Below are 57,452 nucleotides of genomic sequence, written 5' to 3'. Positions count from 1 at the left end.
TCGATTCAATCAAATCAGAGAGTCGTTTAGCTTGGAAAAGCTCGTGAAGTATTGAATTTTTATCGTGTAACTGTTCTTTTAACATGGTTTGAACTTGCTCCGAATAAACAGGATTATGTGTTTTTGGATATGGACTCTTTTTTCGATAGAGCACATCAATAGGAAGCAGGTCTTTGAGTGCTTTTCGTAAAATACCTTTTTCTTGGTTGCCTACCATTTTATAATCCCATGGAATATTCCATGCGTATTCCACTAGGCGATGATCTGCAAAAGGAACTCGAACTTCTAAGCTTGCTCCCATACTCATCCGGTCTTTTCGATCCAATAACGTTGTCATAAACCAGGTCATATTCAAATAAAATAGTTCTCGACGTTTAGCATCCAACGCAGTTTCTCCATCTAAGTGGGGCGTCTCTGCAACGGTTGTTTCATATGCATTTATAACGTAATCATCTATGTGTAGTTTTTTCTGCCAGCTATCATTAAGTAGTGAATTTCTCTCGTCTTTTGAACGTATCCATGGGAACCCATTTTCGGAATTAGCTACTTGATGAAACCAAGGATAGCCACCAAATATTTCATCAGCGCATTCTCCAGATAAACCGACAGTGAAATTTTGTTTTATTTCTTTGCAGAACCAAAGAAGGGAAGAGTCAATATCCGCCATCCCGGGGAGATCTCGAACGTGAACAGCTTCTGTTAAATAATCAACTAGTTGGCTCTGACTAATTATGGAATAATGATGAATACTGTTCAGTTCGTTCGAGACCTTTTGAATCCATGGCCGGTCATTACTAGGCTGAAAAAAATTGCCTTGGAAGTGCTTTTCATTATTTTCATAGTCAATAGAGTAAGTGTGGAGGGGGCCTTTAGAGTCACGAGTATAGGCTTTGGAAGCAATCGCAGTGATTGCACTAGAATCAATGCCACCTGAAAGGAATGTACACAAGGGAACGTCTGAAACCAGTTGTCTTTCTACAGCATCCGTTAGTAGATAACGTACTCTTTCAGCAGTTTCATCTAAAGAATCTGTATGTTGAGCACTTTCTACATTCCAATAACGCCAAATCCGAAGGCCATTTCGTGAAAAGGTTAGTGCATGAGCAGGACGTAATTCTTTTACTTCTTGATAGACTCCAGATCCAGGAGTTCGAGATGGGCCTAAACCGATTATTTCTGCTAAGCCTTCTCGATTAATTTTAGGTGGCACATCAGGATGAGCTAAGAGTGCTTTTAATTCTGATGCAAAAAGAAATCCTTCATTTCGCTCAGTGTAAAAAAGTGGTTTAACTCCAAGGCGATCCCGTGCAACAAATAGTTTTTGTTCATGCTCATCCCAAATAGCAAATGCAAAAATACCGTTAAAATAATCTATACATTTTTCTTTCCATTCGATATAAGAGGTTAATAAAACTTCTGTATCAGAATGACCAGAGAAAGTATGTCCAAGTTTCAGCAGTTCCTTCCGAAGTTCTTCTGTATTATACAGCTCACCGTTATATGAAAGTGTATATTGGTTTGATTGATAATTTTTCACCATTGGTTGCTTCCCACCAATTGGGTCTACTACAGTTAATCGTCTATGACCAAGTAACGTATGGGCTGCTGACCAAATATTATTATCGTCCGGGCCACGTTTTTTTAAAGTTTCCGTCATTTTTTTTACGGCTGGTAACTCGTTACGTAAATCCTTTTTAAAATGAACCCATCCAGTAATTCCACACATCTATTCGCATCCCTTCTTTCATCCACTATTCTATGCAAAAACCACCCAAAATAGTTCCTAAGTGCTAAGCATCATTACAAAAATATTACTGGTGCCAGGCACCAAAACAAACGCGAAAAATAAAACAAACGTGAAAGTTTGAACTTTCACGTTTGTTTAAATAAACATGAATGTTTTGGTGCCAGGCACCAATTAAGTTGTTACTTTTAGAACGGTTTTGATTTTTTGGATGATGCCACCTGAGCTGTATGTTAGGACGCTTCGTTTGTAGAACGACAGACTGATTAAGAACAACAGTACTACAGTGCCGATTAATATAAGCAATGATAGCATTGGGGCAAACGAAGAAATGTCGGTTGCTCCAATTCGGAGTGGCATAACCATTCCTGATGTAAATGGAATGAACGAGAATATTTTGATAAGCAATGTGTCTGGGCTGTACATTCCAGATAGTAAAACGTAAAATCCAATAATGCCAAGCATCATAGCAGGCATCATTGCTTGGCTGGATTCTTCTACTTTAGATACAAGTGAGCCAAGTAATGCACCAATGATTAAGTAAAGCACAATCGTTAACAATAAAAATACCACTGCGTATCCAATAAATCCGACTGATAATTCATTGATAGTATCTAAAACAACGTCCCATTTAGAACCGTTGTCGATAAACATAAATAATAGACCTTGGACAAGCAATAGTGTACCAATTTGAGTTAAAGCGAGTAAGAATGTTCCTGTCAACTTTGCCAGGAAGTGAGTAGATGGCTTCACACTAGCAAGTAGAACTTCTAAAACGCGTGATCCTTTTTCAGATGCAACATCCGTAGTAATCATCGATAAAAACGTCATTACAAATGAATAGATTAAAAATCCGACTAAGAAAGAAGCACCGATTCCTGCAGCTTTTTCATCTTCACTTTTACCAGTAGATGACTGTTCATTTAAATTTTTCATCGAAATAACCGTTTCAGACTGAAGAATTTTTTCTGCTTGTTCAGCTGATAAATTGAGCTGTTGTACTTCATAAAGCTTACCTGCGTACTGTAATTGAGAAGATAAGCTAAGTTGATCGTTAAACGTTAGAGGCTCATACGTAGCAATCTCAGCAGCTAACGATTTTTCTTGATCTTTTATAAAAATGGCAGCATCGTAATCACCGTCGACAACCTGTTTTTCTATTGCGGCAATTTCTTCAGTAGGGAATGTAAACTCTACATCATTGTCTGATTTAAACAAGGACTCGATATCTGCATCTGTTTCATTCACTAAAGCAACCTGTAATGGCTCATCTTTAAACAATGCTTCCTTAATATCTGACCAAAACATTACAGCACTAATGACAACAACGTAAAGAAGAATAGAAAATATAAATGATTTCGCTTTTACTTTTTGAGTATATAATTGCTTTACGAGAAGCCAAAACTTAGACATTTGTACCACCTACCTTATCTTTGAAAATTTCATCTAACGTCAAATAGTCTAAACTGAACTTCTCAATGTATTTTCCGTCGGAGACAAAGTCAAAAATAGACTGTGCATACGTTTCATCTTCTAAAGTCAGTGTGTATTGGTCTTTTCCAACTTGAATATCCTTAACACCGTCCAACTTTTCGAGTTTTTCTTTTGAAATATCAGTTCGAATCGTCAATTTTGTTTTCCCATATTGTTTTTTCAAATCTAATAAACTACCAGTAAATAAAGAGACCCCACGTTTCAACAAGCATAGATGATCACATAGCTCTTCTACATTATCCATTTGATGACTAGAAAATAAAATTGTCGTTCCTTTTTCTTTCAGCTCAAGAATAGCATTTTTCAATAAATCCTTATTCACTGGATCAAGACCACTAAAAGGTTCATCTAAAATGAGAAACTCCGGTTGATGAATAAAACTTGCGATAAGCTGAACCTTTTGCTGGTTCCCTTTAGACAATGTTTCCGCCTTTGCTTTTCGTTTATCTTCTAATTCAAAACGCTCAATCCAATAATCTACTTCTTTATGTAGATCCTTGCGTAGTTTTCCTCTTAATTCTCCAAAGAAATAAAGTTGACTTTCCACTGTCATCGCTGGGAAAATACCACGTTCTTCAGGTAGATAACCTAAAATATCTCGATTAATCGAATTAATATGTTTTTCATTCCACATAATAGTACCTTCTGTCGTTTCTTGAAGGTCTAAAATCATGCGAAACGTAGTTGTTTTACCAGCGCCGTTCTGCCCGATTAATCCAAATATTTCACCCTTTTCAATCGTAAAGGACAAATTATCAACGGCTACAAAGTCTTGATATCTTTTTGTTACTTGATTAATAGATAACGTCATATGTAGACTCCATTCTTAAATTTTTTTATATTTCCTTACAGTAATACGTTCGAATTTGGATAATGTTTCAATTTTTTTTGTAACGTTTTGTTAAGTTGGGCGTCAAATTCTATGAAAAGGAAGAAAAAGGAGCGATACGATGAAAAAACTAAGTATATTTGCAGTAGCATTACTAATGGCAGGATTTATATTCAATCAGTCATATGCAAGTGCGCAAAATGGAAAAGAAGTAAAAATGGAAGAAAAAGACACAACTAATTACGTGAAGTCTTCTGGAATTGTCAAAGATGTCGTTGTTAAAAATGATAACGTTACTTTAACAGTAGCATCAGAAGGAAAAGAACCAATTACAACTATCTTCACTATCAATGATGAAACACTTTTATGGAACAGTGGATCAACAAATACAATTCAAAAAGATTCCTTTAAAAAAGGGCAACGCATAGATGCGTACTACGATAAAAACAAACCAATGATTATGATTTATCCTGCACAAATTTCTCCAGAGTTAGTTATTGTGCATGATGAAAAGAAGCCTGCATATGTTAAAGTAAGTCAGTTTGATAACAACTTTGTTAGTTTAGACAATAAGTTAAAGCTCAACATCTCGAAGGAAACTATTATAGTGAATGAAAAGGGAGAAAAAGTTAAGCAACAAGATTTAAATGGAAAAGAATTAGTTGTTTTCTACACGTTTACGACAAGAAGTATCCCTTCTCAAACGACTCCAAGTAAAATCGTAGCAGTCGATTCCATGTCACAAGAAGACACATCAAATTACATGAAATCTTCGGGAATTATCAAAGATGTTTCTAAAAAAGATGGAAAAGTAACGTTAACAGTAGTTACAGAGGAAAAAGAGCCACAAACTACAATATTTACAATCAATAAAGACACGCTTGCATATAACAGCGGGACAGCAAAAGCTACTCAAAAAGAATCAATTAAAAAAGGGCAACGAATCGACGCGTACTATGATAAAAACAAGCCAATGATTTTGATCTACCCTGCACAAATCTCTCCGGAGCTAGTAATTTTGCATGACGAGAAAAAGTTAGGGTCTGTTAAAGTAGCTAAATTTGACGATGAATTTCTAAGTCTAGATAAAGAACTAAAGCTAAACATTGGAAAAGAAACAGTTTTAGTAAATGAAAAAGGCGAGAAAATAGAAAAAGAAGACTTACATGGAAAAGAGCTAGTTGTATTTTATACAATAACAACTATGAGTATTCCAGCACAAACTCCACCAAATAAAATTGTAGCGATTAACTACCTTTCACCAGAAATAAAAGAAGTTCAAAATATTATTGAAAAAGATCATTATATGCAAAATGGAACTAAGATGATTCCACTTAAAAAAGTGGCTGAATATCTGGGCTACGATGTAAAATCTCATCCGAAAAAAGGTAGCAATATACTAACACTAGGAAATAGCTCATTGACGATTACACTTGGTGAAAAAACTTATAGCTACAACCGAAGTCTAAGACAATTTGCAGAAAAGCCGATATTAAAAAACAATAATATATATGTTTCCGAAGATATTTTAGAATTATTGATACAACAATAAAAGAAATCCCTTCCTTCTCTTTAAAGAGAGGAAGGGATTTTAGTATAAACTTTTTACTCCAAATCGATCTAGCTCCTGCGGGAAAGCGCCCAGCAGGAGAGCGTAAGCGCGACGAGGAGACTAAATTCTTCGCCCGCAGTAAGCTTCGGAAAACAGCTGAGATGGACATATTTAAATGGTGCTTTCGCTATTCTTAATATAAAAGTCTCCATAAATAGAACGTCGCGTATGCTTCCCAGCCTTTCCAAGGTATAGATAGCTTTTGTATTTCATCTCTTAAAGGCTTTTGCTCGGAACCTGTTACATGCTTGATGGCATTATGTAGTCCTACATCATCTATTGGAAATGCGGAAGGAAATCTTAAACAGCGCATTAAAACATAATTTGCCGTCCAAGGTCCAATACCACGAATTTTTGTTAACACTTTTTCCGCTTCTTTTAAATCATTTGTATCTAATAGCATTTTTTTGTTGAGTAAGCCCATATCTATAAGACTCGCAACTTCTATTAAGTACTCACATTTTTTCACAGTCATTTTCAAGTCTACTAAATCTTCTAGTGCTAGCTTTGCAATATCACTTGGAGTTGGGAACACCCAATATTGTTGACCCTCAAACTTAACTGATCGCCCAAACTTTTCAACTAAACGTCTTTTCAAAGTATAAGCATATGCTAAATTGATTTGTTGGCCAAGTATTCCCCAAACCATTGCTTCAAACAAATCCGGAATTCCCATAATTCTTAATCCCATAAATTCTATAGTCGCTTGTTTAAGCAACGCATCATTTTTTGCAACTTCATAGAAGACTTTTAGTTCTGTTTTCAAATCAAACCATTCAATAATGTATGCTACTACTCGTTCGCGTGTTGCTTTACTTTTTGGCCTTGTATCCCCTAAAAATTCAATGATGAGTGAGTAATCATCTAGTTCCCTAATTTCAACAAGAGCTGTATATTCATCGATAGGAATTGCTTTTCTTACTTTGTTATCGTAAATATGAAACATACATTCATTCGTTGATCTCATCAAGTAACGGAGGTTCTGTGTAAAACTAAATTCTGTTGGTACATTTAATATGATTAGCTCATCTTTTTCTTCCCATAACATACTGCTACACCCCTTCATTACTACATTATAAACATAAAAAATTTCGTTATCTTGCTATTACGTCCAGAAATCAGCTATTTTTTGTTAAATAAAAGTATACTAAAGATGGAGGTGAATCCATGAAAAATGAGAAAATATCTGATGAGCAGTGGGAGGCAATCGTTCAAAATAATCCAGCTTACGATGAAGTGTTTTATTATGCTGTCAAATCAACAGGAATATTTTGTAGACCTTCTTGCAAATCACGGCCGCCGAAGAAAGAAAACGTCCGAATTTATCTAGAAGCAAAAAACGCAGTAGATGAAGGATTTAGACCGTGTAAACGATGTAAACCAAGCGGATTACGATTACCTGATGTAGAATGGGTCACCCAGATCAAAGAGTATATAGATCTTCATTATGATCAACCTTTAACGCTAGATAATCTTGCTGATATATGTCATGGAAGTCCGTACCATTTACAGAGAACCTTTAAAAAAATATTGGGCTTATCTCCCGTAGAATATATGCAACAAATAAGAATTGAAAAAGCGAAAGAATTACTGATAACTTCAAACAAATCACTTGCGGATATAGGTTCGACGATTGGAATGCACAATATCCCATATTTCATTACACTTTTTAAAAAGCTAACAGGTAAAACACCAATTCAATATAAAAAAAAGGAGGTTCCAACAGATGAATAAAGTATACTGGACACTTTTCATTCATAACGAATGGAGATTGTATATCGCTGCAACAGAAAAAGGAATATGTTATATAGGATCGCCTGATAAACCTTACGAAGAAATGGAAGTATGGTTGACAAAGCGTTTTCCGAAATATGAATTAGCAGAAGATGAAGAAACTTTAACTCCGTATATGAATGAATTGAAAGAATATCTAGATGGTCTACGAAGAGATTTCACGATGCCGGTAGATTTAAAAGGTACTGCTTTTCAACTAACTATTTGGGATGCACTAATGAAAATTTCTTATGGAGAAAAGAAATCATACTCACAAATCGCTGAACTTATTAATAACCCTACAGCTATTCGTGCTGTTGGAACAGCAATAGGTGCAAATCCTGTATTAATTACGATTCCATGTCATAGAGTTGTAGCAAAAAGCGGTGCGTTAACAGGCTACCGTGGTGGATTAGAAATGAAAGAAAAACTACTAACATTAGAAAATGGTGAAGTATAAATTGATAACGAAGATAATAAATGAAGCATATCCAATGGATTTACTATTACTAGCAGATCCTTCCGAAACACTCGTAAAGCAGTATTTAAAGTTCGGTGAATGCTACGTTGCCGAACTAAATGGAGAAACAATCGGTGTTTACGTCTTACTACCTACTAGACCTGACACAGTAGAACTCGTGAATATAGCTGTTGCGGAGCAATATCACGGAAAAGGAATTGGGAAGAAACTTGTATTGGATGCGGTTCAAAAAGCGAAGCAACAAGGATATTTAATAATGGAAGTAGGGACAGGCAATTCAAGCATTGGTCAGCTTGCCCTCTATCAAAAATGCGGATTTAGAATTACTGGTGTGGACAAAGACTTCTTCACCATTCATTATGAAGAAGAAATAATAGAAAACGGAATTGCTTGTGTGGATATGATCCGACTAGCGCAGCAATTATAACAGGAGAGACTGTCCAAAGGACAATATATCGGAAGAGTTGGACAATCAAGCAATAAAGTTGGACAATCAACCGGAAAAGTTGGACAATCACAATCAAAAAAGCCTCTCAAACACACTTGCGCACTGACCTAAAAAAATGAGACAAATAAAAACACCTTTCGTTGAAAAACGGGTATACAATACCTAAATCATCAATGCGGAGGTGTTTTTTCTATGGGGACAAGAGTTAGTTATCCAGTAGAAGTGAAAATGAAGGCAATTGAAATGCGGTTGGCTAAGGTACCAGTAAAAGAAGTAATGGAAGAATTGAATATTCGAAACTATACACAACTGAAAACATGGATGCGTTGGTATCGAAATGGGGAAATGCATCGTCTTAAACAACCAGTTGGTAAACAATATGCCTTCGGCAAAGGCCCGGAATATGAAAGCGAGACAGCCAAGCTACAGGCAGAGAATCGGTATCTGAAACAGCAGATTGACGTTTTAAAAAAGTACGAAGAATTGGAAAGGAAGTGGCGCCAAAAGTAGTAATCCAATTAGTCGAAGAATTAAAGGATGTTATGCCAATTGGCGAGATCTGTCGTCATCTAGGCGTAGGTCGTTCATCATACTATCGTTGGAGAAAGAATGCGGATCAATCCACACAAAAGGAGATTCGAGATCAGCAGATTGGCGACTTGTGCAAAGAGCATAAATTCCGATATGGTTATCGAAAGATTGCCGCTCTGTATCCAGGAGTTTGTAAGAAGACTGTGCAGCGTGTCATGCAACAATATGGTTGGCAATGTAAGGTAAAGGTGAAGAGACGAAAGCGTACCGGGCAACCAGCATACGTTGCACCAAACATATTGGCACGTGATTTTACAGCAACCAAGCCCTTAGAGAAACTGGTCACAGATATTACATACTTGCCTTTCGGCCAAACAATGATGTATCTTTCTAGTATTCTCGATGTTTACAATGGAGAAATTGTGGCACAAACTATCGGTTTCAAACAAGACACCGATTTCGTATTGGACACGCTCTATCAATTGCCTAATCTGCCAGAAGGTTGTATCCTGCATAGTGACCAAGGTTCTGTTTATACATCCTATGCTTATCAAAAAGCAGTCAAAGAAAAGGGAATTACCATGAGCATGTCCCGCAAAGGCACGCCAGCTGATAATTCCCCAATCGAAACGTTTCATTCCACGCTAAAGTCTGAAACGTTCTATCTCGACGAAATCTATCGTACAACGAATGCACGTGTGATACGAATCGTCGAAGAATACATTACTTATTATAACAATATCCGTATTCAAACGAAACTAAACAGCCAATCGCCGGTTCAATACCGTCAATTGGCTGCATAATATGGTGTTTTATTCCTGTCTCAAAAAGGGTAGTCACTGCCCTTGTTTGGGAGACTTTTTTATTGAATGTCTGTTTATTATCAGCTTAGTTTTTTAGTTTGTATGTAAAGTCTCTAATATCTTTCTTAACTCTTCTACAGGTATTTGTCCTGGAGCAGATGCTTCGATTCCGGAGCCAAAGGTTGCAGCAGAGCCAAAAAATTCGCCAGCTATTCGACTAATAACACCAGTAGAAGCCATCGACATCGTAATAATAGGTCGGTCTGCATAGAGTGACTTCATCGTGTATGTAGCATCTAGTAGGGTAAGTACATCAGTTGGAATTTTAGGCATTACCGCAATTTTAGGAATATGCGCTCCAAGTTCCTGCATCCTTCTTAGTCTCCAAATAATTTCTTCTTTCACAGGTGTGTTTTCAAAATCATGATTTGACATAATAACAAACACATCATTAGCTTTTGCAGTATCTACAATATCGGTCACATTAGGAGAAAATAGCTCCACATCTACTAAATCGATTTCCTTTGTTTGTATAACCTCTTTAAGAAGTTTTTTATAATAAGTGTCATCGATTACTTTATTTCCGCCTTCTCGATGAGTTCTAAACGTGAACAAAAGAGGGGTAGGGAATAATGTTTCTCGAATGATAGAGAGTGTCTGCTTTACGACGTTTATATTTTCAACTTCATCCAGTACATCTACTCGCCACTCAACGATATCGGGGCTTGCCTTCTTTATTGTTTTAATTTCCAAAAGAAGCTGGTCAGTATTTTTTCCCATAAGTGGAACGATAATCTTAGGAATACCTTCTCCAACATGAATATTACGAATAGAAACAATTTTCATAAAAAGACTCCCCTCCAACTATGTTTTACGTTATAGTAACATACAAAGATAAAGAGGAGGGCAATAATATGAATTTTCAACGTTATGAAAATGCAAATGATTTTGCGCTAATAGCAACACCTTTTTTAGAGAAAAACGAAGATAAATTTAGTTTGTTTTTAGGAGTACTTCAAGGAATCAAAGACGGGAAATATGAAAATCCTTTCATGGCTACAATTGAACAAGACGGTGAGTTACTAGCTCTATTCCAAATGACTCCACCGCATCCATTCAATATTATCTTTGTAAATGAAGATAAAATGGAGGCATGTATCGATTTGTCTATTTCCGAGTTAATCAAGCAATCTATTAACATCGAATCTATCATTAGTGTAAAAGAATGGGCATATTCCTTTGCAGAAAAGTGGCAGGAGAAAACGGGGCAAAGCTTTTCTATTTCGATGGATCAAGGCCTTTACCGTCTAGATCAAGTAGATGAGTCACTAAACATGAGCCCAGGTTCATGGCGTTATGCAACGGAAGAAGATACACTCCTCATTGAAAAATGGTACAGCCAATTTGAAGAGGATACAGGTCTGCCAAAAACTGCACCAATGGAAATAAAGAATAGAGTGAAAACTATAGTAGATGCAAATGAAGTTTTCCTTTGGGAGAACGAAGGGCGAATAGTATCCATGATGAAAAAAGCAAGACCAACAGCAAATGGTGTGACTGTTTCACTCGTATTCACACCAAAAGAGGAACGGAAAAAAGGATATGCTCGAACGATGGTAGCAGCAGGAAGTAAGGAACTCTTAAAGGAATTCCAATTTTGCGTGCTCTACACAGATATGCTAAACCCAACCTCAAATAAAATTTATCAAGAGATTGGTTATTACAAACTAATAGATTCTGTGCATTTGAAATTTGAAAAGTAACAGTTTCTCTATATTTCATCCCCATTTTCAAATAGATTTCCAGGTTAATAGTTTTGTGCACTTAATTTTTATATAAGAATTTGAGGTGTTCTTATGTTTGATCAATCTCCATACATTTGTCGTGTAGAATGGGGAAAACGTGGTGCAAGAGAAGCGGATGAACGAGGGGACATCATAATCATTGTGGATGTCCTGAGCTTCTCATCAACTGTTGTAACAGCATTACATTACGGAGCAATAATTTATCCATATCCACCTAATTTAGATGGGAAAGACTTTGCTGAAACGATTGGCGCTGAATATATTTTAGGACGAGCAGAGGCAGCTAAAGTAAGTATGCCAACTTTATCACCTGTTTCTTTTAACGAGGAACATGTTAATAAGAAGTATGTGTTGTCCTCCCTTAATGGTGCATTTTGTACTTGGATTGCCTCAAAGGTTCCTGCTCTTTTGATCGGCTCTTTACTAAATGCTTCATCAGTGGCGGTTGTTGCCAATAAACTAAGGTTACAAACGAATGCAAATATTACAGTCGTTCCATGCGGTGAACAATGGAGTCATGGACTGGAATTCGAAGACAATCTTCGTCCATCAATGGAAGATTATTTAGGGGCTGGTGCTATTCTGTCAAATTTAGAAGGAGACAAATCACCAGAGGCAGAAGTATGCATTGGTGCTTTCCATTACTCCAAGAACAAGATAAACGAGTTAATTTGGGATTGCGGAAGTGGTCGAGAACTACGAGAACGTGGATTTGAGACAGATGTAAAACATTGTAGTCGGTTAAATGTATATCAAACAGTCCCTTTACTCAAGAAAGATCATTTTGTTTCTGCGGACTAAAAAGGATTTTTTGGTCAAGGGTAGAATGTTACGGAGAGTAAAATAACACGGGGGGATTAACTTGCAAATGTTATTTCGTTATAACTGGATGGTAAGGGAAGAGTGGTATCGGTGGTGTGAAGAAGTTGAAGAGAAAGACCTTCTCGTGGATAGAACGGGTGGAGTAGGAGGGATTTTGCACACACTTTTTCATATAATTGATGTAGAGTGGAGCTGGATAAGGCTGCTTCAAGGAAAGTCCGATTTTCAGGAGAACTTTCAAGAATACCAAAGCTTGCAAAAAGTTAGAGAGTTGGACGCTAAATTTCGAAAAGAAGTAGAGCAGTTTGTGTCTGCGTGGGAAGAGAGTATGGATAACCAACTATTTCAAGATACTATGCCTGATGGAAGAATTGTTACCGACACATGGGGTGAGGTTATGCGACATGCTATTGCGCATGAAATTCATCATATTGGTCAACTGTCCGTTTGGGCAAGGGAACTAGGAAAAAAACCTGTTTCAGCAAATCTTATCGGAAGAAATTTAGCTTCAAAATAAAAAAGAAAATGCTGCTTAAAGTCGATTAAAAGAAGCTCTATCACTATTTTTTAGGGATAGGGCTTTTATAGTTTAATAAAAACGTAGTGCAAATAAATTTTCGTAATGTTACATTAATTTTAATTGAATAATTAGGTTTGCGAATAATTACGAAAAATAATAGAAGTAAAAGTGGGGTAAAAAAATGAAATTTGAAATTATGCGTCACCGGTTATTAGATGGGTTAAATGATGTAATGAAAGCAGTTAGTTCAAAAACAACTATTCCTATTTTGACAGGGATAAAGTTAGAACTTACAGATGAAGGTTTAAAATTGACTGGTAGTGATTCAGATATAACGATTCAAACAATTATCAAAGCAGAAGAAGATGGAGAGCAAGTTATTCGTGTAATTGAAGAAGGGTCGATTGTTGTGCAAGCGCGGATGTTTAATGAAATCATACGAAAGCTACCAACAAGTGATGTAGAAATAGAAGTGAAAGAAAATTATCATACGCATATTCGATCTGGTAAGTCAAAATTTCATTTAATCGGACAAGAAGCTTCTGAATATCCATTGCTTCCTGAAGTTCTAGACGATCGACAGTTTGTTATTCCAGCTGATTTAGTGAAATCAATTGTTCGAGAAACAGTGTTTGCCGTGGCAACATCTGAAAGTCGACCTGTACTAACAGGAGTTCTTTGGCAAGTAAAGGATGGGGAGCTCACTTGTGTAGCAACAGATAGTCATCGTCTTGCTCGTCGCAAAATAAGTTTGGAACAAGCTCTAGAAGGGGAATATAACGTAGTTATTCCTGGAAAGAGCTTAAATGAATTAAGCAAAATCATTGGGGAATCATCACAACCTGTTAATATAGCGATAACGAACCAACAAGTATTATTTAAAACGGAAGATGTTTCGCTTTACTCTCGTTTGTTAGAAGGGAATTATCCAGACACCTCTCGGTTAATACCAACTGAATATAAAACGATTGTTACAATGAACGGAAAAGCGTTGTTTCAAGCAATTGACCGTGCCTCTTTACTAGCACGTGAAGAACGTAATAATATTGTTCGATTATCTTCCCTAGAAGGAAATACTGTGGAAATCTCATCAAGCTCACCAGAAATAGGAGAAGTGGAAGAAGAAATTCAATCGACGTCAATAGAAGGGGAAGAGATAAAAATCTCGTTTAGTGCGAAATACATGATGGAAGCATTAAGAGCTTTGGATGGACATGACGTAATAGTTCAGTTTACAGGTGCCATGCGACCATTCATTTTAAATTCTGTTCATGATGACACGGTTTTACAACTAATCGTACCTGTTCGCACGTATTAACGTATAGTCTTCTAGCCTTCACATTATGGAATCGACAAACAGATACAGAAGTGACAATTACAGCTCACCTTACTGGTTTGAAAGTTGGAAGCAAAGACAATCCTGTGCGAGGAGGCGGCATATTTATTAGTGGGGCTGGAAATGTTGGCGGTGTGCTTGAGGTTGATCTGTTGGAAACAGGTGAAATTCACTCTAATGGGAAGATTAAACAGGGTACACCAGATGTTATTACAGGTGGAGTTTTTGTTGTTCATGGCGCTTATGTGGAGAAGGTAGTGAATAAAGGTCCTGTCACGACGTATGGTGTGAATGACATGGTGTTAGATAATTGGGGAATTGTGAGCGAATGGATTGCAGAGGATAAAATTACCTCACATGGTCCTAGTGGTATTGGTTTTGTAAATTTTAATGAAATTGAGACCATTCGAATACTCAGTAATATTGAGACGAATGGAGTGGGAGCTAGAGGATTCAATGTATATGCAGGAAGTGCAAAGCATGCGGAGTTTCAACGTATTGTCACACATGCAAATGCTTCTGTTGGTATTCAAGTTAGTAGACCTGTAGGAATCTTAATCATCCATGAAGATATTGAAACTTACGGAGGTGAAGGAGAATCTTTAGTAAAGGGAGTGATAACACAACTGTCTGCTGACGGACTAAGTGTCAAAGAAGGTGGTACGATCGACAAAGTTGAAATTGGAGGGAAGATTGTTACGAATGGGCCTAACGTTAATAGCCTTCACGTACAAGGGGAAATTAAAGCCATAAGCGTAAAGGGGGGGATATATTCGAAAGGATTTGGATCAAAGGCTGTATTAATCGAGAATGGTGGCGTTTCATTAAACGGTATTGAGATATATGAACAATCAACAAATTAAGTAACATAATACTGTTCGAAAGTCGTAATCTCATCGGCTTCGTAACAGTATTTTTTATTTTTTACTAGAGATCTATTTTGAAGAAGTAGACGAATTCACCTTTTTTGAGAATGAGCTTTTTGTTAATGGATGGTTTACACCCTTTTACGTAACTTTCATATATTAAATTACGTAGAAGGGGGGATATGACTTTGTATTTTAACCAGTATGATCAAAGTGGTGAAAGCTTTGACCAATTTGGCTTTCCAGGATGGCCACAACAGGATTACTTTGAACCACCGCCATTTGGACCACCACCAGCAGCAGGACCAGGATTTCCACCGCCTGGCTTTTCACCACCAATACCAGCTTGGCAATCAGGTTCAAGAGGAATTCGTTCTTGCTTATTTTCAAACACATATATATGGTTAATTAATGGGAACAGTTTTTGGTTCTATCCAATGAATGTTGGAAGACAATTCATTTTCGGTTTTCGTTGGAGGAGAAGAACTGGTTGGACTCGGCATGTTATAAATAGAAATGAAATCCGATCCTACCAATGCTTTTAATAGATCAGAAACGTACTTTTGCCGTAGCGCAAAGCTTCATGTAGTGAAATTTTTCTTGTTTTGTTCATAGTGTAGATTATATAAATCCAAATAAAACTGCCCTTTGCAAATGCAAAAGGCGGTTTTTTACTACGTTTTCAGTCAATATTTTTCTTTGTAACTGTTATTTTTCCATTATCAGAGGAAAGACGAATTGTATTGGACCCACTTCCAAAAACTGTACGGGAGTTATTTTCACCAAACACATTAATCCTACCGTGGTCAACTTTGGCATGAATTGATACGTCTGTCGGTTCATTTTCTGTTTCAACAAGAATGCTACCGTTATCTGTTTCTAATTGAATCGATCGATCGAGACTTGTTGTTAAAAGCGATATTCTGCCGTTATCAGTTTTAGCAATGATATCACCATTCACATATTCCATCATAATTCGTCCGTTATCTGTCTCCGATATAATTTGTTCAGCATCGATGTTGCGTATTTCAATTCGCCCATTATCTGTCTGAGTTGAAAGCTTATCGACTTGTACTTTATCAATTTCAATACGACCGTTATCTGTTTCTACCTCTAAAATAGTGGCTGCAAATTCTTTTAAGCCGATGCTGCCGTTATCAGAATTCACTTTGATAGCTTTGCCAAGTAACTTTTCTGCACGAATGCGACCATTATCGGTTTTCATAATAATTGAAGTATATAGTTTTTTAGGTAGGGCTACATTTACTCTTAGCTCTTTAATAAGAAATAAGAAACTGAACAACTTGAACTTCTTTGTTTTTAACTGAATGGAAAGAGTGTCATTAACAACATCAGTAGTAAGCTCAAGTTTATCGTTCTCTCCTATTAATTCCACCGTTGTTTCATCTGTTTCAGATGGGTAAACGTATAGTGCACCGTAATCGATATTCATGACTACGTTGGAAAAGCTTGAGTTAGGTATTTTAATCACTTTATTGTCGGTTTGGATTCTCTCCGGCACATGATTTTCTAGTAATTCCTGTGCAATTTCTTTAGGAGAGCCAAGAGAAGCAGCAATGTCACTATCTGTTTTTCCATCTTCACGGCCAATAGTGAAATACTCTTTTATATCTTGAATTATATCGTTACGTTCATCTGCAGGAAGTACAGTTAAAGCAAGTTCAAGCTCATTTAAGAATTGTTGTTCAGTCATTTTTTACACCCTCTTCTATTAGATTATTCACTCCATTTGTGAAGCTTTTCCATTCATTCAACTGCTCATGTAAATATGTCCTTCCAAGCTCAGTGAGCTTGTAATATTTACGAGGAGGTCCTTCCGTTGACTCTTGTAAATATGTCGTGAAGTATCCTTCTTTCGTTAAGCGTCTTAACAATGGATAAACAGAACCTTCGGAAATTGAAATCTGGTCGGATATTTTTTGTACAAGCTCATAGCCATATCGATCTTGCTTATCCAATAAGACAAGTACACATAGATTCAAAACGCCTTTCTTAAATTGAATATTCATTTCTTTTACACTCCTTTCACTACTATTCATTAAACAGTACCTTTGATAGTAACATATCATATGGTATTATTCTATGCAAGGTACTGATTAAAATATTCTAAATCAGTTATAATCAAATTAATGAAAGGATGACATGAATGAACCCTTTTACAGAAATAGTTATTCAAATAATAAAGTCAATTCCTGCAGGAAAAGTCATGACATATGGGCAAATTGCAAAAGTTGCAGGGAGTCCAAGAGGGGCAAGGCAAGTCGTACGAATACTTCACACAATGAGTTCAAAACATAAATTACCATGGCATCGAATAGTGAATATCAAGGGGGAAATAGCTATTTCGGACGAAGAATCTGCCTATTCTCAAAGAACAATGCTAGAAGCAGAAGGAGTATTCTTTCGTTCTAATGGGCTTGTTGACTTAGAAAAATCTCGGTATGTACCTGAAATTAGTGATGTAGATATAATCTAATAAAAGAAGTTAGGGGAGTAAACATGTTTAAATGGCAAGGTGCAGCAGGCATTTGTATGAATGAAAAAAAAGAGGTACTGATGGTTCTTCAGGCAGCTCCAGGAGAAGAAAAGAAATGGACCGTCCCATCAGGAACAATGGAAGATGGAGAAACGTTTGAACAATGCTGCATAAGAGAGTTTTATGAAGAAACAGGATTTACAGTTCGTATTGTAGATAAAGTACAAAATAAGAATGGCGTCATTAGTGAATACGGAATTTCTTATTATGTAGAATACTTTCTAGTAGAAATAGAGAGTGGGGAGATAAAAATTCAAGATCCAGATGAATTTATTCATGAAATAGCTTGGAAGCCAATAGAGGAGCTATCGGAGTTATCACTTGCATATCCTGAGGATGTAGAAATAATCCAAACAGTCTTTTCGTCAAAATAAGATTTTTACAAAGTTAATTTATTTTCTTTTGGTCACTGCTATATACTTTAACTTCTAAAGAAGATTCTTTGATCCTCATCAAGGATTGAGCTTCTTTAGATTTTACGATTTGAAGAACTTTTTGTTCAATGTCCTTTGCAATAATTTTAGCACTCTCGTCCGAACTCAAAATGCTTGCCTTTATGTTTACAATAATTCTTTCGGAGCGATGAGCAACGCTGATATCATCTATATTATTAAAATCAGCTCTTAAATTTACAAGAAGTAAATGGAATATATCGTTTAACGTACTAGGGAATTGATTTCCTATTGGTAATGACTCCATTTTTAGTACCTCAACTGAGTAGTCCTTATACATGGTTTCTTTTGATAGTTCAGAAACAATAAACTCTATTTTTTCTCGCTCATTATTAATGCTTTGTTCTGAATCATTAATCGTTATTAAAATGGATTTACTTAGAGCGTTAAGACCAAGAGCACCAACCTTGTAATTTTCTTTCTTTAATGCTTGTAGTACTTCTTCTGAATAGATTGTATTATTCTTAAATATCAATTCGTTTGTTTTTTGAGCTTCAAAAGAAAACTTTGTGTTTATGAAATAGCCACCACCAACTATTACAAACGCCGTTAATAGTCCGCTTAATAAAACACTTCTTTTTTTCAGCACAAGCCCTCCTAAAAATACGTTTTTCTTAATGTATATGTATATTTAGATGAAGTATACAAATTAACATAACTTCATTTTGACTAAATAAACAGAAAAAACCTTTGGAATAACTTTACTAAAAAGCAATTACTCCAAAGATTATTATAGTCGAGATAAACTTTTTTAGTTTTTTGTATAAATCTGAACCGCATCTCTTAAAAATTCCGCAGCACCTGGTTGGATTTTGTCGTAGTAAGCAGTAAATCGTTCATCATCCACATACATTTGTGCGACACCTGCATGAGCTTCTTTTGTATACTGATCCCAATAATAGCTTAGCCATTGGCGATGTAGGTCTGCTGTTTTTTGTGCAAGTTCACCAGCTGGATCGCCAGCTGCCATCGCTGCTTTTAAACTCTCTGCAATTCTCTCTGCTAGGTTTGTCACTTCTTCGTGTTGTGCTTGAGTCATACCTTTTACTTTGGTATTGGACTTATTTACAGCATCTTCTCCATATTTTTCTCGAATTTCTTTCCCGTACTTTTTCTCATTTTCGTCCACAAGCTTTTGTTTAAAACCTTCAAATTTCTCTTTGTCGGTCATTGTAATTCTCCTCTCTGTTATTTGAATGGATTTATCAACATTTTCGATTAATAAATCCAATTGCGCTCTTTTTTCAAGCAATTTTTCTCGATGTTCTCTTAATGCAGTTGCTCCGTCAAATGACTCCGATGTCATAATTTCCTTAATACTATCTAAATTCACACCAAGTTCCCTATAAAACAAAATTTGTTGCAGTCGATCTACTTCCGATGAACCATAAATACGATAGCCAGATGAATTGATTCGCGCAGGTTTTAGCAAACCGATTTCATCATAATATCGAAGCGTCCGTGTACTGATTCCGGCCAGTTGACTAAGCTTTTGCACCGTATATTCCACACCATCACCTCCTAATAACTTCAGTCTAAACCTTTACGCAACGTCAAGGTCAAGTGGGAAAATAAATTTTTCATTTTTATTTTATTTCTTTATAATGGAAGAACATGAATGGGGATTTCATGTCAATAGGAAAATCATACAACAGTTACGTTCGCTCTCGATGAAATGCTGGTGTAGTGAATAATAACAAAATGTAAGGGGGATAATCATATGACAACAATAGGCTTTGTAAGACATGGTGTGACTGCTTGGAATAAAGAAGGAAGAGCTCAAGGAAATACAGATGTTCCACTCGATGACGAGGGCATCCAAATGGCAGAGCGAGTTGCTAATAGAATAGAAAAAGAAGAATGGGATGTTATTTATACAAGCCCATTAATTCGTGCAAAAAGAACTGCAGAAATAATTGCTGAAAAACAACAAGGCATCGATTTTCTTGTAGATAAGAGGCTAGGAGAAATCGGCGGGGGAATTATTGAAGGTACTACAGAGGAAGAACGTGTAGCTAAATGGGGAACTGCTTGGAGAGATTTGGAATTAGGATTTGAACCAGAAGAAGCTATTATTTCTAGAGGAATGTCTTTTATGGAAGAGATTAAAAATGCCCACCCTGGAAAAAGAGTATTAGTAGTCAGTCATGGAGGATTTATTGGAAGACTAATCAATGCACTTATTCCACAAGAAGAATTTTCAAGAGATATTGGAAACACGTCTGTTACAATAATCGAACTGCAAGATGAAAAAAAAATATGTCATCTTTTCAACTGTACAAAGCATTTAGAATAGGAGACTAGAAGATGGAAAGGGACGCAAGCTATTACATAAATCATTTGGGGTTAGAACCCCATCCAGAGGGCGGCTATTTTAAAAGCACTCACACTTCACAAGAATCGATAGATGCTTTTGGAACTACTAGAAAACTATTTACAAGTATTTACTTTTTACTTGGTGAAAATGATGTATCACATTTTCATCGATTAAAATCAGATGAACTTTGGTATTTCCACGGTGGCAGTCCACTAATAATTCATGTTATTGATGAAAAAGGTGAGTACTATGAGCATAAGCTAGGTCTGAACATTGAAAAAGGAGAATCCCCTCAAGTTATCGTTCCCAAAAATTCAATTTTTGGATCGTCCGTTGTTCACAATGGTGCATTTTCGCTCGTTGGTTGTATGGTTTCTCCAGGATTTGATTTTGATGACTTTGAACTTTTCACTCAAAGTGAATTACTAGAGAAATACCCAGAACACAAACAAGTAATTACTAAAATGGCGTACGAAATATTACCGGAATAAAAAAAGCCCTCAAGCAATTGCTACTTGAAGGCATTGCAGCTTGTCGACAAATGCATTTTTATGAATCAAAATGTATTAGAACATAGTAATTATTGTGCTTTTCCTGTAGCAATCGCTCCAGGCGGGCGCTTTCCGCAGGCTCGCGCCAAGCCTCGGGCCAACAGGATGTTGGTCATGAAGGCGTTGCCGCAGGACGCGGCGATCTTAGCCTTCCTACTACTTATAGCCTGTGGGGTCTTGGACTGTCTCGCTGTCCCGCAGGAGTCGTCGCCTTCCGCTTATTTTTAACTTCAATAAACAGAAAAGTGGACAATTAAAGCTTTTTCACTTTCAACTTTTGAAAAATAGGCAGGGCCCGCCACGGAGACTCCTGTGGGAAAAGCTTGAGCTGAAGACCCCGCAGCAAAGACACTGGCCGAACTTTATTTGGCCAGTGTCTTTGCAGTGACGAGGAGGTTGAAGCCAAGATCACGGGCGAAGTGGCGGGCCCCGCTGATTCACTTATACATCTCTATTCATTGTAAAACGAATTTGTCTACAGTCTGAAAAGCCCTCAAGCAACTGCTACTTGAGGGCTTTGTGCATTATTTATTCATTTTAATATATTTCTCTCCAAGGATTTCTTCTACTACATAGCTCCCTGTAGTTAATTCTTTCTCAACAAAGGCTACCACATCTTTTTGTTCCAAATTATATAATTCTTCGATTTCACGAGAGAATAACAGCCCATCTTTTTGAAGAACAGTTTTTAATGTTGGAGCATTTTTAGCTTGAATGTTTTCTTCAGGAAGCATCTGTTTTAGTGCTTCAATATAGTTTTCCAATGGACGAGCACCAACAACTTTTATACCTTTTTGTTCTTCGTTTAAGAAAACAATTGTTGGAAACCCTCGAACTCCTAGTCTGCCAGCCATTTGAAAATCTTCTTGTAGACTTTCTTGAGCAGCTGGAAGATGCGATTCTTTCACGATTTCTTCTCCATTGAGGCCAATTTCATTGATAATTTTGATTAGTATTTGATCGCTCCCAATGTTTTGATTGAAAGGGAATACTGCTTCTCTTGCTCTACGTAAGAACACAGGTGCTAAACTGTCGTCTTTTTGTTGAATTACTTTGTAAACGCGGGATGGAATATAAGACGATGTAACTGGATCTTCAAACCAAAAGGAACCATCGATTGGCATACGGGAGTGTTCTCCTACTTCTCTCCAATGTCCTGCAACATCTGCAGGGTCGGAAATTCCGTTGGAAACATCAGTGAAGCCATCCCATTTTTCAAGCAACCCACCCATTAAAGTATGCATGTTGAAATATTGGCCGTATTCTTCCATAAATTTACGCAATGTAGGCTCTAATGCCCAGCAATGAGAACAAATTGGATCGGTTACGTAGTATATATCGATTTTTTTGCTTGGTGCTGTTAAATCGATTAATTGTATTCCTGTATTTCCTTCCCCAACTGGACCGCAAATGCCCGTTTCTAAATCACACATCATTGGATTTTTGTTTGTCATATTTTTTCCCCTTTTCTTTAATTTTCTAAAGTAATATGTTGTTTAGCCCAGGCGTGTACAGGCTTAAGTGCTTCAGCAAGTTCCTGTCCAGCGGTAGTTAGGTGATACGAAATATTTACTGAGGATTCTACCGTCATTTTTTTCTCTACTAAACCATGCTCTGCAAGTTCTGTCAGTTTGAGAGATAAAGCACGAGAAGTAATATCGGTTAAATCTTTTTTCATATCTGAAAAGTGAGCTGTATAATCAGGACAGCTAAATAAGTAATGAACGATTAAACCGTTCCAACGTCTTCCTAGTATTTGAAATGATGATTCTAAATATGGACAAATTTTCATCTTATTCATCCCTCGTTTCTAATTTCATTATAATTAGATATAAAAAATATATCAAGTATAAAAAATATATTATAAATAAAATAGAGGAATAAAGGCTAAGATTATGGAAATAGAAAATAGGGTATACCACTAGTTGGGAGGTTTATGTGTGATTAAAAAAATATTGCTGATTCTCGTATTGTTTTTAGTAATCGCGGTTGTTGTGATGGTTATAGAAAATAATAAAGAGAAGAAGGGAGTTATCCATAGTGAGGATTCTATGATGGACCTAGAAAAACCTTCAGAAGTGGAATCCCTTGTCATGCTCATATTTGAACTAGCAAAAAAAGGGCAAACATTGGATGTTCCATTCATTGTAGGAGAAACGAATATTCAGGAAGTACATGAATTATGGGGAACTCCAGACAAAAGTAGTGAACTTACAATGGCTACATACGAGGACTATGTATCTAAATCCACGGCAATTGGTTATCGAACCAATTCTGTTTTTGATATTCGATCTAACGGAGTGTCTGTCCAGCAAATTTACTTAAATGATATTAAAACGATTAAAGGAAAAGCTGATGAGATACGCAGCTATCAAGATGACGAAGTAAATCAAATAATTCTTGTCTACAATGTTACCTCTACATATCAACTTAAGTGGGTTTTACCGAAACCTACAGAAAATAATCCGAACCCATCCGTCGATCATATATCTGTTGTCACGGATGTAAAAACGGGTATTGTACAAGAAAATCCAGCAATATCTAAGATGAGTCTAGAGGAGAAAATTGGACAAATGATATTTGCTGGTATTCAAGGAACGGATTTATCTGAAGAGACGAAGCGTTTAATTTCAACAGATAAAGTAGGGGGAATCATTTTTTTTAAAGACAATTTGAAAGAAGCTAATCAAACAGTTGCTTTATTGAATGTGATTAAATCAGAAAGTAATAAAGAAAAATTTCCACTATTTTTAGGTGTCGATCAGGAGGGGGGGAGAATTACTCGATTACCGGGACTAAGTAGGCTTCCTACAAACGAAGAAATAGGCAAGCAAAATGATCCTTCGTATTCTTATAGCATAGGTGCTCATTTAGGAGAACAACTGAATGCATTTGGTTTCAATATTGATTTTGCACCGGTACTGGATGTGAATAGTAATCCTAAAAATCCGGTTATTGGGGATCGTTCTTTTGGAAATAATCCTAACATAGTTAGTGAACTAGGCATACAGACGATGCAAGGGATTCAGAGTCAAAACGTAATTTCTGTGGTGAAGCATTTTCCAGGACATGGAGATACGGCAGAAGATTCTCATAAAGAGCTTCCAGTAATTAGAAAAAGTTTAGAGGAATTAAATAAACTAGAATTAATTCCTTTTAAAAATGCTTTGGAAGATGGAGCGGATGTCGTCATGGTTGCTCATATCCTACTTCCCAAGATTGACCCGAACTTTCCATCTTCTATGTCCCATGAAATTATTACAGGTATATTGAGAGAACAGATGCAGTTTGATGGGGTAATAATGACAGACGATATGACGATGAATGCAATATTAGGCAATTATAAAATCGACCAAGCAGCTGTTGAGGCAGTGAAGGCAGGAAACGATATTGTTTTAATAGCTCATGACTATACAAACGTGAAAAAAACAATCGAAGCTATTGTAAGAGCAGTAAAAGATGGTGAAATTTCAGAGGAAAGTATTAACGAAAGTGTGAATCGTATTCTCTCGTTGAAAGAAAAATACAATCTAGCGAACGAAAAAGTAGATGAAGTAGATTTACAGCAGCTGAATAAAGATATTGAAAAGTTATTGCGTAAATAAGGAGATGGAAGAAATGCACTTACAAATCAACGAATCAAAGGTAACATACAGAGACGAAGGAGAAGGGGAGGCAATTTTACTGATTCATGGATTTTGTGGTAGTTCAGAGTATTGGAACAACATTATCCCTGAATTGAAAAATATGTTTCGTGTCCTCGCAATAGATTTACCAGGACATGGAGGATCTGCGGCTCAAGGTAATGTCAATACAATCGAACAGTATGCCACTTTTATTAAAGATTTTTTAGATTCGTTAAATATAGAGAAAGTAACAATGTATGGTCATTCTTTAGGAGGATATATTACATTAGCATTTGCAGAAGCATATCATGAACGGTTAAGCGCTTTTTCACTAATCCATTCCACAGGATTTCCAGATTCGGAAGAGGCTAAAAAAGGAAGGATTACTTCTACACAAAAAATTGACAGTGAAGGAATCGAAGCTTTTATAGAAGGACTAGTGCCAAAGTTGTTTTCACCTGATAATTTAGAAAGCCAGCAAGAGAACATGAAGGAAGTGAAAAAAATAGGATATGAAACTTCTTCAGAGGGAGCTAAAAATGCTCTAAATGCAATGAAAGAAAGAAAAGATCGTCGAGATATTTTAGATAATACAACGTTACCTGTGCTTTTATTAGCTGGAGATGCTGATCAATTAATTCCAAATGAAAATACTTTTTCTGCAAATGGAGAGAATATAACAAAAGTGCTTTTACCAGGTGTCGGGCATATGAGTATGTACGAAGCACCAAAGTCACTTGTCAATGCTATGAAGGCATTCTAAATTTAATGAAAAAGGACTTCCCGAAATAGGAAGTCCTTTCAGACTGTCGACAAATGCCTTTTTATGAGTCAAAAAGTATTAAGAACATAGTGATTATCGTGCTTTTACTGTAGCACTTGCTCCAGGGGGACGCTTTCCGCGGGCTCGCGCCAAGTCTCGGGCCAACAGGATGTTGGTCATGATGGCGTTGCCGCAAAAGTTCTTTTGCGATGAGCTTTGCGCAGGAGCAGGACGCGGCGATCTTAGCCTTCCTACTTATTGCCTGCGGGGTCTTGGACTGTCTCGCTGTTTCACAGGAGTCGCCACCTTCCGCTATTTTTATCATCAATATACTGAAAAGTGGACAATAGCCTTTTTACTTGATGAAATAGGATAGTCAAACCGGAATTTTTTCAGATATTCCAAGAAACATTGACTGATAACAGGATATACACATTTCCACTTTCAATTTTTGAAAAATAGGCAGGGCCTGCCACGGAAAGCGAAGTGGCCGGCCCTGCTGATTCTTATACATTTCTATTCTCATTGTAAAACGAATTTGTCTATAACCTGAAAGGACTTCCCAAATGAAGGAAGTCCTTTTATATCCCGTTTTTTCTTAGGCTAATATATAAAGATCCATTTGTTTGGAGTTGTGCATAGAAGACATCTTCAACGGATTCTATTCCTTTTTTACGCAGTTTTCGCATTACCCATTCTTCAGTTAAATCTAACTCGAGTAAATTTTTTTGTACAATTTTACCGTCTGAAATAATTTCAGATGGCATAAAAGTTGGAAGTGTAGTTGTTGCTTTTACATCAAGCTTCGTGGCTTCTTGTTGTTCCACCTTTTTGAAAACACTTAACTCGCCATTTGTTTCAAGCACTGCGTAATGAACATCTTGAATAGAAAAAATAGACTGTTCTCTGAGCATCATTAATAAATCATCCATATGTAAACGAGCGGATTTTAATGATTTTACAGATAGCTCTCCATCTTTAATGACAATAGTAGGTTCATCGTCGATAAGAACACGTGCTTTTGCTGATTTCAATGCAATGAAGCTTAATAGCCATGTAAGGAAAGTCCACCAAATTAGCGAAATAAGCCCATCGATAAAAGGAGTTTCCTTTTGCGACGCAAGATCAGCGGCGATAGATCCAATAGTAATCCCTGTAATGTAGTGGAAGAATGTAAGTTGACTGAGCTGTTTTTTTCCTAAAATGCGTGCTAAGATCAGTAATGCTACAAAAGAAACGGTTGTTCTTATGATCATTTCCCAAAAGTTTATGTCGAAAAACTTATCCATTCATATTCAAACTCCTTTTTAAAAATGGCTTCCGTATAGTGTTTCCTAAAGATTAGTACCTATTCCCTTTTTTCGCCGATAATTATTTCACTTGAATTGTCGAAATTTACGTTATAATAAATTTATTGCATAAATTATTCGAGTATAGAAAGAATGTGTCGAAAAATATGTCTACTGGAAATGCCACACATAAATTAGGAAATCCGGTTTATCCCATCATGTTTGCAATCGGGCTTTGTCATTTATTTAATGATTCTCTTCAAGCAGTTATCCCAGCAATGTTCCCTGTACTAGAAAGGGACATGGGTCTAACATTTACACAATTAGGTTTAATTTCTTTTGTATTAAATATAGTGGCTTCTGTTTTACAACCAGTCGTTGGTTTTATAAGTGATAAAAAGCCGATGCCTTATGCTCTTCCACTAGGTATGGTGAGCTCTTTTGTTGGTATGGCAGGACTTGCGCTTGCACCACAGTATTGGATGATTCTTCTATCAGTTATCTTTTTAGGGTTTGGTTCAGCTATTTTTCATCCAGAAGGATCACGAGTTTCGTTTATGGCTGCAGGTTCTAAAAGAGGGCTTTCGCAGTCTATCTATCAAGTTGGGGGAAATTCAGGACAAGCTCTTGCACCGCTAATCAGTGCATTTATTTTATTACCTCTCGGTCAAATAGGAGCAGCCCTTTTTTTAATCGTAGCTGGGGTAGGGATCTTCTTATTAACGAAAATCTCTATTTGGTATAAGAAACAACTAGAACAAGAAAGCTTAGCTAAAAAGAAAAAAACGATTCTTTCTTCTTTGCCAGAACTTACTAAAAAACAAGTGGGAGTTGCCTTAACTTTACTACTTATAATCATTTTCGCAAGGTCCTTTTATGTAACGAATATGACAAGTTTTTATATATTTCATTTAAAGGAGCATTATAATTTTCCAACCGAAAAAGGACAGCTATTTATTTTTATCTTCCTTGCGCTTGGTGCAGTCGGAACATTTTTTGGAGGACCAATGGCAGATCGATTAGGTAGAAAAAATGTGATCTTACTATCCATTATTGTACCAATTCCATTTTGCTTGATTTTACCCTATGTTCCATTATTCGCAGTTGTCGTATCACTTATTCTCATCGGATTTTTTATCATGCTTAGTTTTTCCGTAACTGTTGTTTATGCACAGGAACTTGTACCAAGTAAAATCGGCACAATGGCAGGTTTGACTGTTGGGCTTGCGTTTGGAATGGGAGCAATCGGGGCAGTAGTAATAGGTATTTTAATGGATCATGTTGGCGTATACGACACGATGATTATTGTGTCAACGTTACCACTTATAGGATTAGTAGCGCTTTGGTTGCCTAAAGATAGAAAAATCACAGTTCAGAGACCATAACATCCAAGGACAATATACAAAATCCACGGACCAATTGTAAATTGTTCTGTAAAAAAAAGGAGACTCTTAGAGTCTTCTTTTTTAGAACTTTAATGTGCTTTTACACTACATCCGTCGGGAACTTGTGTTGAATCTGTTACTAGGTTCTCGTGAATATGAACTTGATGCATCTTATTGTTATGCATAAATTTAAATATTCCATTATCAAAATCAGTACCAATTTCTTTAAAGAAGATTCCTTCTTGACACATATTCTTAGCGCAAGTGAAGGATACTTTATACGTATCACCTTCTGCAACTAAATATGCACGAACCCCTTTTTCAAAAATGCCATCTTCCTCATCTTTGACAGAGCGTTCCACAGACACAACGTGGAAGTCTACAAAAGGAATTTCTCTTAATAAAACATTCATAAAAGAGCCTTTCGTAATTTCTTCCCATCTGCTCTGAGCAGTTTGTCCAATTACAATTTGGGTAATATTAAGTTGGTGAGCAACTTCTTTAATAACCTTACTGGAAGGACGTCTTTCATTATCGCGGATAATAAATTCCTCTACCTCTAATTCCTCCGCGAGATTTCTCCATTGTTCAATATAACCTGATTTTTCAGCGTCGAATGCATCGTATGGAAGTGGATCTACGGTTAATATATAGAGTGGGCAATCTAACATAGAAGCCATTTTATGTCCTCGTCTAATCAGACGTTCACCGTTTGGTCCATAATATACGCAGACTAGTAAACTCTCGTCCATTCGACCTTTAGCATGCTTCATGGTAGTCTACACCTCTTTTTTATTAGTATTCTGTATTTATTTTTAAGTTTATAATTGTTGAATTGTTTAATGATAAAACACTTCAAGTGCAAGTAAGGCTTTTTTAGTGTATAATTTTTAGTGTATATTCATACACATTCACTCGATAAAAGTACCAACAGTATAGATGATAACGTCATTTCACTCGATAGTGAAAAGCATTTTTCATACTTTTCAATTACTCATGCAATGTTAAACACCTCAAATTCCCCTGAAGTACATAAGGACTCCATATGGATTCCTATTATGCAACTAGATTCTAGTATAGTCAAGCATCTCATAAAAAAGAAATCAATCTTATTTAACTCGGAATTCCCACATATTATTTTGAAGTAGGAGGCTATCATTTGTTTTCAGTTAATTTTGCAATCATTTTTCCATTTATAATAGCTGCACTAGTACCTTTTTTGTATAGGCGTATCAAATTTGTCCATATCGGTTGGTTTGTTATGCTAGTACCTATCACTTTGTTTATTCTTCTTGCTAGGCTAATTCCCTCGGTAGCAAGTGGAAAAACATTCTTCCATACATATAATTGGATTCCCTCATTAGATATTAACTTCACTACTTATTTAGATGGTCTAAGTATGATATTTGGATTACTTATAACTGGTGTAGGTAGTTTAGTCATTCTATACTCTATTTTCTATCTTTCTACAAAAGAATCTCTTCAACATTTTTATAGTTACTTATTATTATTTATGGGTGCCATGCTTGGGGTTGTTTTTTCAGACAACTTAATGGTTTTATATGTATTTTGGGAACTAACAAGTGTTTCTTCTTTCTTATTAATTGCCTTCTGGAATCATCGTAAAGCCTCAAGACAAGGAGCTCAAAAAGCAATGCTCATCACTGTAAGTGGTGGAGTAGCTATGCTAGTAGGATTTATAATGCTACATACGATGACAGGTACATTTAGTGTTCGAGAGATTGTATTAAGTATTAGAGATTTCACAGATCATACGTTGTTTCTTCCAACGATGATATTAGTATTATTAGGTGCTTTTACAAAATCAGCGCAATTCCCATTTCATATTTGGCTTCCAGATGCAATGGAAGCTCCAACTCCCGTTAGTGCTTATTTGCATTCTGCAACGATGGTAAAGGCGGGGATATACTTAGTCGCTCGTTTTACTCCTGTTTTTGGAGGGGACCAAGTTTGGTTTTGGTCGGTAAGTGTCATTGGGATGATGACGATGTTTTGGGGTTCCTTTAACGCAGTTCGTCAACCTGATTTGAAAGCTTTACTAGCCTACTCTACAATTAGTCAGCTTGGCTTAATAATGAGTCTACTTGGTTTAGGATCGATCGCACTAAATATTGGTTATTCAGCCGATTCTATTATTTACACACAAGCAACATTCGCTGCACTGTTTCATTTGATTAACCATTCCACTTTTAAAGGAGCGCTATTTATGGTCGTTGGAATTGTCGATCATGAGCTCGGGACACGTGATATTAGAAGACTTGGTGGATTATTTACGTTAATGCCTTTTACATTTACTATTGCGGTGATCGGTGGCTTGTCGATGGCGGGACTTCCACCGTTCAATGGCTTCTTAAGTAAAGAGATGTTTTTTGCAGCTACGGTACAAATTAGTAATGCGGATGTTTTTTCATTGCAAACCTTTGGTGTTATTTTCCCTATTGTTGCATGGATAGCGAGTATTTTTACGTTTGTTTATTGTTTAATTTTCATTATTAAAACCTTTTTAGGTCCAGCACAACCAGAAAAATTAGACAAGCCTATTCATGAAGCACCAGTTGGTATGCTTATTTCCCCTTTGATATTGTGTGCTTTTGTAGTAGGAATTTTCTTTTTCCCAGACTTATTAGGTAAATATATACTTCAGCCATCGATGGCAAGTGTTTATCCTACTTTTGGAGATCCAAAAGAGCTAACACCTTCTATTTACGCATGGCATGGGTTTAATGCGGAACTTATGATGACAATTGGTGTGATTGTAATTGGGGCTCTATTATATAACCAACTTAAGAAATGGAAGCCTGTGTATGGATTATTTTCGCAAAAGTATACGTTTAATATGTTATACAATAGCATGCTATCATCCACAGAAAAAGGTTCTACTATTGTTACTAAAGGGTATATGACTGGTTTTTTACGTGACTATTTAGTTTATATATTTGTGTTTTTTATTGTAACAGTTGGAGGCTTTTTGTTTTATTCAGGAGCGTTTTCTATTGATATATCTACGGATGCTTCGATAAGAGTGTACGAGGCGATACTAGTTGGGGTTATGGCAGTTGCTGCTGTAGCGATGCTTTTTGCAAAGTCAAGGATTACAGCAACGTTGCTAAACGGTGTATTAGGATATTCTATTGCAATCTTTTTCGTTATCTTCCGGGCACCTGATTTAGCTTTAACGCAGCTTGTAGTGGAATCGGTAACGACTGCATTATTTCTTTTATGCTTTTACTTTTTACCAGAGTGGAAGAGAGAAACCTCATCTTCCAAAACAAAACTTACAAATGCAATTGTTTCAATTGGTGTCGGGGTAGTTGTCATGCTTGTTGCATTTTCGGTATTGAACTACGAGAAGTTTGAAACAATTTCTCGATACTTTGAAAATGCATATGAATTAGCAGGTGGAGCTAATATTGTAAATGCAATATTAGGAGACTTTCGAGGATTTGATACGATGCTAGAGGTAGTCGTTCTCTTTATAGCTGGCTTAGGTATTTTCACTATGATTAAGCTCCGAGCGAAAAAGGAGGATGCAGATATTGAGAATTAATGATGTCATATTACGGACAGTGACTAAAATAGTTGTATTTATCATATTGACCTTTGGAGTGTATTTATTCTTGTCAGGTCATAATACGCCTGGTGGCGGATTTATCGGAGGACTAGTATTAGCTTCGGCATTTGTGCTTTTGTATTTATCGAGTGATATAGAATCTGTTCAAAAGAGTCTTCCTCTCGATTTTAAAATGGTTGCTGCATTCGGAGTATTGCTTGCGACTTCCACAGGATTTGGTTCACTGCTACTAGGAGTACCATTTCTCTCACAAACATTTGCCTATTTTGATTTGCCTATTTTCGGCAAAACAGAGCTAACAACTGTAACCATTTTTGAAGCGGGTGTAGCGTTAGCTGTTGTAGGAGTAGTTGTTACGATTATTTTAAGTATAAGTGAGGATGAATAGCGTATGGAAACGTTGATAATTATTTTAATAGGAATTTTAACTGCAGTTGCAACGTATTTAATCCTCTCAAGAAATATTATACGGGTAATTCTAGGAACTGCTGTATTTTCTCATGCAGTCCATTTACTAATCTTAACAATGGGTGGTTTGAAAAAAGGAAGTGTTCCTTTATTGAAAGAAGCGGATGCACCTTATACGGATGCACTTCCACAAGCATTGATATTAACTGCAATTGTTATTAGCTTTGCAGTAACTGCTTTTATCCTTGTGTTAGCGTATCGGGCATATCAGGACCTTGGTTCAGATGATCTTCATGCATTGAGAGGAACAAACGATGAATAATATTATTGTTTTACCATTAATCCTCCCTATTATGGTAGGGGTTTTACTCGTATTTCTTCGTCCGTATATTCGTTTACAGCGAATAATTAGTTTGCTGACGATGATTGGAGTTGCTTGTATTAGTGTATATATTTTAAACAGAATTCAAACAGAAGGTATTATGCGATTAGATTTTGGTGGCTGGAAGCCGCCTTTTGGAATTCTATTTGTGGCAGATTCTTTTTCTGCATTACTAGTGCTAACTGCTAGTGTTGTGACGGCTATCTGCTTAATATATGCATTTTCTTCTATCGGAGAAAGACATGAAAGAATGTTTTTCTACCCATTTATTTTGTTTTTAGTAGCTGGAGTTAATGGATCCTTTTTAACAGGTGATTTATTTAACTTATTTGTTTGTTTTGAGGTGATGTTATTAGCGTCCTATGTTTTAGTGACGTTGGGTGGTGAAAAGGCACAATTAAGAGAATCCATTAAATACGTAGTGATCAATATACTTTCTTCTTGGTTCTTCTTAGTAGCACTTGCTTATCTTTATGGTACAGTGGGAACTTTGAACATGGCTCATATTTCCGAAAGAGTTGCAGAAGCAGGTCAAGGACCACTTTTGACAACCGTTAGTATTCTCTTTTTAATCGTTTTTAGTTTAAAAGCTGGATTGCTATTATTTTTCTGGCTACCAGGATCCTATAGTGCCCCTCCAACAGTGATAGCTGCATTATTCGGTGCACTTTTAACAAAAGTAGGGATATATGCATTATTCCGCACATTTACATTGATTTTCTACCATGAACCTTCGATTACACATAACTTAATAGGGATTATGGCTGGAATCACTTTAATAGTCGGATGTATGGGTGCAGTTGCGTATAAAGATGTCAGGCAAATAGCTTCATATAATGTTGTTATAGCGGTTGGTTTTATGTTGATTGGATTGGCTGTTGGAACACAAACATCGTTGGAAGGTTCCATTTACTATATTATTCATGACATGATTGCCAAAGCGATGTTATTTTTACTTGTTGGTACAATGATTGTTCTTACTGGAGTAACAAAGTTTGACCAAATGAGTGGACTTATTCGAAATTATCCGTTGTTTAGTTGGATGTTTTTTGTTGTGACATGTTCCCTTGCAGGAATTCCTCCTCTAAGTGGATTTGTTGGAAAAGTACTAGTGGGACAAGGGGCTATTGAAAACGGCTCATACGTTTTAGTAGCTCTCGCATTTATTTCTAGTGTCGTTGTATTATATTCGCTACTTCGTATTTTCTTAAATTCTATCTTTGGTGAAACGATTATTAGCCCGGAAGATGAATTGCCATTGAAGAAAGGATTACTTATTCCAATTGTACTGCTTGGTATCGGAACGATTTCCCTTGGACTTGAGGCTGAAGTGTTGTCTAGTTATGTGAGTGATGCAGCAAACACATTATTCAATCCTTCTATTTATATTGATGCAGTTTTAAGTGGAAACAAGTAATGGAAGAGGTGACGCTAAATGCCAGCACAATTTTTACTTAATTTATTTATTGCTTTTCTTTGGATGGTGTTACAGGATGAGGATGAACTTAAGATTACAACGTTTTTCTCAGGGTTTCTTGTTGGAATCGGGATAATCTTTTTAATGCATCGTTTTTTTGGAACACAATTTTATTTAAGAAGATTGATTTCTATTATCAAGTTGTTTTTTATATTCATATCTGAGTTAGCTGCCTCGAGTGTATTAATCAGTAAACAAATATTAAGCCCTAAGTTAAAAATAAAACCTGGTATTTTTACATATAAAACTAAACTCCGCGGGGATTGGGAAATAACTACTTTAGCGATGCTATTAACCCTAACTCCAGGATCGGTTGTAATGGAAGTGAACCCAGAAGGAGATATGTTTTACATTCATGCGATGGATTTAGAAAAATCAAAAGCTGATGTACTAAGGTCGATAGGGAAATTTGAAAAAGCAATTATGGAGGTGACTCGCTAATGGTGGAAAAGATACTTTTAACTGCACTTGCATTATTTGCTTTCTCTATTGCAATCGCTCTATATAGAATTATTAAAGGACCGTCGATGCCCGATCGAACAGTTGCTTTAGATATGATTGGTGTAAATTTAATTTCATCAATTGCAGTTATCTCTATTGTGCTAAAAACAAAGGCATTTCTAGAAGCGATTCTTATTTTAGGAATACTTGCTTTCATAAGTACAATCGCTATTTCAAAATATGTGGAAAGGGGGGTTATTGTTGAACACAAGTCAGATAATTGAACTAGGAGCTGCATTGCTCATACTTCTCGGAAGTATAATGAGTGTAATAAGTGCGTTTGGAATTATTCGTCTACCCGATGTATATACTCGATCTCATGCAGCGACGAAAAGTTCAACTTTAGCAGTGTTATTATCCCTTTCCGGAGCATTTGTATACTTTTGGGTGCACGAAGGTTTTATTAGTGTTAGATTGCTACTAGGAATTGTATTTGTGTTTTTGACAGCTCCAGTTGCAGGTCATCTAATTACAAGAGCAGCGTATCGTTCTAAAGTAAAGCTGACGGACAACTCCTCGGATGATGCATTGAAAGAAGTGCTTTTTCCTGAAGACAAATAAGGCAGTGCCATTTTACACGAGATAGTTGCATTAGAATTGTACCTAATGTTTTATCACGTTGTATATTACTGAATTTTATGGATACAAGGGGCGTGACATTGTCATGCCCCTTGTATTTTTTCGAAGAATTAGGAAGTATAAAAACTAGGTATGTCATGAATCAGTAATCATGGACTTTGGTTCAAGGATTCCGTTACAAGCGGAAATCTACGGTTATTCTTCTTAGAAGGACCAGGATTACCGCTAATGTTTAGAGGGAAGTGACTCGGTCACTTTCCTCCAACTGGAGTTCATACTTCATTTACATTCGAATAGTACCTACTTTGAGAAGGTTTAACACTAAATACTAATAATAGGATTGTAATAGCTAGCATTAGTAATGATCCTATAATTACTACTGGCTGAATAGAGATGAGTTGTGCTGTAACCCCAATAATAATAGTAGTCATAATTACTAAACATGCTTCAAATAGTCCGTATATACTTCCGATTCTTCCCATTACATCTACTGGAATATTGTTTTGGTAAAACGTTTGAAACCCAGTATTGGCAAAAGCAAGTGAGAAGGCAAGGATAAAAAATCCTACAGCAGCAATCGAGAAAGAACTAGAAAAAGCGTAAACATTATAGCCTATGGAGACAAACAATGAGCCGCATCCAATTAGGAAGGATGTTTTTAGCTTATTTATACAAACCGTGTTTACAATTGCACCTACAATAATACCAGCTCCAGCAATACTTACTAGAAAACCATATTCACTGTCAGATAGATAAAGTACTGATTTAGCAAATGCAGCTTCCTGAGAGTCTAAAGCTGTTGCCATTACCATTATGCAACTAAACAAAAAATAAATGAACATAATGTAAGCGTAACGATAACTGAAATTCAGAACAATGCGCCAATCCTTTTTGATAACATCGAAAGATAAATTAGTATCCGATTGGTTAATGGAAGTATCCTTTTCTAGATTAGGCATAAATAGTGTAATGATGCCTGAGAAAAATAGAGCGATTGCATTCATATAAATTGCTACTACTGGTGTGTCTAATAGGAAAAGAATACCGGCTATAGCTGGGCCGATTAAAAAAGCCCCAGAGTCTATTAAACCGCGTAAAGAATTAAAACGTTTTCTTTGCTCTATTGGTATTAATTTTGTTATATAGGTCATGGATGTTGGTTCGAACATAGAACTGCCCATATTAATAACAAAGGCGATTGCATATATGATCCAAAGATTAGAAACTAAAGGTAGAACTGCTATGAGTAACGCTCGAAAAAGGTCAAGAACTACCATTAGATTGCGTTTATTTATGCGGTCAATTACGCTTCCAGCCCATATATTTGTAAACAGTGTAGCAAGAGGTTTAACAATATAAAGGCCTGCTACTGCAAGTGGTGAGTTGGTCATGTCTAAAATGATCAAATTAAGTGCAATTAAATAAATCCATGCACCAAAATTAGATATTCCTATTCCTAACAATAATATGGAAGGGTACTTCCAGTCTAATAACAATTTCTTAAACATTGGGTTGTTCTCCTTTCTTTTGAAAAAATGCAAATAAAAAAACCTCACCCCCAAGACTGTTGTCTTGGGGACGAGATTTAGAAAGTCGTGGTACCACCCCAGTTTATTAATATGTCGCCATATTAATCTCATTCGGTACGGCGAATACAAGATTTGCGTATACCTAAGCTCTATAACGGGAGCTCCCGTCACACCATCCCCATATCTGGTTCCAATGTACTGCTCAGAGGCTTGTTTCAATAAAAAATTCTTACTCCTTTTCAGCAACCGGAGCTCTCTGCAAAAGAATTTCTTTATTTACTCTTCTCTTCACTGCATTTAAATTTTACCAATAGTAACATAATCCACGTAAATATGTAAATGCTAAATGTAAAAGTATATTGTTATAATAAAATAAATGTTCTATTAATTTCGTCTAATATATTGCATTCTACTGAAATCCATAGTATCATCAGTTCTGATATATTGCATACTGATTAAATGGTAGAAATCATTTGTATAGTATTCATCTAAGAGAAATTACGGCATAAAAGAAAAAATGATTTTGGTATCATTTACAGGAGGCAGAATAAATGAGTAAGAAATTATCATTTTCCAATTATCTTGTTATTGGAGTAATGCTATTTGCTTTATTTTTTGGAGCTGGTAACTTAATCTTTCCAGCGAGTTTAGGACAGAACGCAGGAACAAATGTGTGGTGGGCGGTTTTAGGATTTTTAGCAACTGGGATAGGGCTACCTTTCTTAGGTACACTTGCAATGGGTTTTTCAGGTAGTAAAAACTTACAAGACTTATCAAGTAGAGTGCATCCTGTATTTGCTGTTATATTTACATCTTTATTGTACTTAACTATTGGACCATTTTTTGCATTACCAAGAACTGGTGCTGTATCGTACGAAGTAGGAGTTTTGCCTTTCATTAATCCAGACTATGGCCAAATAGGTTTATTAATATTTACAATAATATTCTTTGGAGTGACGTTATTATTTTCACTGAATCCATCTAAAATTGTAGATAATGTAGGAAAGTATCTATCTCCAGGAATTATTATTGGGTTATTTGTTTTACTATTGTTTGTTGTCATCAAACCAATGGGTGGATTTGAGTCACCACATGGAAGTTATGTGGACAACGCATTCATGACAGGCTTTTTAGAAGGATACAATACGATGGATGCATTAGCTTCATTAGTATTTGGTATTATCGTAATTACTGCAATACGTGAGATGGGGGTAACATCAACAAAAGGAATTATCGTTGCAACCGCAAAGTCTGGCGGGATTGCCATTTTCTTTTTAGGAGTTATTTATACCGGTATTGCATATTTGGGAGCGACAAGTACAGAGCTTTTCGGTTTATTTGAAAATGGAGGTCCAGTATTAAGTAGTGCATCTGGCCATTATTTCGGATCTTTTGGAGCAGTTCTTTTATCTGTTGTTATTTTCTTGGCTTGTTTAACTACAAGTATTGGATTAACTACAGCATGTGGAGAGTACTTCCACACATTAATGCCGAAAATTAGTTATAAGACATTCGTAATTTTCTTCAGTGTGTTTACTTGTATTATTGCTAACTTTGGATTATCGAACATTATTACTTATTCTATTCCAGTGTTGATGTTGTTGTATCCTTTAGCAATTGTGCTAATCTTGTTAACGTTTCTTTCACCTTTATTTAACCATGCAAGACTTGTGTATGTAAGTGTTATGTTCATAACGTTTTTAATTAGTGTTATCGATGGTTTTAAAGCATTATGTAGTTCTCTGGACATCGAATATTATGAATGGATGAAACCAATTGTAGCACTTTACGAAAATTATTTGCCTTTTTACGACGTAGGTTTAGGCTGGCTAATTCCAGTTTTAGTTGTTACAGTTATTACTGGCATAATCTCGAAGATTCAAAAAGTACAAACGAAAACAGTATAAAAGAAAAGGGGCCACTTCATAGTGGGCCCTTTTTTAGATATTTTCATTATCCAAACCAAATGCACTATTCCCATTTCTGATTCAAGAAGGTGATGGACAAACATCCTTCATAATATAACTAAAAATAGAGGAGCTGGAAGTGACGAAATCACTTCCAGCTCCTCTAAAACAGACGGTAAGTATATGTGAGGTCAAAGCACCCGGGAAATGCACTTAAAGGGCGCTTGCGTCTTTCTTAAAATTCTTCAATTGTGTAAATCCAATTTGCACGCATTGTTTCTGCTAATCTTTGAGCATCTTTTTCTCGAAGTAGACGGATAATCTCAGCATGTTGCTCGATGGAATGCTCTCTTAATATTATCTTTTCGTAATAGAATAACCTACGTACATGTGCTTGTAGCATCTCTATCATAGAGAGTATGTATGGATTATTAGCGCTATCTACAATAATTTGATGGAATTCTTCGTCCACCTTTAAAGCAGTAGTGAATTCTTTTGCATAGAGTGCATCTGCAAATTGCTTGTTTTTTTCTTCCAACAGTTGTAGAGTATCATTATCCATATTTGTAATGGCAAGCTCTGCTGAAAGCGCTTGCAATACAGCTAATGGAGGTAACAGATTATTGATATCCTCTGTTTGTACAGCTGTAACTTGAGTTGCTTTTCCAGGCTGCATCGTTACAAAACCTTGAGATTCTAAAAGTTGCAATGATTCTCTTATAGGAGTTCTACTGACCCCTAATGCTTGTGCAAGCTCTATATCGTTTAGTTTCTCTTCGGGCTGAAGTGTACCATCGATGATCCACTGCTGTAATTGATTGAAAGCGTGGAGCTTAGCGGTCGTGCGGACAGGTTTAGCATGATTAACTGGTATAGGCATATTATAACCCTCCCTCAATTATCTTAATAGTTCAATAATATTATACACTATATTATACAATATATCGTATTTTTCCCTCAAATTATTTTATTCTACAAGAATTTTCAATGTAATAGATTTAACATCAATAACAGATTCCTCTGCCATTATATCTTGGAGCATGACTTCTTTAAAATAAGAAACACTTTTAGGTAGTTGTATTTGAAGAATTTTTCTCAAAGCAGTTTCATACATTTTTAAAAATTCCGCATCTGTATTTCCACGTTGCAACTCTGCAAAAGCTTCATATACTTGGTCCAGCTTGTCTGCTAGTTCTAGTAATCTTCCTTCAACAGTTGCATCTTTACCTTCTTTCATTCGTTCAAAAAAGACTGGTTGAAACTCTTTTGGGATTTCATTTAATATAAATTTTTCCATCATTTTTTCTTCCACATGAGTAAGCATTTGTTTCAGTTCTGGTGAAGCATGTTTTACAGGAGTTTTAATATCACCTATAAAAATTTCTGCAAAGTCATGGTTAATAGTTTTTTCGTATAATGATTTCCAGTTAATAATTATACCATTATTTTCTTCAATAGTAGCAAAGAACATTGCATACTGAGAAACCTTCCAAGAATGCGCAGCCACATTATGCTCTTCAAATTTAAATCGTCCAGGACAGCGTATAATCCTTTCTAAATCGTTCATGCTCATAAAAAATTTATGAATTCCCATTACAACCACTCCTTATATTTATAATATTTCTATTTCAAAAAATAATGTAATGAAAAGGTATATGAAAGCTACATAAAGTAATGTACTATTATGAAAACTGGCGAAGGAAAGGAAAGTAAAAATGATTAAAGAAACAATAGCGCAACTACAATTTGTTGCGAATACAATTGAGAGTTTACTGGATCACATAGATGAAAACTTCCTGCATAATCGTCCAATTCCAGATAAAATGAGTGTTTGGGAAGTTTGTGTACACCTTTCACAAATTCCACAGGGAGATTTGCATATTCTAAAAGGTTATTCGGAACAGCAAATGACTTTATACTATGATTCGACTTTGCCAAAAGATATAAAGAATGTAAAAGTTCAATTTACTACAGGTATACGTGAACTGATTCAGCATATTGAAACATTGACAGAAGAACAATTAACAAATAAATTTACAACATATTGGGGAAGTGAGTACAACTCTGCAGAGTGGTTTATCCAAATTGTGAACCATTTAGTTCATCATCGTGCACAGTTATACCAATATTTATTATTCCTAAATCGTGATGTACAAATAGTTTTATTTCGATGAAATATGGGAATCCTTATATTAATGAAGGAGGAATCTCAATGTCGAAATACGATGATATAAAAGATACATTAGAAAAGCGTTTAGACGAGCTTGAACATAGTATGGAAAACGATGAGGAATTTGAAACAACCGAATTATCTAATTACGATAATCATCCTGCTGATAATGCAACGGACTTAACAGACAAACATACGCGTTTAGCATTAAGAAAACACTCAGAAGATGAGATAAACGATATAAAAGAAGCTTTAACGGCAATTAAGGAAGGTACGTACGGAGTATGTTCAGTATGTTCGAAGGAAATTCCAATGGAAAGATTGGAGGCGGTTCCCACTGCAACAACTTGTGTAGAACATGCGCAACAAGAGGTCGATGAGTCGATTCGTCCAGTAGAAGAATCTATTTTAAATTCATCCACCGATCAGCCAGTGGATGATGAAGATCCTAGAATTCGTGATTATGAGAACAGCTTTGATGATTTAGAAGAAGTCGGTTCTTCTGACACACCGTCCGATAAACAGTGAATATGTGGGATGTCTCCTAAGTCCATGCGGCTTTTGAGACATCTTTTTTATGATTTTTTATTATCATACCGTAAAAAGTTGTTGAATCTACCAAACAGGTTAACTAAGCAAAACAATATGCACTATAGTAAACTAAAGAAAAGGAGGAATTCATATGACTGCTATTGTCTTATTCGATGGGGAATGTAACTTTTGCGATTCCAGTGTTCAATTCATTATTGCAAGAGATCCAAATGGATACTTTCGTTTTGCAGCTTTGCAAAGTGATATTGGGATAGAACTTAAAAAGAAATATCGAATACCAGAAAAACTGGATGGCGTAATAGTAATTGAAAATAATAAAGTATATGATTCCTCCGATGCTGCGCTTGTAATATGTAAAAATTTAAAGGGAATGTGGAAGGTATTTTATCCATTCATAGTAATTCCTAAGTACATAAGTGATATTATGTACAAACTAGTCGCTAAAAATAGATACAAATGGTTTGGGAAAAAGGACAGCTGTACAATTCCATCTCCAGAAATACGAAACCGATTTCTGTAAGGTATGTTCAATATATGATACGGTATTGTTGAGAATTATTTACATTTTCTTATTAGCAGTGGGGTGAAAACAAGTATGGACGATAATTTATATGATGTAATCATTATTGGCGGTGGTCCAACAGGGTTGTTTGCTTCTTTTTACGCTGGACTACGTGATTTAAAAGTGAAAATAATAGATAGCTTACCTCAGCTTGGTGGTCAGCTAATGGAGCTTTACCCAGATAAATATATTTATGATATAGGTGGCATCCCGAAGATCTTAGCTAAAGATTTAGTAGCGAATTTGGAAGAGCAAGCTGCATACAGTAACCCGACCGTTTGCCTAGAAGAATCCGTTATTTCGTTTGAAAAATTATCTGATCATTTTGTATTAACGACGGATAAAACAGTGCATTATTCAAAAACTATTTTGCTTACTTCTGGAATAGGTTCTTTCCAACCTCGTAAGTTAAACGTACCGGGAGCAGCAGAGTATGAAGGGAAAAACCTTCATTACAAAGTCCAAGATATAAATCATTTCAATGGCTCAAATGTACTTGTTTTAGGTGGAGGAGACTCTGCACTGGATTGGTCCTTAATGTTAGAGAATGTTGCTTCGAATGTAACCATTTGTCATCGAAAAGAGCAATTTACAGCTCATGAAATGACGGTTCAACAGCTACAACAATCGAAAGTACAAGTAAAAACACCATATGGAATAAAAGAAGTAATCGGTGATGGTCAGAATGTTCAAGAAGTTATTATAGTTGGGAAAGATAAATCAGAACAACGAATTCCAGTCGATCATGTCATTGTTAACTACGGTAATGTCGCCTCGCTTGGTCCTCTAAAAGATTGGGGACTTAATATGGAAAAAAACTCCATAGTAGTAAATGAAAAAATGGAGACGAATATAGAGGGGATATATGCTGCAGGAGATGTATGCACGCATGGTGGGAAAGTAAAACTAATTGCGGTTGGTTTTGGCGAGGTGCCGAATGCAATCAGTCATATTAAAACATTTATTGATCCGAAATCACGTGTTCAACCAAAGCACAGTACAAGTATTTTTGAAAAAGGGGAATAGAATTGCCAAACAATCTATGAATACTGAAACTGGAAATGATTTTCTGCGACGAGCTTTGCGCAGGACGAAAATTTCTATAAAATAAGAAATTCCCATGACACCTAGTAGTGACATGGGAATTATTGTTACTTGTAGAATACTTTTTCGATATTGTATTTTGCTTTTAGTGTATTGATTGCATACGTTTCGTAGATTTCACGATCCATTGGTTCTTCAACAACACATACACTTATTTTGTATACTTCTTCACGATGTTTAATCATCGGTGAAACATTATCCTCGAAGTGTTTTTTGATGCGTTGTCTAATTTTACGTGCTTTTCCTACGAATAAAAGCTCATCATTTTTGTTATAAAACATAAAAATTCCGCCTTTATCACGAGGGATTTGGTGGAAGTCGATGAATCCATAAATCGATGGAATTTCTAGTTCGCCTTCTTTCAGCACTTGTTCACGTTGAGTAATAGTAATAGTTGGTTTTGGTAATTCGATTTTAATCAATTCGCTCACGTCCTCTTATTGTCTGTCCTTTAGTCTACCATAACCGAGCAGTAATATCTATTCGGAAAGAAAGTGGTTGAAAGCAGGATTCTACTTATTCTGTATCGAAATATACTTTATAAACTTAAATTGGAGGGTGTTATATGATTAGAAAACTAGATGATTTTTTAACGAATTGGCAACATGAAAGTGATTCGACGCTGAAGATTTTAAATACATTAACGGATGAGTCTTTACATCAAAAAGTATATGAGGAAGGTCGATCTTTAGGTCGACTTGCTTGGCATATAGTTGTTACAATCCATGAAATGATTGGACAAACAGGTTTACAATTTACAGCTACATCACATGATGCACCGCTTCCAGAACATGCAAAAACGATTGCTGATGAGTATAAAAAATCAAGTGATGCTATGGTTCAAGCGATAAAAGAGCAATGGACTGATGAAAGTCTTCAAGAGAAAAAGGACATGTACGGAGAAACATGGTCAGTTGCAACGATTTTACAAATATTAGTTTCACATCAAATACACCACAGAGGACAAATGACTGTTCTTATGCGCCAAGCGGGTCTAGTTGTTCCAGGAATGTATGGACCATCAAAAGAAGAATGGCTTGGATTTGCAGGCGAAGCTCCTGAATAATTATCCATTGACTGTTATAAGTTATACAGTTATTTTAATTAGTAACGATGAACACAATGGAGGAAGAAGTAAATGAGTAAAATTCGAATTGGTATTGTTGGGTACGGTAATTTAGGACGTGGAGTTGAACTAGCTGTTATGCAAAATCCAGATATGGAGCTAGTGGCGGTTTTTACGAGACGTAACCCTTCAACAATTCAAGTTAGTAACGATTCGGTTGGCGTATATTTAGTAGAGGATATTAAAGATTTTCAAGATAAAATAGATGTAATGATTTTATGTGGAGGATCTGCTAAAGATTTGCCAGAACAAACGCCTGAAATTTCTCAATGGTTCCATACAATTGATAGTTTTGACACGCATGCGTTGATTCCTGAATTTTTTGAGAAAGTGGACAAAACTGCCAAAATGTCTGATAAAGTAAGCATTATTTCGGTTGGATGGGATCCAGGTTTATTTTCATTAAATAGATTATTGGGTGAAGTTGTGCTGCCTGTAGGAAATACGTACACATTTTGGGGAGATGGCTTAAGCCAAGGGCATTCAGATGCTGTACGCCGAATTGTTGGTGTAAAAAATGCAGTACAATATACACTTCCTGTGCAGGAAGCGGTAGACAGAGTAAGAAACGGGGAACAGCCTGAACTTTCAACGCGAGAAAAACATAAGAGAGAATGTTTTGTTGTGTTAGAGGAAGGTGCAAGTCGAAAAGAAGTTGAGCAACAAATCATTACTATGCCGAACTATTTTGCAGATTATGATACTACGGTGCATTTTATTTCGGAAGAAGAACTTGAAAAAAATCATAGTGGTATGCCTCATGGAGGGTTCGTTATTAGAAGTGGGGTAAGTGGTAATCAAGACCGACAACTGATGGAGTTTTCATTAAAATTAGAAAGTAATCCTAATTTTACTTCAAGTGTATTAGTTGCTTTTGCACGAGCTGCTTATCGATTGGGACAATTGGGCCAAAGTGGAGCGAAAACAGTTTATGATATTCCATTTGGACTTTTATCGCCAAAGTCGGCAGCACAACTTCGAGCAGAATTATTATAAAAATTTAACCGGTATCTCTTTGAATAGAGTGCCGGTTTTTTTAGGAGGAAAAGCAAATGAAAGTATACGATTTACATTGTGATGTACTATATAAATTAGCAAAAGCTGACACGCCACTCTCTTTCGAAGATTCTTCCTTGCTTCAAGCAAATAAAAAGCTATTAGAAGCAGGAGAAATAGCTTTGCAGTTATTTGCAGTGTTTGTTTCGGAAGGTTTTCCAAAAGAAAAGCGTTTTATGGAAGCCATTCGTCAAATTGAATTTTTCCATACAGAGATTGTAGGGAAGCATGAGAATGTAGTTGCAATTTATCAATGGGATCAGCTCGAAACGCTGAAAGAAGGACAAATTGGGGCAGTATTATCTTTAGAAGGCTTGGATATGATTGAAGGAGACATATTAAAACTAAAGCTTTTATTGTCTCATGGCGTTCGATTAGTAGGGCTTACGTGGAATGGTGCAAATGAAGTTGCGGATGGTGCATCTGAAAATTCAGGAACAGGGTTAACTACGTTTGGTGAAGAAGTAGTAACTTTACTAAACGAACAAAATATTATTATAGATGTATCTCACTTAAGTGAAAAATCGTTTTGGGATGTGTTACCAAAAGCAAAGTGGCTAATGGCAAGTCACTCAAATGCTAGGACAATATGTGATTCGCCAAGAAATTTAACGGATGATCAAATAAAAGCATTAATCGAAAGAGATTCACCAATTCACGTGGTGTACTATCCACAGTTTATCAACAATTCTAAACAACCTTTAGAGATACAAGACTTAGTGAAGCATATAGATCATATTGTTTCTCTTGGTGGGAAACATCTGGTAGGATTGGGTTCAGACTTTGATGGAATCGGAGAATTTGTCTTAGGACTTGAAGATGCATCCAAAACACAAAATTTAGTGGAACAGCTATTAAAAAGCTACTCTACAGAAGAAGTAGAAGGAATTACATCGAGTAACTTCCATCGGTTTGTACAAAAGATTAGCAAGGAGGAATAATACAATTGAGTAGTCTACCAGATTGGTTTTTTGCGGTTGCAATTGCTGTAGTCATTTGTTTCATCCTCGTTGCAGAATGGTGGACGCGAAGAGGGTAAATATTATGTTATACTAGACAAATGAAAAACGAAAAGAAAGAGGAATCACATGCTTACATTTGAAGAAAAAGAAGCAATTATTCAAGAATTTCCGGAGTTAACTCGAAAAGAAGTATCAATGAAACGAGTTAATTACCATTATGAAGATAGCTTATATGAAAAAACAACTGTTGTATATCACCTCCATCCAAATGGAAACGGGTTTGTATATGTAGGAGATCTTTCGCAGTATGACGCAAAAGAAAAAGGTCTTGTTAATATTCGTGAAGCTTCGGCAGATGAATTAAGGCAAATGATTAAAGATTCTATTGCTTATTTAGCTACAGAGGAAGAAGAACTTTTTGATGAAGAAGTAGAAGAAGAGTGGAAGAACAAAGAAAACTCAAAGTTAACATTGTTACAAGAAGATACGCTTTGGAATATTTATCATGGATACAACTTAGAGGAAAGCTTTGGTTCTTATGAAGAAGCTAAATCTTATCTTTTAGAAGAAGGCTTTCGTAAAGTTGGGACAAGATAAGGAGGATTTCATTTGAAAGGGAAATCTACAGTTGCACTTATTTTGGCGGTCCTATTCATTGCTATTGGAGCCACCTTTTATTTTATTATGCAATTTTTCGAAGATAATCCAACTCAACCTCAACCGACCGGCTATATGACAGGTATTATTGTAGATATTAATGAAGATGGTAATATTTTGGTTGTAAGTGATTTATCGGTAGACGAAGTGAAAAATCTTTCTGTCCAAGAAGCAATAGACACTGGAAAAGATGCCACTTGGTTTTCATTAACGATGGATCAACGAAATAAATTAAAATTATATGATGAAGTAAAAGTAGGATATGAAACACTAGCAGAATCATATCCTATGCAAGGATCTGCTAAAACAATTGAAAAACTAAATGAATAAAGTTATATCAAAACTTCGCTATCTGGATTCCAAGTTACTTGGTTTCAGATAGTTTTTTATTTCAGAGTGGATAAGGTTTAATGTTCTACATTGAAATTCTTGTTTTGAAAGGAAAAGCATGGTACTCTTTTGCAAGAAAGTAGGTGTAATATGTCTAAAGATCAAAGAAAAAAACTATTTGTTTTAATGATAAATATGTTTATTGCGGTTGCAAGTTTTGGGATTATTATTCCTATCTTACCTGCCTATTTAAAGTCTATCGGACAAGGCGGAACCGCAGCTGGATTAATGATAGCGATTTTTGCAGGAGCACAGCTTGTAATGTCTCCGATTGCTGGGAAATGGGCAGATCAATATGGAAGAAGAATAATGATCATTGCAGGTTTAAGTGGCTTAGCATTATCTATGTTTGTATTTTATTTTTCTGATTCTGTAAGTATTTTGTATGTTTCACGAGTAATTGGCGGTGTTGGTGCAGCGTTATTAATACCTGCAATCTTTGCATATGTAGCAGATATTACGACAATGGATCAACGTGCAAAGGGAAATAGTTTTATTTCCGCATCTATGTCCCTTGGTATTGTTATTGGCCCCGGAATTGGCGGATTTTTAGCAGATTTCGGTTTGAAAATGCCACTCTTAATTTCTGCGATTGTTGGAGTTGCAGCCGTTATTTTCTCCATGTTTGTATTAAAGGAAAGTAAATTGGAGGAAAGTAACATTCCTGATCAAAAACCTGATCCTATGATGAAGCAACTAGTCCAATCATTTAAGAAACCATATTTTATACCACTAGTTATTACGCTTGTAATGAGCTTTGGGTTGATGGCATATGAATCTGTTTTGGGACTTTTTGTAGATAATGAATTCGGGGCATCACCACAAGATATTGCTTGGATGGTAACAGCGACTGGAATCGTCAGTGTAATTGTTCAGTTATTTGCCGTTGACTGGGTTGTCCGTCGTTTTGGGGAAGCGAATGTGTTAAAGATATTTTTAGGTATAGCCTCTTTAGGATTTTTCCTCTCGATTGTAGCATCGAGTTATGCATTTTTCTTCGTAATTACAATGATTATTTTCCTTTCCACTTCTATATTGCGTCCAGTACTTACGACATTAATATCGAAGTTAGCTGGGCAAGAGCAAGGCTTTGCGATGGGGATGAATAATGCATATATGAGCATTGGAAATGTATTAGGTCCACTCCTAGCAGGATTATTATATGATGTGCATATTATTTATCCGTTTGTTTTAGGATTGATCGTACTGCTTATTACAATGATCGGATCGATTTTGTGGAAGGGTACAAAAAGAGTAGTATAAAAAGAGCTGTTCCATAAGTTATTTTATGGGGCAGCTTTTTTTAGTTGGAATTATGGCACGTTTAGTTGGAATTTAGAAATACAGTTGTGTATATGTATAGGTAATAAGTAAAGCGTCCATATGATGAAATAGGAGGGATGAATTAGTGTTTACTTCAAAAAAGTTTCTAACTATATCCATGATCGTGTTATTACTTGGATCATGTAGTTCTAGAAATCCTATCATTATAGAAGAGTTAAAAAGTATGTCGATTCAATGTTTGGACTCCGAAAGACGGATTGAAATAACAGATGAAAAAATGCTGACAAAAGTGTTAGAAGAAATTAATAATAGTCGTAGGGAAGGTGCACATGAAATGGAGTTCCCAGAAGGACATAGTGTAAATATTGAAACAGTGACAGGAGAAACGTACTCACTCGTTCTGTTTGAGGGAGGTAAGTCCTTAATGGACGGAGATTACATACACTCAAATTTACCTGATTTCTGTGGAAGTGAATGAAATCTAAAGAAGAATTTGTTTTTGGAAATGAATTCTTTTAGCTAGTAAATATTTTGTGAAGTCATAAAATTGTACCTTTTTTTGGGAGGTTTTTATGCTGTTTTTATCAACAGGAAAGATATAATAAAAGAAAAGGAGGGATATATATGGTTTATCGCAAAACCCGAAAGGCTAATTTAGCATTGGCATTTCTTCTTCTAGTACTTACTTCGAATTTTCTTCTTTATCAATCTGAAGTTCCAGATTTTTTATCTCTTCCGCTAACTAGCGGAGTAGCGATAGGATCTCTAATTGATTTTGCGATTGTTGCACCTTTTTTAGTTTATTTGGCATTTAAGATTTCTATAAAACAAACACTTGGATTAATGGTGTTTGGTCTTGTGTTAGCAAAATTTCTTATCCCAGCGAATCTGTATGCACCTTATAGGGAAATACTGTACACAGGTCTTGCATTGGAAGCATTGTTAGTGTTAGCAGAAATAGCGCTAATTTTTATCGTAATACGTAAAGCTTCGGCAATTCGAAATGAAATGAAAGAAATGAACGAGGATATAATTTATAGCCTACTTCCATCAGTTGAAAAAATAGCAACAAAAAATGTTTTCATTCGTATAATAATGTCCGAATTTTTAATGTTTTATTATGCTTTGTTTACATGGAAGAAGAAAGCACCTAGTCACGAGGGTGTAGTTACCATGCATGAGAAAACGAGTGCAGTTGCGATGAATATTATGCTTATACATGCCATTGTGATTGAAACAATCGGAATACATTGGTGGCTACATGAAAAATCACTCGTTCTGTCGATTATTTTACTCGTCCTGAACGTATACTCGGTCTTTTTTATAATAGCTGACATTCAAATCACAAGACTTCATCCAATGGAAATTAAGAATGGGAAACTATATATTACACAAGGGATGGCTTCCCGAATTATTGTTTCTTTATCTAACATTAAGGAAGTGGAGTGGGGGGCAGCTTTACCGAATAAGAATACTTTGCAATTTGTATATAAGGATTTTGAAAAAATAGAACCGCAAGCAATCATTCGTTTACATGAACCAGTAGAAGCAACGATGTTTATGGGAATAAAAAAGAAAGCAACTGAATTTGCAATTCGTGTGGATGAGCCTCAAAAACTAAAAGACCTTTTAAAGGGGTTGTCCGATAGGTAAGAAAATCGTTGAAACGGCTCCCTTGAGGTGGACGTTTCCTCAGCCTCCTCGGTAGCTAGAGGGGTCTTCGGCTAATTCCATTCCGCAGGAGTGTCGCCTTTTTCAATGGTTTTCTAGAAATTAAAAAGGTAGAGTGTGGGAATTTCAATTGGATCTTCCCACGTGCATTATACTCCCAAAATGTATGGGAAATTGTTACCTAATGATAATAAGCACCGTTGGCAAAAATATATGCAGCCATTGCTTTGTCATAATCTGCACTAAACAAAACAATAGTAGTACTTTTCTTTTCAGACACGTTTTTCCTCCATTTTTTTATTACCTATAGGGGTATACTTTTATTTAAAAGAGTAGACTGGTATTATAAATACCAATCTTATCTACTTTTTACTAGCAAGTTTACAGCTTCTTTGACTAATACATCTGCATCTTGGCCTTGTTCGTTTGCATTTCTAACGCAATCAACAAGATTTGAACTAACAATAACACCTATTGTACGGTCGACAGCAGACCTAGTAGCTGATAGCTGTGTGATTACATCTTTGCAATCTTTTTCTTCCTCCATCATTTTCAAGATACCTCTCAATTGGCCTTCGATACGTTTCACTCTATTCTTCATTTGATCATTGAACTCCATTATCTTCTTCTCTCCTTACAGGTCTCTCGGGAATATATATATTATACCTATGGGGGTTATCAATGCAAATGTTTTGTTACATTATTTGACCAAACAAATTAATCAAGTTATAATTATCTTGAATTCGAGATAAATAGGAGGGAGCATGAACATGAAACATGTTTTTTATAAAGGTGAAGATTCAGCTCGTCCCACATTATTGCTTTTACACGGAACAGGTGGGAATGAACATGATCTAGTTCCATTAGGGAAAGAAGTAGACGGGAAAGCAAATATATTAAGTGTCCGTGGAAACATACTAGAAAACGGAATGCCACGTTTTTTTAAACGATTAGCAGAAGGTGTGTTTGATGAAGAGGATTTAATTTTCCGAACAGAGGAATTGAAAAACTTCATCGATGAAGCAGCAGAGAACTATGAATTCGACAGAGGTAATGTAGTGGCAATTGGTTACTCGAATGGAGCAAATATTGCGGGAAATCTTTTATTTCAATATGAAAACGTATTGAAAGGGGCTATTTTGCACCATCCTATGGTACCAAGACGTGGCATCGAAGTACCGAAACTTTCTCACACTCCAGTATTTATAGGAGCAGGGAAAAACGATTTTATGTGTCCAGCAGCTGAATCAGAGGAACTGCGCTCTATCTTAACTGATGCAGGAGGAAAGGTAGAGCTATACTGGCATATGTATGGCCACCAGTTGACACAAGACGAAGTACAAGCAGCGAAAGAATGGTATAAAAATAATTTCTAAGTAATAATTAAAAACTGCCAAGCGAAATGTACTTTTCGCTTGGCAGTTTTTTTAGTGCCAATTATTTGGTTTATATGGTCCTTTGCTAAAGGGCATCCACCAATTCCACTTTCCAAATAATTTCATCAAACTTGGAACAAGTAATAGTCGAATGATCGATGCATCAATTGCGACCGCAATCGCAATACCTACACCAATTTGCTTGACTGGCATTACATCTGTAAACGCAAAAGCACCAGTTATAACAATCATTATAAGGGCTGCTGACGTAATAATTTTACTCGTAGAAGTAAGTCCATCTATCGTAGCTACCGTATTATCTAGATGTTTTGAATACTCTTCTTGGATACGAGAAATTAAAAACACTTCGTAGTCCATACTTAATCCGAATACTAAACTAAATACAATAACGGGTATGATTAGTGCTATTGTTGTTTCCTCTATGCCCAAATGTCCGTATTGGAAAATATAGACGAGTATACCGAAAGTAGATGAGAGGCCAATAACATTCATAATAATGGCCTTTAAAGGAATTAATATCGAACGGAACGCAACCATTAATATAATAAAAGTGGAGCTTAAAATAATTGCTAGTAATACTCCTACTTTATCAAATATTTCATCGAAAATTTCTTGATTGAATTTTGGGTGGCCCCCAAGCATAATATCGACATCTAACTCTTTTTCAGACCAATCGCGTGCCCAATTCTGTGCTTCTTCTGAAGAGCCATTTAAGTTAAGGGTTACCGGAACTAATAACTTTTCACCTTGTACGAACGTTTCGAACAGCGGCTTCAATTGACTTTGGACTTCAGGAACCTGCATATTCTGTTCCCATTGCTCTACTGTAGAAACTTGAATTGCTGAAAATATAGAATTGACACTATCTACATTTTTGTCATCTAGTAATTGGTCTTCTAATTTTTTCATTGCATTTAAGCCGTCTGTATTGTCCCAGCCATCTTTTCGTTCTGCGATTATATAGATGGTCGATTTTTCACCTAATCCAAATTCTTTGTCCATCAATTCATATGCTTGGCGAGAGTCATAAGAGAGAGGCAATGAATCCACTTGTGGAATAGCTAACTTCATATCTTTTACAGGAATAATTCCAATACCTAAAATAATTAGGGCTACAAAAACTAATAGAACTGGTCGTTTCATAACAAAGGCAGCAAAATTACGCCATCTAGTAGAAGCACCAGGTTTTACTTTTAAAATAGTCCATTTATTTATCCGATCTTTGATTAATAATAAAAGTGAAGGTAGTAACGTTATAGAAGCCAACACAGCCATCGATACAACCAACATTCCACCTAGAGCAAGGTTTTGGAATATCTCCACTTCCATTACAAGCATTGCGCCTAGTCCTATAAATACACAAACCGCGGAGAAAATGATAGAACGCCCAGCTGTTTGGATTGCTATTTGAACTGCTTCTTGTACCGATTTTTTCATCCGCTCTTCTTTATATCGATTAATGAGCAATAAAGCAAAATCAATACTTAATGCAAGCCCGAGCATGGGGATGATATTCATGATAAATATTGATAAATCCATCGTATTACTGAACAATGTCATTACTCCAAAGGTAGAAACAACCGTAATAACTCCAACAACCAATGGGATAAAAGCTGCAACTACACTTCCAAAGGCTAGTAGTAAAACAATTATTGCAATTGGTAGTCCGATTGCTTCAGCACTTGCCAAGTCCTTTTGGCTTGCAGTATTAATATCTTTATTTATGGCAGCTCCACCTGTTAACGTTACACCTTTTTCACCATCAATGGCTTCTCTGATTGAGTCTACTACCGCAGATAAATCGGTTGTATCGCTATTAAAATGAAGCAAAGCGTAGGCAATATGATCTTTGTAAAGTGCATTATCTTCTAGTGGCGATTGAATGGATTCAGCTAAACCAAGTTGTTCAATATCGTCCAATGTCCTTTTTATCGTGTCATCGGTTCTATTATCAAAAACAACAAACAACGTTTCTGCTGGAAGATTAAATGTACTCGTTAGTTCTTCCATAACCTGTTGATGCTCTCCATCTGTTTTAAAACCGTCCCCCTCTAATAAACTAGGCAAACGTACAGCAAAAATAGCTAAAACAATAAATAACATCAACCAAATAATCAGTATAGCTTTATAGTAACGTGTCACTATATTGGATAACTTTTGCAAAAAAAATTCCCCCTTACTTCATACCTTTCTTTATTGTACTGGAAAGATGTAAGGACATACTAATATAATGTTAAAATAATAGAAATGAAAAAGAGAGGAATATTAGCCGTGAAAATAACCCCGCCAAAGTTACCAAACTCTTTAACTGAAATAGATGTAAATCATGCACTACTTGAAGATTATTACGTTTCTGAAGGAATTGTAACGTCCTTAGAACTAGAAGAGGAACAAGAAGAGAAAATTATTTTTGATCAAATACATTTTCAAAATATTTCAATGGAAGGTATTCGATTTCGCCAAGTAGAATTTATAGATTGTTTATTTGAGAAATGTGACTTATCCAATGTAGATTTTGGGGACGCTGTATTTCACCGAGTGGAAATTCGAAGCTCAAAATTACTCGGTACGAATATTTCTCAAAGTAGATTAACTGAGGTGAGAATAGAGGAATCGGTTGCAAATTACGCAAGTATGAGCTTTTCAAAATTAAAGAAAGTAGCATTTAAACATGTTACGCTAAATAGTGCTGATTTTATTGATACTTCTTTTGATAAAGTGAATTTTGAAAAATGTGAGTTAAACGGTGTCAATTTTACGGAGACGTCTCTAAAAGGCATCGATTTAAGTACAAATACATACGAACAATTAACTGTGTCTATGGAAAACCTTACTGACTGTACTGTATCTACTGAACAAGCTATTAGATTTGCAAAGAGCCTTGGATTAATAATAAAAGAATAATGTATACAAAAAGAACCTCGTCATTTCTGACGAGGTTCTTATTAGAAAAATAAGTCAAGTATTTGGAAGATAACTCCTGCTAATATTGCAGAAATCGGTAATGTAATAATCCATGTTATAACGATCTTTTTAGCAACCCCCCACTTAACACCTTTCACACGTTGTGCAGATCCAACCCCCATAATCGCGGAAGAAATTACATGTGTTGTGGAAACTGGTAAATGAATAGTTGTCGCACCAAAAATGATAAGAGCTGATGATAAGTCTGCTGCTGCTCCGTTAATTGGACGAATTTTCATTATTTTACCGCCAACCGTTTTGATAATTTTGTAACCGCCTATAGAAGTACCAAGCCCCATTGCGGTTGCAGCTGCAATTCGTACCCATAACTGTATATCGTCGGTTGATTGCCACTCAGCAGCAATTAAAGCCATTGTGATAATCCCCATTGCTTTTTGCGCGTCATTTGTACCATGTGTAAATGACTGAAGTGCAGCAGTTCCTATCTGGAACGTGCGAAATCCTTTGTTTGTCCCATATAGGCTTGTGTTTTTAAAGAGTACTTTGAACAAAGACATCATTAAAAATCCAACTGCAAAAGCAAGGAATGGAGAAATGAGCAAAGCTTGAATTATTTTAATGAATCCTTCCCAGTTTAATATGGCAAATCCAGCTGCTGACACGGCAGCACCAGCGATAGAGCCAATTAATGTATGAGAAGAACTGGATGGAATTCCGTAATACCAAGTTACTAAATTCCATATAATAGCAGAACATAAAGCAGCTAGAATAATAAGAGAACCATTTTGTAACGTGAATGGGTCAACAATATCTTTAGTAATTGTTTTAGCTACTCCAGTAAAAGTAAGAGCCCCAACAAAGTTCATAATTGCGGCCATTAATACAGCTACTCTAGGTTTTAAAGCTCTTGTAGAAACAGAAGTTGCAATAGCATTTGCTGTGTCATGAAATCCATTGATGAAATCAAAAGCTAGAGCAAAAATTACTACAAGAATCGTAAGAATGAGAATAGAGTCCATATGTACGCACTCCTACGCATTTCGCATGATAATTGTCTCAAGCGTATTCGCTACATTCTGACAATAATCTGCGATCTCTTCTAATTGTTCGTATATGTCCTTAAACTGAATGATGCGGATTGGGTCTTTTTCGTTTAAGAATAATTTTTTAATAGACGAGCGTAATACTTCGTCACATTTGCGTTCGTAGTCTTTAATCAGGATAGAATGTTCGTGCATTTTAAGAAGTTTTTTCTGAGCAAGAAGTTCCATTGCTTTTACAATTTCGTCCGTACTTTTTACGATATACCCTAAAAATGTACGCATAGATTCATCAATCTCAATAAGAGAGAACATTTCTAAATGAGCTGTGAAATTATCAATTCCATCTAAAATATCATCCATTGAATTTGCTAATTGAAGGATATCTTCGCGCTCAATTGGTGTCATGAATGATTTATTCAACATTACGATTAAATCATGAATTAAGGAATCTCCTGCGGTTTCATAATTTTTAAGATGAACACTAATTTCCTTCAAATCTGGAATAGTTTCAATACGAAAATCATCAGCGTAATGTGCAGCCTCTTGTACGTTCTCAGCGATTTTTAATAGCGATGAAAAAAATGGGTCTGTTTTCTTTGAACTAATCATAAAAGCCTCCTGGACTTTGAAATTTTATTTGTACTATTTAACCTAAAATATCATAACAAAAAAATTACAAAATCTACACAGTTTTTACTTCTGACGAGCGAAATTTACAATGCTGTAACATTACTCCCTAAAATAAGGGTGAAAATTAGTAAATGTAAGCGCTTATAATTTCAATTTTACAATTAATGAAGTTAAATGTCGAAAAATAAGAAGATAATATTTTATTCGAAGATTTTTTGTAAAAAAGTAAAAATATGAAACTTTCTGAAATAATTTCCGTATATATAAGCAGATATACATTAAGAAGCAAAGGGGTGATAAAAATCGAACAACTTTTTTTATACGGTTTAATCATTGTTGGGCTTGTGACAATTTTATACGTATTATTCGCGGATGCTATAGATGGCATGGATGCAGGGATTCTTAACCCGACTGTCATTCTATCATTTATATTATTTGTATGTGCAACCGGATTTATACTGTTAAAACTTACGGAGTGGAGTAATACGGTAATCATTGTAACTGCATTAATTGTTTCAAGTATTTTATCATTTTTATTGTATTACTTCATTCTTATACCTCTCTCATCAGCAGAAGTTTCTACTGCTTATACAGATGAATCATTACAAGGGCAAGTAGGGAAAGTCATTGTTCCTATACCAACTGATGGGTTCGGTGAAATTGTCATTGAAACAGTAAATGGAGTGATTTCGAAACGAGCAGTTGGATATGACAATGAGGAAGTCGAATATGGGAAACAAGTTCTAGTTATTGATGTAGAAGGAGGCACATTTTTTGTAAAAGAATATGAGCCGCTTAAATAATGAATAGGGGGAAAAAGCATGAATATAGATATGGGGCTATTAACGGTAATCGGAATTGTTGTGTTTGTAATAATCATAATGCTTGCGGTGTACATTACTAAGTACCGAACAGTTGGTCCAGATGAAGCTTTAATCGTAACAGGAAGTTATCTAGGGTCAAAAAATGTACATAAAGATGACTCAGGTAACCGAATAAAAATAATTCGCGGTGGTGGTACTTTTGTATTTCCCGTATTTCAACAAGGGCAACCACTCAGTTTACTATCGAGTAAATTAGAAGTTACAACTCCTGAAGTGTACACGGAGCAGGGTGTTCCTGTTATGGCGGATGGAACAGCAATTATTAAAATTGGTGGTTCCATTTCTGAAATTGCAACTGCGGCTGAGCAATTTCTAGGAAAATCAAAAGAAGATCGTGAAAACGAAGCGAAGGAAGTATTAGAAGGTCATTTACGTTCGATATTAGGATCAATGACAGTGGAAGAAATTTATAAAAACCGTGACAAGTTTTCTCAAGAAGTTCAGCGTGTAGCTTCTCAAGATTTAGCTAAGATGGGATTAGTTATCGTTTCATTTACTATAAAAGATGTTAGAGATAAAAATGGATATCTAGATTCACTTGGGAAACCGAGAATTGCACAAGTGAAAAGAGATGCAGATATAGCAACGGCAGAAGCAGAAAAAGAAACTCGTATTAAACGAGCAGAAGCCTCAAAAGATGCGCAAAGAGCTGAGTTAGAG

Annotated in this window: 63 protein-coding genes, 1 pseudogene and 1 other annotated feature (2 of these 65 cut by a window edge); of the genes and pseudogenes, 42 read left to right on the top strand and 22 right to left on the bottom strand. The window is 35.9% G+C overall.

Translation table 11 applies throughout. The features are described 5' to 3' along the window. The 3 genes from asnB to FG384_RS01215 all read right to left on the bottom strand — a co-directional run. Positions 1-1,726 carry the 5' portion of an asparagine synthase (glutamine-hydrolyzing) gene (gene asnB / locus FG384_RS01225; protein ID WP_142640732.1) on the bottom strand. 119 nt of this gene lie to the left of the window's left edge, so only the first 1,726 of its 1,845 coding nucleotides appear in the window; its start codon is at positions 1,724-1,726; the stop codon falls past the left edge of the window. A gap of 192 nt (positions 1,727-1,918) precedes the next feature. Beyond that, complete coding sequence (locus tag FG384_RS01220; RefSeq protein ID WP_142640731.1) at positions 1,919-3,157, bottom strand: ABC transporter permease; 1,239 nt, start codon at positions 3,155-3,157, stop codon at positions 1,919-1,921. After that, positions 3,150-4,049, bottom strand: a complete 900-nt coding sequence (locus FG384_RS01215; protein ID WP_142640730.1) for an ABC transporter ATP-binding protein — start codon at positions 4,047-4,049, stop codon at positions 3,150-3,152. The genes FG384_RS01220 and FG384_RS01215 overlap by 8 nt, the downstream gene beginning before the upstream one ends. A 139-nt stretch (positions 4,050-4,188) precedes the next feature. Between FG384_RS01215 and FG384_RS01210 the strand changes: the two genes are divergently transcribed. After that, complete coding sequence (locus FG384_RS01210; RefSeq protein ID WP_142640729.1) at positions 4,189-5,619, top strand: stalk domain-containing protein; 1,431 nt, start codon at positions 4,189-4,191, stop codon at positions 5,617-5,619. A gap of 193 nt (positions 5,620-5,812) precedes the next feature. Here FG384_RS01210 and FG384_RS01205 read toward each other — a convergent pair whose 3' ends face one another. After that, positions 5,813-6,727: a DNA-3-methyladenine glycosylase family protein gene (locus tag FG384_RS01205; RefSeq protein ID WP_142640728.1), complete on the bottom strand. Its 915-nt coding sequence runs from the start codon at positions 6,725-6,727 to the stop codon at positions 5,813-5,815. 119 nt (positions 6,728-6,846) lie between these two features. Between FG384_RS01205 and FG384_RS01200 the strand changes: the two genes are divergently transcribed. From FG384_RS01200 to FG384_RS01185, 4 genes are all read left to right on the top strand, one after another. Continuing rightward, complete coding sequence (locus FG384_RS01200; protein WP_142640727.1) at positions 6,847-7,413, top strand: bifunctional transcriptional activator/DNA repair enzyme AdaA; 567 nt, start codon at positions 6,847-6,849, stop codon at positions 7,411-7,413. Continuing rightward, the gene (locus tag FG384_RS01195; RefSeq protein WP_142640726.1) at positions 7,406-7,912 is read left to right on the top strand and encodes a methylated-DNA--[protein]-cysteine S-methyltransferase; all 507 of its coding nucleotides are present in this window, start codon (positions 7,406-7,408) and stop codon (positions 7,910-7,912) included. The genes FG384_RS01200 and FG384_RS01195 overlap by 8 nt, the downstream gene beginning before the upstream one ends. Then, entirely contained in the window at positions 7,899-8,360 is a 462-nt protein-coding gene (locus FG384_RS01190) for a GNAT family N-acetyltransferase (RefSeq protein WP_142640725.1), read from the top strand. The genes FG384_RS01195 and FG384_RS01190 overlap by 14 nt, the downstream gene beginning before the upstream one ends. A gap of 213 nt (positions 8,361-8,573) precedes the next feature. Beyond that, positions 8,574-9,715, top strand: a protein-coding gene (locus FG384_RS01185; RefSeq protein ID WP_420849933.1) for an IS3 family transposase whose coding sequence is annotated in 2 segments (ribosomal slippage) — positions 8,574-8,862 and positions 8,862-9,715 — 1,143 coding nt in all. Because the reading frame shifts where the segments join, the coding sequence is not laid out codon by codon here. Between the two features lie 93 nt (positions 9,716-9,808). Here the strand turns inward: FG384_RS01185 and aroD are convergent. Continuing rightward, positions 9,809-10,561 (bottom strand): type I 3-dehydroquinate dehydratase, encoded by a 753-nt coding sequence (aroD, locus tag FG384_RS01180; protein WP_142640724.1) that lies wholly within the window; start codon positions 10,559-10,561, stop codon positions 9,809-9,811. A 68-nt stretch (positions 10,562-10,629) separates the two neighbouring features. Here aroD and FG384_RS01175 point away from each other — a divergent pair, with 68 nt between their 5' ends. The 6 genes from FG384_RS01175 to FG384_RS01150 all read left to right on the top strand — a co-directional run bounded on the left by FG384_RS01175 (position 10,630) and on the right by FG384_RS01150 (position 15,609). Next, positions 10,630-11,478 carry a GNAT family N-acetyltransferase gene (locus tag FG384_RS01175; protein WP_142640723.1) on the top strand — a complete coding sequence of 283 codons (849 nt, stop codon included), beginning with the start codon at positions 10,630-10,632 and terminating at the stop codon, positions 11,476-11,478. Between the two features lie 93 nt (positions 11,479-11,571). Then, entirely contained in the window at positions 11,572-12,321 is a 750-nt protein-coding gene (locus tag FG384_RS01170) for a 2-phosphosulfolactate phosphatase (RefSeq protein ID WP_142640722.1), read from the top strand. Between the two features lie 61 nt (positions 12,322-12,382). Beyond that, positions 12,383-12,859 carry a DinB family protein gene (locus FG384_RS01165; RefSeq protein WP_142640721.1) on the top strand — a complete coding sequence of 159 codons (477 nt, stop codon included), beginning with the start codon at positions 12,383-12,385 and terminating at the stop codon, positions 12,857-12,859. A 184-nt stretch (positions 12,860-13,043) separates the two neighbouring features. Next, positions 13,044-14,180: a DNA polymerase III subunit beta gene (gene dnaN, locus FG384_RS01160; RefSeq protein ID WP_142640720.1), complete on the top strand. Its 1,137-nt coding sequence runs from the start codon at positions 13,044-13,046 to the stop codon at positions 14,178-14,180. Between the two features lie 50 nt (positions 14,181-14,230). Then, a complete protein-coding gene (locus FG384_RS01155) occupies positions 14,231-15,061 on the top strand; it encodes a hypothetical protein (protein WP_142640719.1) in 831 nt (276 codons plus the stop codon). A 185-nt stretch (positions 15,062-15,246) separates the two neighbouring features. Beyond that, complete coding sequence (locus FG384_RS01150) at positions 15,247-15,609, top strand: hypothetical protein (protein ID WP_142640718.1); 363 nt, start codon at positions 15,247-15,249, stop codon at positions 15,607-15,609. Between the two features lie 137 nt (positions 15,610-15,746). On the opposite strand, the gene FG384_RS01145 is transcribed toward FG384_RS01150, so the two are convergent. Both FG384_RS01145 and FG384_RS01140 read right to left on the bottom strand, forming a co-directional pair. After that, positions 15,747-16,778 (bottom strand): DUF4097 family beta strand repeat-containing protein, encoded by a 1,032-nt coding sequence (locus FG384_RS01145; protein ID WP_142640717.1) that lies wholly within the window; start codon positions 16,776-16,778, stop codon positions 15,747-15,749. After that, a complete protein-coding gene (locus tag FG384_RS01140; protein WP_093272325.1) occupies positions 16,771-17,094 on the bottom strand; it encodes a PadR family transcriptional regulator in 324 nt (107 codons plus the stop codon). The genes FG384_RS01145 and FG384_RS01140 overlap by 8 nt, the downstream gene beginning before the upstream one ends. A gap of 137 nt (positions 17,095-17,231) precedes the next feature. On the opposite strand from FG384_RS01140, the gene FG384_RS01135 reads away from it, so the two are divergent. Both FG384_RS01135 and FG384_RS01130 read left to right on the top strand, forming a co-directional pair. Then, complete coding sequence (locus FG384_RS01135; RefSeq protein ID WP_142640716.1) at positions 17,232-17,561, top strand: MGMT family protein; 330 nt, start codon at positions 17,232-17,234, stop codon at positions 17,559-17,561. 23 nt (positions 17,562-17,584) lie between these two features. Continuing rightward, positions 17,585-17,995, top strand: coding sequence for an NUDIX hydrolase (locus tag FG384_RS01130; RefSeq protein WP_142640715.1), 411 nt, complete (start codon positions 17,585-17,587; stop codon positions 17,993-17,995). A 13-nt stretch (positions 17,996-18,008) separates the two neighbouring features. On the opposite strand, the gene FG384_RS01125 is transcribed toward FG384_RS01130, so the two are convergent. Further along, positions 18,009-18,662 (bottom strand): hypothetical protein, encoded by a 654-nt coding sequence (locus FG384_RS01125; RefSeq protein ID WP_142640714.1) that lies wholly within the window; start codon positions 18,660-18,662, stop codon positions 18,009-18,011. A gap of 162 nt (positions 18,663-18,824) precedes the next feature. Beyond that, positions 18,825-19,583, bottom strand: a complete 759-nt coding sequence (locus tag FG384_RS01120) for a MerR family transcriptional regulator (RefSeq protein ID WP_205961723.1) — start codon at positions 19,581-19,583, stop codon at positions 18,825-18,827. A 210-nt stretch (positions 19,584-19,793) separates the two neighbouring features. Between FG384_RS01120 and FG384_RS01115 the strand changes: the two genes are divergently transcribed. Further along, a complete protein-coding gene (locus FG384_RS01115; RefSeq protein ID WP_142640712.1) occupies positions 19,794-20,369 on the top strand; it encodes a histidine phosphatase family protein in 576 nt (191 codons plus the stop codon). Between the two features lie 11 nt (positions 20,370-20,380). After that, a complete protein-coding gene (locus FG384_RS01110) occupies positions 20,381-20,881 on the top strand; it encodes a cupin domain-containing protein (protein WP_142640711.1) in 501 nt (166 codons plus the stop codon). Positions 20,882-21,465: 584 nt separating this feature from the next. On the opposite strand, the gene FG384_RS01105 is transcribed toward FG384_RS01110, so the two are convergent. Then, a complete protein-coding gene (locus tag FG384_RS01105; RefSeq protein ID WP_240793308.1) occupies positions 21,466-22,395 on the bottom strand; it encodes a DsbA family protein in 930 nt (309 codons plus the stop codon). Between the two features lie 17 nt (positions 22,396-22,412). Then, entirely contained in the window at positions 22,413-22,733 is a 321-nt protein-coding gene (locus FG384_RS01100; RefSeq protein WP_142640710.1) for a winged helix-turn-helix transcriptional regulator, read from the bottom strand. Positions 22,734-22,881: 148 nt separating this feature from the next. Here FG384_RS01100 and nagZ point away from each other — a divergent pair, with 148 nt between their 5' ends. Both nagZ and FG384_RS01090 read left to right on the top strand, forming a co-directional pair. Further along, on the top strand, positions 22,882-24,546 hold the full coding sequence (gene nagZ / locus FG384_RS01095) for a beta-N-acetylhexosaminidase (protein ID WP_240793307.1): 1,665 nt from the start codon (positions 22,882-22,884) through the stop codon (positions 24,544-24,546). Positions 24,547-24,559: 13 nt separating this feature from the next. Next, positions 24,560-25,330, top strand: a complete 771-nt coding sequence (locus tag FG384_RS01090; RefSeq protein WP_338101307.1) for an alpha/beta fold hydrolase — start codon at positions 24,560-24,562, stop codon at positions 25,328-25,330. Positions 25,331-25,911: 581 nt separating this feature from the next. On the opposite strand, the gene FG384_RS01085 is transcribed toward FG384_RS01090, so the two are convergent. After that, positions 25,912-26,619 carry a YetF domain-containing protein gene (locus FG384_RS01085; protein ID WP_142640709.1) on the bottom strand — a complete coding sequence of 236 codons (708 nt, stop codon included), beginning with the start codon at positions 26,617-26,619 and terminating at the stop codon, positions 25,912-25,914. A 167-nt stretch (positions 26,620-26,786) separates the two neighbouring features. Here FG384_RS01085 and FG384_RS01080 point away from each other — a divergent pair, with 167 nt between their 5' ends. Then, the gene (locus tag FG384_RS01080; RefSeq protein WP_142640708.1) at positions 26,787-28,004 is read left to right on the top strand and encodes an MFS transporter; all 1,218 of its coding nucleotides are present in this window, start codon (positions 26,787-26,789) and stop codon (positions 28,002-28,004) included. Positions 28,005-28,093: 89 nt separating this feature from the next. On the opposite strand, the gene FG384_RS01075 is transcribed toward FG384_RS01080, so the two are convergent. Then, positions 28,094-28,777 (bottom strand): universal stress protein, encoded by a 684-nt coding sequence (locus FG384_RS01075; RefSeq protein ID WP_142640707.1) that lies wholly within the window; start codon positions 28,775-28,777, stop codon positions 28,094-28,096. Positions 28,778-29,163: 386 nt separating this feature from the next. Between FG384_RS01075 and FG384_RS01070 the strand changes: the two genes are divergently transcribed. From FG384_RS01070 to FG384_RS01040, 7 genes are read left to right on the top strand one after another with little or no spacing between them, the layout of a single operon-like run. Continuing rightward, on the top strand, positions 29,164-31,572 hold the full coding sequence (locus FG384_RS01070; RefSeq protein WP_142640706.1) for a Na+/H+ antiporter subunit A: 2,409 nt from the start codon (positions 29,164-29,166) through the stop codon (positions 31,570-31,572). Next, positions 31,562-31,984 (top strand): Na(+)/H(+) antiporter subunit B, encoded by a 423-nt coding sequence (locus tag FG384_RS01065; RefSeq protein ID WP_142640705.1) that lies wholly within the window; start codon positions 31,562-31,564, stop codon positions 31,982-31,984. The genes FG384_RS01070 and FG384_RS01065 overlap by 11 nt, the downstream gene beginning before the upstream one ends. Before the next feature lie 3 nt (positions 31,985-31,987). Next, the gene (locus FG384_RS01060) at positions 31,988-32,326 is read left to right on the top strand and encodes a Na(+)/H(+) antiporter subunit C (protein WP_142640704.1); all 339 of its coding nucleotides are present in this window, start codon (positions 31,988-31,990) and stop codon (positions 32,324-32,326) included. After that, a complete protein-coding gene (locus tag FG384_RS01055; protein WP_142640703.1) occupies positions 32,319-33,803 on the top strand; it encodes a Na+/H+ antiporter subunit D in 1,485 nt (494 codons plus the stop codon). Before FG384_RS01060 ends, FG384_RS01055 begins: the two co-directional genes overlap by 8 nt. Positions 33,804-33,821: 18 nt before the next feature. Next, on the top strand, positions 33,822-34,304 hold the full coding sequence (locus FG384_RS01050) for a Na+/H+ antiporter subunit E (RefSeq protein WP_142640702.1): 483 nt from the start codon (positions 33,822-33,824) through the stop codon (positions 34,302-34,304). Continuing rightward, positions 34,304-34,588, top strand: coding sequence for a Na(+)/H(+) antiporter subunit F1 (locus tag FG384_RS01045; RefSeq protein ID WP_142640701.1), 285 nt, complete (start codon positions 34,304-34,306; stop codon positions 34,586-34,588). Before FG384_RS01050 ends, FG384_RS01045 begins: the two co-directional genes overlap by 1 nt. Continuing rightward, positions 34,545-34,925 carry a Na+/H+ antiporter subunit G gene (locus tag FG384_RS01040; RefSeq protein WP_142640700.1) on the top strand — a complete coding sequence of 127 codons (381 nt, stop codon included), beginning with the start codon at positions 34,545-34,547 and terminating at the stop codon, positions 34,923-34,925. The genes FG384_RS01045 and FG384_RS01040 overlap by 44 nt, the downstream gene beginning before the upstream one ends. 290 nt (positions 34,926-35,215) lie before the next feature. Here FG384_RS01040 and FG384_RS01035 read toward each other — a convergent pair whose 3' ends face one another. Then, entirely contained in the window at positions 35,216-36,451 is a 1,236-nt protein-coding gene (locus FG384_RS01035; RefSeq protein ID WP_142640699.1) for an MFS transporter, read from the bottom strand. Positions 36,452-36,514: 63 nt separating this feature from the next. Then, positions 36,515-36,773 (bottom strand) — a binding site (T-box leader). Between the two features lie 250 nt (positions 36,774-37,023). Between FG384_RS01035 and brnQ the strand changes: the two genes are divergently transcribed. Beyond that, entirely contained in the window at positions 37,024-38,379 is a 1,356-nt protein-coding gene (brnQ, locus tag FG384_RS01030; protein WP_142640698.1) for a branched-chain amino acid transport system II carrier protein, read from the top strand. Positions 38,380-38,614: 235 nt separating this feature from the next. Here the strand turns inward: brnQ and FG384_RS01025 are convergent, their stop codons facing one another. Together FG384_RS01025 and FG384_RS01020 are read right to left on the bottom strand one after the other, a co-directional pair. Next, on the bottom strand, positions 38,615-39,259 hold the full coding sequence (locus FG384_RS01025) for a GntR family transcriptional regulator (protein WP_142640697.1): 645 nt from the start codon (positions 39,257-39,259) through the stop codon (positions 38,615-38,617). 87 nt (positions 39,260-39,346) lie between these two features. Continuing rightward, positions 39,347-39,973 (bottom strand): YfbR-like 5'-deoxynucleotidase, encoded by a 627-nt coding sequence (locus tag FG384_RS01020; protein ID WP_142640696.1) that lies wholly within the window; start codon positions 39,971-39,973, stop codon positions 39,347-39,349. Between the two features lie 121 nt (positions 39,974-40,094). Here FG384_RS01020 and FG384_RS01015 point away from each other — a divergent pair, with 121 nt between their 5' ends. The 4 genes from FG384_RS01015 (at position 40,095) to FG384_RS01000 (ending at position 42,689) form a co-directional block, all read left to right on the top strand. Further along, entirely contained in the window at positions 40,095-40,553 is a 459-nt protein-coding gene (locus FG384_RS01015) for a DinB family protein (RefSeq protein WP_142640695.1), read from the top strand. Between the two features lie 38 nt (positions 40,554-40,591). Then, the gene (locus FG384_RS01010) at positions 40,592-41,077 is read left to right on the top strand and encodes a TraR/DksA C4-type zinc finger protein (protein ID WP_142640694.1); all 486 of its coding nucleotides are present in this window, start codon (positions 40,592-40,594) and stop codon (positions 41,075-41,077) included. Positions 41,078-41,231: 154 nt separating this feature from the next. After that, entirely contained in the window at positions 41,232-41,621 is a 390-nt protein-coding gene (locus FG384_RS01005) for a thiol-disulfide oxidoreductase DCC family protein (protein ID WP_142640693.1), read from the top strand. A gap of 75 nt (positions 41,622-41,696) precedes the next feature. After that, positions 41,697-42,689 carry an NAD(P)/FAD-dependent oxidoreductase gene (locus FG384_RS01000; protein WP_142640692.1) on the top strand — a complete coding sequence of 331 codons (993 nt, stop codon included), beginning with the start codon at positions 41,697-41,699 and terminating at the stop codon, positions 42,687-42,689. Positions 42,690-42,814: 125 nt separating this feature from the next. Here the strand turns inward: FG384_RS01000 and FG384_RS00995 are convergent, their stop codons facing one another. Beyond that, positions 42,815-43,189 (bottom strand): nucleotide excision repair endonuclease, encoded by a 375-nt coding sequence (locus FG384_RS00995; protein WP_142640691.1) that lies wholly within the window; start codon positions 43,187-43,189, stop codon positions 42,815-42,817. A 143-nt stretch (positions 43,190-43,332) separates the two neighbouring features. Between FG384_RS00995 and FG384_RS00990 the strand changes: the two genes are divergently transcribed. The 8 genes from FG384_RS00990 (at position 43,333) to FG384_RS00955 (ending at position 49,895) form a co-directional block, all read left to right on the top strand. After that, positions 43,333-43,833, top strand: a complete 501-nt coding sequence (locus FG384_RS00990; RefSeq protein WP_142640690.1) for a DinB family protein — start codon at positions 43,333-43,335, stop codon at positions 43,831-43,833. A 72-nt stretch (positions 43,834-43,905) separates the two neighbouring features. Next, positions 43,906-44,889: a diaminopimelate dehydrogenase gene (locus FG384_RS00985; protein ID WP_142640689.1), complete on the top strand. Its 984-nt coding sequence runs from the start codon at positions 43,906-43,908 to the stop codon at positions 44,887-44,889. Positions 44,890-44,945: 56 nt separating this feature from the next. After that, entirely contained in the window at positions 44,946-45,890 is a 945-nt protein-coding gene (locus FG384_RS00980) for a dipeptidase (protein ID WP_142640688.1), read from the top strand. A gap of 147 nt (positions 45,891-46,037) precedes the next feature. Then, positions 46,038-46,508, top strand: a complete 471-nt coding sequence (locus tag FG384_RS00975) for a hypothetical protein (protein WP_142640687.1) — start codon at positions 46,038-46,040, stop codon at positions 46,506-46,508. Positions 46,509-46,520: 12 nt separating this feature from the next. After that, positions 46,521-46,898: a DUF3221 domain-containing protein gene (locus FG384_RS00970; protein ID WP_142640686.1), complete on the top strand. Its 378-nt coding sequence runs from the start codon at positions 46,521-46,523 to the stop codon at positions 46,896-46,898. A gap of 150 nt (positions 46,899-47,048) precedes the next feature. Beyond that, positions 47,049-48,221, top strand: a complete 1,173-nt coding sequence (locus tag FG384_RS00965) for an MFS transporter (protein ID WP_142640685.1) — start codon at positions 47,049-47,051, stop codon at positions 48,219-48,221. A gap of 145 nt (positions 48,222-48,366) precedes the next feature. Next, entirely contained in the window at positions 48,367-48,720 is a 354-nt protein-coding gene (locus FG384_RS00960; RefSeq protein WP_142640684.1) for a hypothetical protein, read from the top strand. A gap of 146 nt (positions 48,721-48,866) precedes the next feature. Then, a complete protein-coding gene (locus FG384_RS00955; protein WP_142640683.1) occupies positions 48,867-49,895 on the top strand; it encodes a beta-carotene 15,15'-monooxygenase in 1,029 nt (342 codons plus the stop codon). A gap of 202 nt (positions 49,896-50,097) precedes the next feature. Here the strand turns inward: FG384_RS00955 and FG384_RS20500 are convergent. Both FG384_RS20500 and FG384_RS00950 read right to left on the bottom strand, forming a co-directional pair. Further along, positions 50,098-50,193 (bottom strand): annotated as a pseudogene (locus FG384_RS20500) (DsrE/DsrF/DrsH-like family protein); the annotation flags it as partial. Between the two features lie 78 nt (positions 50,194-50,271). Then, positions 50,272-50,532 carry a metal-sensitive transcriptional regulator gene (locus FG384_RS00950; RefSeq protein ID WP_142640682.1) on the bottom strand — a complete coding sequence of 87 codons (261 nt, stop codon included), beginning with the start codon at positions 50,530-50,532 and terminating at the stop codon, positions 50,272-50,274. Positions 50,533-50,683: 151 nt separating this feature from the next. On the opposite strand from FG384_RS00950, the gene FG384_RS00945 reads away from it, so the two are divergent. Continuing rightward, positions 50,684-51,289: an alpha/beta hydrolase gene (locus FG384_RS00945; RefSeq protein ID WP_142640681.1), complete on the top strand. Its 606-nt coding sequence runs from the start codon at positions 50,684-50,686 to the stop codon at positions 51,287-51,289. Between the two features lie 51 nt (positions 51,290-51,340). Here FG384_RS00945 and FG384_RS00940 read toward each other — a convergent pair whose 3' ends face one another. Beyond that, complete coding sequence (locus tag FG384_RS00940; RefSeq protein WP_142640680.1) at positions 51,341-53,473, bottom strand: MMPL family transporter; 2,133 nt, start codon at positions 53,471-53,473, stop codon at positions 51,341-51,343. Positions 53,474-53,581: 108 nt separating this feature from the next. Here FG384_RS00940 and FG384_RS00935 point away from each other — a divergent pair, with 108 nt between their 5' ends. Further along, a complete protein-coding gene (locus tag FG384_RS00935) occupies positions 53,582-54,214 on the top strand; it encodes a pentapeptide repeat-containing protein (protein WP_142640679.1) in 633 nt (210 codons plus the stop codon). Positions 54,215-54,255: 41 nt separating this feature from the next. On the opposite strand, the gene FG384_RS00930 is transcribed toward FG384_RS00935, so the two are convergent. Both FG384_RS00930 and FG384_RS00925 read right to left on the bottom strand, forming a co-directional pair. Continuing rightward, complete coding sequence (locus FG384_RS00930; protein ID WP_142640678.1) at positions 54,256-55,254, bottom strand: inorganic phosphate transporter; 999 nt, start codon at positions 55,252-55,254, stop codon at positions 54,256-54,258. Positions 55,255-55,266: 12 nt separating this feature from the next. After that, the gene (locus FG384_RS00925) at positions 55,267-55,887 is read right to left on the bottom strand and encodes a DUF47 domain-containing protein (protein WP_142640677.1); all 621 of its coding nucleotides are present in this window, start codon (positions 55,885-55,887) and stop codon (positions 55,267-55,269) included. Positions 55,888-56,201: 314 nt separating this feature from the next. On the opposite strand from FG384_RS00925, the gene FG384_RS00920 reads away from it, so the two are divergent. Both FG384_RS00920 and FG384_RS00915 read left to right on the top strand, forming a co-directional pair. Continuing rightward, a complete protein-coding gene (locus FG384_RS00920; RefSeq protein ID WP_476748476.1) occupies positions 56,202-56,711 on the top strand; it encodes an NfeD family membrane protein in 510 nt (169 codons plus the stop codon). Positions 56,712-56,729: 18 nt separating this feature from the next. Beyond that, a protein-coding gene (locus FG384_RS00915; protein WP_142640676.1) for a flotillin family protein crosses the window boundary here: on the top strand, positions 56,730-57,452 show its start. The gene runs 795 nt beyond the window's last position; 723 of the gene's 1,518 nt are visible here — the first part of the coding sequence; it begins with the start codon at positions 56,730-56,732; its stop codon lies off the right edge, out of view.

Origin of the sequence: Psychrobacillus vulpis (assembly GCF_006861825.1) — a bacterium.
Classification (GTDB): Bacteria; Bacillota; Bacilli; order Bacillales_A; family Planococcaceae; genus Psychrobacillus; species Psychrobacillus vulpis.
This window is presented reverse-complemented; position numbering and strand designations above follow the sequence as displayed.

What these genes read in the sequence shown, in the direction of transcription:
- dnaN (WP_142640720.1), top strand. Translation starts at nt 13,044, where the DNA reads ATGAAATTTGAAATTATGCGTCACCGGTTATTAGATGGGTTAAATGAT.
- FG384_RS01075 (WP_142640707.1), bottom strand. Translation starts at nt 28,777, where the DNA reads ATGAAGCATGCTAAAGGTCGAATGGACGAGAGTTTACTAGTCTGCGTA.
- FG384_RS01190 (WP_142640725.1), top strand. Translation starts at nt 7,899, where the DNA reads ATGGTGAAGTATAAATTGATAACGAAGATAATAAATGAAGCATATCCA.
- FG384_RS01220 (WP_142640731.1), bottom strand. Translation starts at nt 3,157, where the DNA reads ATGTCTAAGTTTTGGCTTCTCGTAAAGCAATTATATACTCAAAAAGTA.
- FG384_RS01015 (WP_142640695.1), top strand. Translation starts at nt 40,095, where the DNA reads ATGATTAAAGAAACAATAGCGCAACTACAATTTGTTGCGAATACAATT.
- FG384_RS00930 (WP_142640678.1), bottom strand. Translation starts at nt 55,254, where the DNA reads ATGGACTCTATTCTCATTCTTACGATTCTTGTAGTAATTTTTGCTCTA.
- FG384_RS01085 (WP_142640709.1), bottom strand. Translation starts at nt 26,619, where the DNA reads ATGGATAAGTTTTTCGACATAAACTTTTGGGAAATGATCATAAGAACA.
- FG384_RS01210 (WP_142640729.1), top strand. Translation starts at nt 4,189, where the DNA reads ATGAAAAAACTAAGTATATTTGCAGTAGCATTACTAATGGCAGGATTT.
- FG384_RS01045 (WP_142640701.1), top strand. Translation starts at nt 34,304, where the DNA reads ATGGTGGAAAAGATACTTTTAACTGCACTTGCATTATTTGCTTTCTCT.
- FG384_RS01020 (WP_142640696.1), bottom strand. Translation starts at nt 39,973, where the DNA reads ATGGGAATTCATAAATTTTTTATGAGCATGAACGATTTAGAAAGGATT.
- FG384_RS01090 (WP_338101307.1), top strand. Translation starts at nt 24,560, where the DNA reads ATGCACTTACAAATCAACGAATCAAAGGTAACATACAGAGACGAAGGA.
- FG384_RS01060 (WP_142640704.1), top strand. Translation starts at nt 31,988, where the DNA reads ATGGAAACGTTGATAATTATTTTAATAGGAATTTTAACTGCAGTTGCA.
- FG384_RS01000 (WP_142640692.1), top strand. Translation starts at nt 41,697, where the DNA reads ATGGACGATAATTTATATGATGTAATCATTATTGGCGGTGGTCCAACA.
- FG384_RS01145 (WP_142640717.1), bottom strand. Translation starts at nt 16,778, where the DNA reads ATGACTGAACAACAATTCTTAAATGAGCTTGAACTTGCTTTAACTGTA.
- FG384_RS01195 (WP_142640726.1), top strand. Translation starts at nt 7,406, where the DNA reads ATGAATAAAGTATACTGGACACTTTTCATTCATAACGAATGGAGATTG.
- FG384_RS01200 (WP_142640727.1), top strand. Translation starts at nt 6,847, where the DNA reads ATGAAAAATGAGAAAATATCTGATGAGCAGTGGGAGGCAATCGTTCAA.
- FG384_RS00945 (WP_142640681.1), top strand. Translation starts at nt 50,684, where the DNA reads ATGAAACATGTTTTTTATAAAGGTGAAGATTCAGCTCGTCCCACATTA.
- FG384_RS01135 (WP_142640716.1), top strand. Translation starts at nt 17,232, where the DNA reads ATGAACCCTTTTACAGAAATAGTTATTCAAATAATAAAGTCAATTCCT.
- brnQ (WP_142640698.1), top strand. Translation starts at nt 37,024, where the DNA reads ATGAGTAAGAAATTATCATTTTCCAATTATCTTGTTATTGGAGTAATG.
- FG384_RS01055 (WP_142640703.1), top strand. Translation starts at nt 32,319, where the DNA reads ATGAATAATATTATTGTTTTACCATTAATCCTCCCTATTATGGTAGGG.
- FG384_RS00985 (WP_142640689.1), top strand. Translation starts at nt 43,906, where the DNA reads ATGAGTAAAATTCGAATTGGTATTGTTGGGTACGGTAATTTAGGACGT.
- FG384_RS00980 (WP_142640688.1), top strand. Translation starts at nt 44,946, where the DNA reads ATGAAAGTATACGATTTACATTGTGATGTACTATATAAATTAGCAAAA.
- FG384_RS01105 (WP_240793308.1), bottom strand. Translation starts at nt 22,395, where the DNA reads ATGACAAACAAAAATCCAATGATGTGTGATTTAGAAACGGGCATTTGC.
- FG384_RS01170 (WP_142640722.1), top strand. Translation starts at nt 11,572, where the DNA reads ATGTTTGATCAATCTCCATACATTTGTCGTGTAGAATGGGGAAAACGT.
- FG384_RS00990 (WP_142640690.1), top strand. Translation starts at nt 43,333, where the DNA reads ATGATTAGAAAACTAGATGATTTTTTAACGAATTGGCAACATGAAAGT.
- FG384_RS01005 (WP_142640693.1), top strand. Translation starts at nt 41,232, where the DNA reads ATGACTGCTATTGTCTTATTCGATGGGGAATGTAACTTTTGCGATTCC.
- FG384_RS01150 (WP_142640718.1), top strand. Translation starts at nt 15,247, where the DNA reads ATGACTTTGTATTTTAACCAGTATGATCAAAGTGGTGAAAGCTTTGAC.
- FG384_RS00975 (WP_142640687.1), top strand. Translation starts at nt 46,038, where the DNA reads ATGCTTACATTTGAAGAAAAAGAAGCAATTATTCAAGAATTTCCGGAG.
- FG384_RS00950 (WP_142640682.1), bottom strand. Translation starts at nt 50,532, where the DNA reads ATGGAGTTCAATGATCAAATGAAGAATAGAGTGAAACGTATCGAAGGC.
- FG384_RS01140 (WP_093272325.1), bottom strand. Translation starts at nt 17,094, where the DNA reads ATGAATATTCAATTTAAGAAAGGCGTTTTGAATCTATGTGTACTTGTC.
- FG384_RS01050 (WP_142640702.1), top strand. Translation starts at nt 33,822, where the DNA reads ATGCCAGCACAATTTTTACTTAATTTATTTATTGCTTTTCTTTGGATG.
- FG384_RS01115 (WP_142640712.1), top strand. Translation starts at nt 19,794, where the DNA reads ATGACAACAATAGGCTTTGTAAGACATGGTGTGACTGCTTGGAATAAA.
- FG384_RS01080 (WP_142640708.1), top strand. Translation starts at nt 26,787, where the DNA reads ATGTCTACTGGAAATGCCACACATAAATTAGGAAATCCGGTTTATCCC.
- FG384_RS01215 (WP_142640730.1), bottom strand. Translation starts at nt 4,049, where the DNA reads ATGACGTTATCTATTAATCAAGTAACAAAAAGATATCAAGACTTTGTA.
- aroD (WP_142640724.1), bottom strand. Translation starts at nt 10,561, where the DNA reads ATGAAAATTGTTTCTATTCGTAATATTCATGTTGGAGAAGGTATTCCT.
- FG384_RS01130 (WP_142640715.1), top strand. Translation starts at nt 17,585, where the DNA reads ATGTTTAAATGGCAAGGTGCAGCAGGCATTTGTATGAATGAAAAAAAA.
- FG384_RS00925 (WP_142640677.1), bottom strand. Translation starts at nt 55,887, where the DNA reads ATGATTAGTTCAAAGAAAACAGACCCATTTTTTTCATCGCTATTAAAA.
- FG384_RS00965 (WP_142640685.1), top strand. Translation starts at nt 47,049, where the DNA reads ATGTCTAAAGATCAAAGAAAAAAACTATTTGTTTTAATGATAAATATG.
- FG384_RS01175 (WP_142640723.1), top strand. Translation starts at nt 10,630, where the DNA reads ATGAATTTTCAACGTTATGAAAATGCAAATGATTTTGCGCTAATAGCA.
- FG384_RS01035 (WP_142640699.1), bottom strand. Translation starts at nt 36,451, where the DNA reads ATGTTTAAGAAATTGTTATTAGACTGGAAGTACCCTTCCATATTATTG.
- FG384_RS01100 (WP_142640710.1), bottom strand. Translation starts at nt 22,733, where the DNA reads ATGAAAATTTGTCCATATTTAGAATCATCATTTCAAATACTAGGAAGA.
- FG384_RS00955 (WP_142640683.1), top strand. Translation starts at nt 48,867, where the DNA reads ATGGTTTATCGCAAAACCCGAAAGGCTAATTTAGCATTGGCATTTCTT.
- FG384_RS01110 (WP_142640711.1), top strand. Translation starts at nt 20,381, where the DNA reads ATGGAAAGGGACGCAAGCTATTACATAAATCATTTGGGGTTAGAACCC.
- FG384_RS01025 (WP_142640697.1), bottom strand. Translation starts at nt 39,259, where the DNA reads ATGCCTATACCAGTTAATCATGCTAAACCTGTCCGCACGACCGCTAAG.
- FG384_RS01040 (WP_142640700.1), top strand. Translation starts at nt 34,545, where the DNA reads ATGTGGAAAGGGGGGTTATTGTTGAACACAAGTCAGATAATTGAACTA.
- FG384_RS01205 (WP_142640728.1), bottom strand. Translation starts at nt 6,727, where the DNA reads ATGTTATGGGAAGAAAAAGATGAGCTAATCATATTAAATGTACCAACA.
- FG384_RS01010 (WP_142640694.1), top strand. Translation starts at nt 40,592, where the DNA reads ATGTCGAAATACGATGATATAAAAGATACATTAGAAAAGCGTTTAGAC.